Source organism: Psychrobacillus sp. NPDC096623 (genome assembly GCF_044762655.1).
Lineage (GTDB): Bacteria > Bacillota > Bacilli > Bacillales_A > Planococcaceae > Psychrobacillus.
Genome location: NZ_JBIWER010000004.1, coordinates 230,687 through 288,357 on the forward strand (window position 1 = coordinate 230,687; position 57,671 = coordinate 288,357).

The following is a 57,671-nucleotide window of genomic DNA, read 5'->3' on the forward strand; positions in this document are numbered from 1 at the left end:
ACTGTTACTGCATCTCCATCATTTAAGACATTCCCATTCGAGTCTTTAACAACTTGTTGCTCTACATTACTATCACTTTCTGCCTGCTGTGACCATTCATGTGCACACTCTGGACAAACAAACATACTACCATCTTCATATGTATATTCTGAATTGCATTTCGGACAACTTGGTAAAGCCATATATTATTCCTCCATTCACTCTGTTAGTCCCATTCTAATGTATTGCTAGCCTCCCTTCAACACGGACTTACCATTTATGGATCCAGATGTTTACCATATTCTTCCCATGGGTATCCAATAAATAAGACTATAACGGTAGGAGTGAACTAAAATGGAGGAAGAAAAACGCGTAGAAGTGCACCGTGAAGAAAAAACAGATTCTGGAATGGTTGGTGCCACGTTCATCAAATATGCCGCCTATTTAATCATTTTCTTCGGAGTTCTTTGGTTTCTAATCTCATATGTGTTCCCCATGTTTTAACAAGAAAACCAGAGGCGCCTATGTCAGCCCCGATATGCATTGGAGGAATGCCAGATAAAGGTGTTCTGAAACGACTCGAGTGGGCAAGGCGCTGGAGCTAGACAAATAGAAAAGCGATGTTTCCATTGAACGGTGAATGGAAACATCGCTTTTTATTATTCTGTTTCTGGAAAGAAGGCTTGAGCAGTTGGTATGTTTACCAAACTCGGTCCCGCTGTCGCAATAGCTTTCTGAATGACAGATTCTAGCTCACCCTCATTATCAGCTCGGAAGGCTGTCCACCCACATGCCTCAGCAACCTTCACAAAGTCTGGATTCGTTAATTTCGTTCCTATTTCCTGTAAACCTGCTGCTTGAATTTTATCGCTTTCCATCTGCAAAGAGCCATTATTAAATACTATAACTGTAATATCTACATTGTAACGAGTAGCAGTCAATAGATCTGCAAGTACCATCTCGAGACCACCATCTCCTACAATACTAACTACTTGTCTCTCTGGTTTCTCCATTTTTGCTGCGATTGCTGCAGGTAGCCCAAAGCCCATTGAACGCCAATAACCAGAGAACAGTATGGTCTGCTTACTTTGGCGGAAATTACGATTCATCCAAACGGTTACATCTCCAGTGTCGATCGTTAGGATAGCGTCTTCTGCAACTGACTTCTCTATTCCCCGTACAATACGTGAAGGATGTAACGGGTAATCGGTTATTTCTCCTTCTTGTTCATTCTCATTCGCCCATTTAGTTTTAGTTTGTTCAATACGATTTAGCCAGTCGGTATTCGGCTCATATCCAGTAAAGAAATCTTGAAGAAGTGGAACAACTTGCTCTGTCTTTCCTTTTATAGCCAGTTCTACAGGAATACCGCTTGTAGAACTTTCAATATGTGTATCAATCTGAATGATTCTCGCTTTCTTTGGGACATAGCCTTCTGGCCACCACGAAACACCGGCAAGAAGTACAACATCAGCCTCTTTAAAAACTTCTGAAGCATGAGGATTTCCTCCTTCCCCAATTCCTTGTAGAAGATATGGAGTTGCCTCCTCAAAAAGCCCTTTACCACCGAAGCTCGTAATAATACCTGCTCCCCATGTTTTAGATAAGCTTTCGATTGCCTCAGTGGCTTTCTGAGCTCCTGCACCAGCTAGAATCATTGGGAGCTTTGCTGTTTTCATCAGTTCTGCTACTTCTGTTAAATCATCACTTTGGAACGTCTCTGCTCCCTCGATTACTTTCGGAAGTGGTCGAGCCACTGCTTGCGTTTCTTTTTCAAATAAATCCTTCGGAATAGATAAATGCGTTACCGCTCGTTGTTGCAATGAAATTTGAGTAGCTTTTTGTAGTAACTCTACAATTGCATCTTCACTTGCTAAATTTGCCGAGTAAGTAGCAAATGGTTTGAAAAGCTCTTGCTGGTCAACAAATTGCTGGAAGTCGGTTCCAATTTTATTCAATGGAGCTTGACCTGTGATCGCTAATACTGGTGCCTTGTCTGCATAGGCATCACCTAATCCGTTGAGAAGATTGGTTGCTCCAGGTCCCATCGTAGACGTACAAACGGCAAGCTTTCCCGTCAACTTTGCCTCTGCAGAAGCCATAAATGCTGCAACTGATTCATGTTTCACTGCAATAAATTCAATCTTATCCTGTTTAGCTAATGCATCCAACAACCCAATGATTGTATCTCCGGTTACGCCATAAATACGCTTCACTCCATAGTAAGACAGCTGATCCAACAACACTTCTGCCACTGTTTGTTTCATATACTAACCACTCCTTTATATTCTCATATACTTAAAAGATGCCCTTAATCCTTATGAAATAAACTTTTATAAATAGGCACTGTTATAAGACATGGTTGAAGTAAATCATTAACGAATGTAGAGGAATGGGTTTCCCTATATAATTTCCCACTGGATATTTATGTGGAAATAAATATGTTTATGAAAGCGTTCATTTAAACTAAAGTAGCAAGATAGTTAAAGAACATTTAGGGTACGTTACTTTTAAAAAGGAGGTAACCTAAATGAAAAATCCTTTCTTAATTAGTTTGTATACGTTTTTATTTTCGTTCAGTCTTTCCATGTTATTGGGAAATCCTGTTTATTCACAAACTACACCTTCAGATAAAATTGAATATTTATATCCTGCAAATAAGGAAAAAGTTTTTGATGAAACTGTAGATGAATTTTACCAGGCATTAAGAGACTTAAAGTATCCTGTACATCAGGAGCTATATCAAAGATATAAGAAGAAGCCAAAGCAACAGCAAAAACATTTGGATACTGCTCTTTTTAAAGAAATGCCTGATGCATCTATAAATATTAGGGAAAAGTTATTGATTAATGAGGTAGAGGGATTAAATTATATAACTTCAGATGAAAATATTCTTCGTCCCTACCCTGATATAGATATTAATTACCATCAGACTGTTAGCCCTGATAGGCAAGTTTATTTCTTTTATTCCTTTAAAGACACAGAAAAAGAATTTAGAGGCAGATATGCAGTATATGATGTTGAAACAAAAGAAATGGTAGCAGGTGGAGGTACTTATATGCCAAAGTCTCCAACTTACTAGGAATACTTACTATAAAGAAGGATAAATTTAGGGGGAATAGTAAAAAGCTTGTGAACTTCCGGGTGTATTAGTAAAAAATCATGGGGTTGCCATAGGTAACTCTTCTCCATATTGAACCAACGCAGCAGGTTAGAGGAATAATCAATGGAAATAGTGTCTTTATCACAATGAATTACTGCACCATCCCCGCTAGCACGCCTTAGTTATATTAGTTATTTCATTTGGTTTTAACGTTCTGCTTTTTATATCAATAGTCCGCCATTCAATACTATTTTTATTACTAAAAGTGAGAGTAACTAAATCAAATGGAAAATCGTGAGCACCTTCAAATGTTATTAGCTGCACGGTGACAATAAAGTGAGAGGGTTCTATCTTCTTTTCGATTTTGAGAATCTGTTCGCAATAATACTGCTTCGGTTTGCCGAAATGTTCTTCGAGTGCTTTGTAGGTAGATAGAAAAAGCAAATCGAGAATCACATCATCACGTAGCTGAATTTCATCTTCAGTTACGGTTTTAGCCTGAACGTGAGAATAAGAAAAAAGAGGCAAAAAGGCAATTGAAACAGCAAGTGTGACTAAAGGCAATATTTTTTTCATTTATTATCTCTCCTTTACGGCTAGTTTGTGCAGTATAAACCATTTAATGTGGTTTCATCGTAAAGTCAGTTATCAGCTTGTGAATAAATGTACTTAAACTAACGGCTGCTTTAGTAAAGTGACTGCCTGTAAGGGAAGCTTTTTCTTATTGAACTAACGGGGCAGTTTAGTTGAATAAGAAGACAATTAAATTTCTTTTAGCAGTATAATTAAATTATATTTATACACTTAATATGAAAGTGAGTGAGACTTTTGAGATTTGTTTTTGATTTAGATGGAACAGTTTGTTTTAAAGGGCAACCAATATCCAACAGGATACTTCATTCGTTGTCAGAGTTAACGAAAGCGGATATTGAAGTCATTTTTGCATCTGCCAGACCTATTCGAGATATGCTACCTGTCATAAACGAAGCATTTCATCATTACACAATGATTGGGGGAAATGGCTCTTTAATATCAATAAAAGGAAAAGTAATCAAATCCAATACGTTTTCAACAAATGAAATTAATGAAATAAAGTATCTTATTAATCAATATAATGCTACTTATCTAATAGATAGTGATTGGGATTATGCTTATACAGGCTCAGATACACACCCTATACTTCAAAATTTAGACCCCGCAAAATTAGCGAAAATGGTTAGCTTAGAGTCTCTTGATTCAGTAGTTAAAGTTCTGTTTTTAACCTCAAATAGTATGGATGAATTAGCAGAAAAACTTTCAAAACTTAATGTATATGTAAATAAACATAGTAACGAGAATGTACTTGATATCAGCCCAAGTGGGATAAATAAATGGAGTGCATTAGAGACACTTGGGATAAAAGAAAATACATATATTGCTTTCGGGAATGATGCCAATGATATATCAATGTTTGAAAACGCATTGCATACAGTTATGATTGGCTATCACGAAAAGTTAGCTCCTTTTGCAAAAGAGACTATTTCATTGAGCGGGGATTACGAACAGGAAATCATAGAAAAAATACTTACTCTTTCAAAGGAATATAGACCAATCCAAGTATAGTTCTTATTCAACTAACGGGTGCTTTAGTAAAAAAACGGGCATCAAAATATTATGGGCTAGGAGGCTCATTTTTAAGTTCATTTCAAATACCTTTACCTTTAACATAGATTATAAATATATGGATGGAATCGGTTAGTAACTAAAAAAAACGTTCATAAGGTCTCGTAAAAGACTCCATGAACGCTTACTTTATAATTTTTATACTAATTGTTTAGAAAGTTTTGCAGCAGCTGCTTTTACTTTTTCTAAGCCTTCTGCAACGATTGCTTCTGCTTGAGCTGGCGCTGCAGCATGTCCTTCGATTACTACTTCATCCACGATTTGCATACCGAAAACGCCACCTAATACATTTTTCATGTAGCTAACTGCCATTTCCATTGGTGCTGCTTCTGGTGAAGAATAGATACCACCACGAGCATTTAAGATGACTGCTTTTTTGTCAGTCAATAATTGTACTGCTTGACCATTTTCGTCGTATTTGAACGAGAAGCCAGCTTGGTAAATATAATCGATAAACACTTGTAATGGAGCTGGAATTGTTAAGTTCCATAATGGGAATGCAAATACTACTACATCAGCAGCAGTGATTGCGTCCATCGCTTTTTGTTTAGCTGCGATTAAACGAGCTTCTAATTCTGTTAACTCTACTCCATCTGATAATTTACCGAAAGCATTAAAAAGGTCTTGTCCGATAAAAGGCATATCTTCTGCAAACACATCATAAGTGGTTACGTTTGCTCCTTCTAAGTTTTCCATAAATGTATCGTACATTCTGCTAGAAATACCTTCTGCAGAAGGGCGGTTGTTTGCTTTAACTACTAAAATATTCATTTTATTATTCCTCCAATGTTTTGTTTACATTGGTTATATTAACAGATATATTAAACTACATTCAATTATTTCGAATTCGAAATGAATGGTTTTTAACTTCATGTCACAAACTTTTCACAAATTAGTATTTCAGGCTCTTCCGTGTCATGATTATTAGAATAATCGCTGGAATCGTACAAACAATCATTCCGAGAAAGGCTAACCCTGGCTGAATTTCGTATAGATAGCCTCCACCAAAAGTTAAAATGGCAGTGCTTAAGCTTAAAGCCAATCCTGAATACAGACCCTGTGCATTAGCAATTTGTTCTTGTGGTAAAGACCTTGTTAAATATCGGATAAAAGCAATATGAGCTACTCCAAACGATAGCGCATGCAGTGCTTGAGAAATGATGAACATCGCCACATTAGGGAAGATAAAAATCATCACCCACCGAAGTGTAGATCCAACCCCTGCCAATAAAAATAAGGAAGATGGACGCCATTTAGATAAAAAGGTATCTGCCTTCATAAAGTACAAAATTTCAAAAATAACTGCTATATTAATAATCATCCCGATATAGAAAGGATTAACACCTAACTCCTGTAAATAGATATATCCATAATTATAGTAAGCTGCATGAGCTCCTTGTAGTAAAAAAACAATCATTAATACTACAGGAAATGTCTTTACCTGCCATAAACCCTTCATCGAAAGTTTTTGCTTTCTGTCTTCTTTAGAGGGTTTCGTCAGCAAAATTACTGGGGTAGGCATGAACTGCTTGATCAATAAGAATAGCAATCCTACAATCATACTCCACAGAATCGCTTGCTCTCCCCAAACTCCCGTTAACATACTAATAATAAGAACGGCAATGACAAATCCACCTGATCCATAGGAACGACTTCTACCATAATGCACCCTTCCTTGTTGGACAAGTGAAGACGCCCCACTTTCAATGGCTGGCATCAAAGTCGGATACACTAAACTAAATAGTAGAGTGATCAGGAGCAGTGACATATTAGAAGTTGCCGGTATATAAATTACAGCTGCAACTAAGGACAATATAGTAAAGGTAATAATTATTTTTTTGTTACTCATAAATTTAGACATAAAAGGAAATACGAACATTGTTGCCACAGCTCGCGCAACTAGGCCAAATGCCATAATCATACTCGCATCAGCTACAGTTAAATTCTTCGCTTGCACTAACCAGCCAGTCCAGTATGGTAAAAAGATCCCCCATGTAAAAAAGAAGACGAAAAAGCTCTGTGAAAGCCAGCGTTGATTGTTCACCATTTTTTAATACCTCCATTCACTAGGTTGAATGATAGCATGGGTAAAATTATAATAATAGGAGATATCTCATATATTTTAAGGAGGATTGTAAAAATTGAACAGGATAGAAGGATCACGACAAGCATATTACATTGATAACTACACCATTCAATCTTTTTTTTCCTTTAATATTTCTCCCTATGTAGAGGTTTTTGAATTTGACAAAGGAGATTTTATTATTCAAGAGGGTGCAGAACCAGAATATCTCTTTTATATGGTAGAAGGGAAGGCAAAACTATATGTCACCCATAAAAATGGTAAGGTTTCGTTGATAAATTTTTTAACCCCTCCAATATTTATGGGTGAAATCGAGTTGTTAAATGATGAAAAATACTCGAAAAGCATTCAAACTAGCTCTAAATCTATTTGCATTGGAATCACAATAGAAAAATGCAAAGAAAAGTTATTAGCAGACGCTCACTTCCTTAGATATTTATGTATATTTTTGAGTAATAAATCAACAGCTCATTCTACCAAATATACAAAGCATCAAGCGTATCCATTAGAAAACAAACTGGCAGATTTTATACTTTTGTCCTCGCACGATAACATATATAAGGAAAAGCATACGGAAATTAGCGAGTACTTTGGTGTTTCCTATCGCCATTTACTACATACATTCGCCCAATTATCTGAAGCAGGTATTATTGAAAAAACGAAAATGGGGTACAAAATAGTTGATGAAGAAAAGCTTCAGGCATTAGCAGACGAGATCAAATAATCTACGTCCATTAAAAACACCTTGAACCGATTTCAAATCTTATCAAGGTGTTAATATTTTTATGAAGTTACTTCTGTTGTTTCTTGTACAATAACAGGCTCTCCCGCTTTTAATAATACTTTATTTTTCCCTAATAACAGTCCTAATATTAACATCAGTATTCCTGTACCTAGTAATATCCATTCTACGCTCAAGAAATCGGCCATGGGTCCAAAGATAAGCATCCCTATTGGCATCATGGATGTAGCAATCATCCCAAACACACCAAATATTCTACCAAGATAATCACCCTCAACTCGTTCTTGGATTAAAACCGTGGTCGGTGTATTAAAAATTGGCATGGATATTCCGAATAGCCCCATGAAAAGTAAGTAAGCCCAAAAGATCGGCATAACACCTAGGGCAATTGTACAGATTCCCATAACGATACTAGCAAGTGTCATCGTATGCACCTTGTTGGCAAAACCACCCTATGAAGCAATGATTGCTCCACCTACCATCATCCCAATAGAGAAAGCAATTTCTATGGCAGTTAGTCGCCAGACATCAACCCCAAAACTACGTGTCACCTGTAATGGAGTTAAAAAAGCTGCTGGTGCCATTAAGATGAAAAATAACGCAAAAAACAAAAAGAATTTTTTTAGAAACGCATGGTTATTAATATGTATTAACCCTTCTTTAAAATCGTCTAGATAGCTTGTCGTTTGTTGCATTGATGCTTTTGCATGTGCTGGAATTTTCAAAAACACGAGCAAAGTCACGATTGCTAATGCCGCAGTGATAACGTCGATAAAGAAAATTATTTCTAGTGTAGCCATCGTCAGCAATGCCGCACTCACCATTGGAGAAACGAACATAATAATTGCCTGTATACTTCCATTAATTCCGTTTACTTTCGTAAGATTAGTCTCGGGAACAATTTGTGGAAGAATAGCTCCCACTGCCGGGCCTTGAATACCTGTTCCTATCGCTCGAATTGCTGCCATAGCAAACAGAAGCCAAATAGCATCGTATCCCATTAAAAAGACAATTGCCATTACGAGGGTTGCCGTAGCAATCAGTCCATCCGACAAGATAATGAGTAGCTTACGATTGTAGCGATCTGCCCAAACCCCTGCAAAAGGCGATAAAATAAAGGTAGGAATGAACCCACACAGTATAAACAATGTCATCATCATACCTGATTTTGTAGTTAGTGTTATATGCCACATAATTGCATACTGGACCAATGATGAACCAAAAAGCGATAACGTTTGACTGCCTAAAAAGATAATGATATTCCTTTTCCAATTTTCAAATTCTGTAGTCATCTTCTTCACGACCTTTTCTTGTATATTTGTTGTTTGAAAAGGAAATGATAAGGTCTTTTTTGCTCGGGTCGAAAAAGATTAAATATAAAACTATTTTTAGACATCAAAAAAGAGGGCAGATTCTCCCTCTTTTTTGATAAACGTAAAATAAAGTTTTCCTAAGAAGACAGACTAATCCCATTTACTCTACACGGAGACAGAGCCCTTGATCCTATTCAATTAACGGTTCAAAGTTTGGACTCTAAGTCTCATAGATGCTGTCAAAAGGAAAACCTCCATTTCATTTAATTGGATTTCATTTTACCATAGGTTTTTTTACTATTCAACAAATACTATTTAGCGGTGTATTTTTTAATAGCAGGGAGAATTTCATTGCCAATAAGTTCAATATTCTTCATTAATTTTTCAAATGGAACACCACCGAAATCCATTTGTCCAATATATCTTTGATGACCAAATACTTCCTGCTGATAAAGAATTTTTTCGATAATCTGCTGCGGACTTCCGATATTCATAACATGGTGCGGATCAGCTCCTAAAGCAAATGCGTCTCTAGGATAACCCCTACCATTCGATAATTTCATTCCTTCATTGATATAAGGATAGTATTCGTTTTGTGCCTGTTGTGTTGTTTCTGCTGCATAGAAGAAACCAGCAGTGGCAACTGGAAGTTCGGCAGGATTATAGCCGCTGCTTTTAGCAGCATCTCGATAGGCATCAATGGAGATCTTGAAAGATGATGCAGGTCCTCCCAAAGTAGCCAAAAACATTGGCACACCAGCATTTCCTGCCTTAATCGCACTTGCAGGATGTCCACCGACTGCACGCCAAATAGGTAGCGAGCCTTCTTGTGGGCGTGGTATGACGTTTGCATCTTTTAATGGTGCTCGGAATTGCCCACTCCAATTGACGACATTTTCTTTATTAATCTTCAATAATAGCTCGAACTTTTCTTCGAATAACTCCTCGTAATATCGAACATCGTAGCCTAATAATTCAAATAACCCGATTCTAGAGGCACGTCCAGCCACAATTTCCGTACGACCTTTGGATAGTAAATCTATTGTGGCAAAGTCTTCATATACGCGAACTGGATCGGATGTGCTTATTATGGATGAGGAACTAGCAATTTTTATCGAACTAGTTGCTTGTGCAATTGCTGCTAGAACAACAGTGTGTGCTTGGGTTGCAAAATACTCCTGATGACTTTCTCCTACACTGAAGAAATCAATTCCGGCTTGCTCCGCTAACTTTGCTAACTCAACAATCTCTTGTATACGCTGCGCTGCGGAAATACGTTCTCCGGTATGTGGGTTTGGCATATGATCCCCTAATGTATATAACCCAAATTCCAATCCTTTGCTTTGATCGATACGATATTTTTCCATTTACCTCACCCTTCTGTTTAAAGAAATCTCCATAAAATTATTATTTCTCATATAGTAGTATAGTATTGAATTTCACTTTCAGTAAGTACGCACAATAAAGTGGTATAGTATACATAATGATACTATTGAGAGGAGGCTGCACGATGGATATGCAACCAGAGCTTTGCAAAGTGGACGACGCTTTAGGTATTCTAGTAGGAAAATGGAAACCAATTATTTTATTGATTCTTTTACAGGAAGGTACAAAAAGATTCAGTGATTTAAAACGTAGTGTACCTGGCATAACCCAAAAAATGCTAACAAAACAGCTTCGCGAGTTAGAGCAAGAGGATATTATCACACGTAATGTCTATCCTCAGGTCCCGCCGAAAGTGGAATATTCCATTAGTGAGTATGGAAAAAGCTTAGAACCCATTTTGGTAGCCATGCATGAATGGGGAACTGCACATACGCTTCATAAAACAAAAAAAGCACAGCAACAAACAAGTTGACTTGCGATTTGTGGACATGGTTTTGCGATTCTCCGTTGTGAACTTGTGATTTAATGATTTCCCCTAAAAAAACGGCCCTAATTAGAAAAAAGGAGCCGTTTTACTTATGTAGACTTCCTATCCTAATTCCTTAGCAGGCATAATCATATCAATATGCGGAATTTCGTCCTCCAAATATACTTCTGACACCGTTTCAAAACCAAAGGATCCATAAAAATCCTCTAAGTGAGCTTGAGCTTGTGCATAGATAGGCATACCTGGATAAATAGTTTCTATATATTCCAGTCCTCTCGCTACAAGCTCCCTACCTAATCCAGATTTCCGATGACTCCTAGCCACTAACACTCTTCCAATATGAATATTGTCCTCTGTTGGAATCACACGCATGTATGCACATAATTCATTATTTTCTTCTTTAAAAATATGCGTACTCTCTAAGTCAGTGTCATCTACTTCTTGATAGGGGCAATTTTGCTCCACTACAAAAACGTCTACTCTTGCTTTATAAATACGTTGTAATTCCAATGCACTTAACTCTTCAAATGCTATATAATTCCACAAACAAATCACTCCTTACATTAACTCCTATTATATACCATCAAACAGGCTACCGATAACTCTTCCTATACCTCTAACTAACCAGAAAAGCATACGGAAAGGAAGGAAAAGTATCTCGGGCACCCAAAAGAAAACTTCAAAAACAAAATCACCAAATGTGTATTGATCATTGCCTTTGCGCTTGTTCTTCCTAATTTCCTTCTTTTTTTCCCATCGCTCACTCATCTAGTATCACTTCTCTCCATAAAAAATTATTCTAATATCTATGCCCATCTTTTTTAGCCTGTATATATCCGTAGTAAGTACAGGTTCCATGTTGGAATAAATCCTTTACCTCAAAACCGCATTTCTCATAAAAACTGAAATTATTAGCTGATGTATGTGCGAACCAATCTCCGTGAGGAAGCTTTTGAACACATAATTCCACAAGCTTTTGACCAATACCTTTTCCACGATATTCCGATTGCACTACTAAGTCCATAATATTTGCTGCCATTATTTGATCAGAAATGACTCTAATCATCCCAATCATTTTTTCGTTATCCCAAACAGTATATGCCCAAGTGGAATTTTCAAATATAAGCGTGAACTTTTCTTTCTGCCAATCCGGAGTATGCTTACTCCATCCAGCATCTTTAAAGAGTTCCTCTACATATTCAGCAGGAATACCCTTTTTCCCCTCTCTAATAACAAGCCCTTCAAAATAATGATACATACGTAACTCCCCCTTTGTAGTTATAAGTATATATACTACGTCCAGGTAGATATCCCCTTTTTAAATAAAAGCAGAAAGGAAAAAAGATAAAGCCTGTAGAAGATAGTAGGAGTATAAGGATGTGACGATGTGAAGTTAAATAATAGCTTTCGATCTATCTGGTTAAGTAGTGCCACCTCTGAACTTGGTGGTGCGTTTTTTACCTTCTGCAATTCTATACTAATCTTTGAACATACTGGCTCTGCAACTGCACTCGGTTTAGTGTGGTTAATCTATTACATACCATCTTTTTTTATGCAGCTATTTATAGGACCATATATTGATCGTTGGAGTCGCAAGTATACAATGATTTGGTGCCAGTTAATACGAGCCATTCTCGCAATGCTATTAGCGATTACCCTGTTCTCTGATTGGTTCTTTGTTCCACTCATTTATATAGTTCAGGTTATTGTAGGGTTGATAATGCCTATATTCACTCCTGCAAATCAATCTATACTACCAACGATTGTCGAGAAAGAATTTCTAGGAAAAGCAAATGCATCTCTTGAAAGCGTTCGACAAGTAATGGCAGTAATGGGGCCAATCACCGCAGGAGTGTTAATAGACTATATTGAGGTGAACTGGCTATTAATCATAATTTCGATAGCATTTTTGTTAAGTACATATAATTTGGTACAAATAAACGAACGTCATCTAAAGCATGAGGTACGAAATCCTTGGATTCAGGAGTTTAAGGAAGGATTGAATTCTTATTTCAAGCATCCATTAATTGTTTGGCTTGGTGTTTTCTTCGGCTTTGTTCAATTCGGGGTTGGGGTAACAATTGTGACAACACTTCCTTATATTACAACGGTTTTAGAACAACCAACTGTATCATATGGATTTTTTATGGCAGGTTTCCCGGTTGGCTATACTATTGGGGCTTTACTTAGCTCTAAACTGAGGCAATTGAATGGGCTTGGTGTGTTGTTTAGTGCCCTCTTTATCGGTGGTTGTACTTATTTATCGTTAGCGTTTAGTCCATGGTATTCTTTAGCCTTAGTAACGGAGGCTATTGCAGGAATTGTTATTGCTGTGTTCAACATTTATAACATCACACTAATTCAACAACGAATTCCAAACCAACAGATGGGTAAAGTTACATCGGTACGTCTATTAATCATGCGACTTATGCACCCACTAGGTATTCTATTTGCCACCGTCAGTGTGCAATTTTTAGCTATTCGAACTATGTATTTAATCATTGGAGTAATAATCTGTATTACTTCTTTAAATGGTTATGCTTTCTTGAAAAATAAAGTAGAAATTAAATAATATATTAACGAAAAAGAGCCTCCTACTATTTCCAAAGTAGAAAGCTCTTAATACGTTAATTCACGACAACTCTAACTATCCTGTAAATACTTGATCATACGGGTATCGATAATGAACATTTTTGGGCTTCATAAGTATGAAAAACAAAGTTAAAGGACCAATCCTTCCGATAAACATTACTATGCATAAAAGCAATTCTCCTATATCACTAATTTGTGACGTGATTCCCATTGATAGTCCAACAGTTCCAAAAGCTGATACAACTTCGAATGCTAGAGGTAAAAAAGGTATCTTCTCCGTAATAGTTAATAGAAATACAAAGCAAAAGACGATGAATAAACCAATAGTAGATATTGCTAAAGACCGTATTACTGTCTCCATACGGATAGTTCTTCCGTATAATTCTGGTTCACTACGTCTTTGTAAAAATGAAACTGTAGCCAAAACTATTACCACAAACGTAGTTAGCTTAATCCCCGATGCCGTCGAAGCACTGCCTGCTCCTATAAACATTAAACCCATTGTGACAAGAATAGTGGGATCCTCCATATCACCATAATTTAATGTATTAAACCCTGCAGTACGAGGTGTCACGCCCTGGAAGTAGGACACCATTAATTTTTCTTGTAATGGCATAGAGCCAATTGTTGCTGGATTGTTATATTCCAGTACGAAAACGAAGACGATGGCAATAACATTAATAATTATCGTCCCGACAATCATCATTTTCGTGTGAAGCGACCATTGCTTAAATGACTTTTTCTGTTGAATATCGACTACTACAGTAAATCCGATTCCACCAATTATAAATAATAATGATAAAACGATGTTCACAATAGGATCATTTGCAAAGCCAATCAGGTTATCAGGGAACAAGGCAAACCCAGCATTATTAAATGCAGAAATGACATGAAAGACACTTAAATATAAAGCTTCCTTAAAACCAAAAGTTGGTATCCAGTGTATGGTCAAAATTACTGTTGCAAAAAGTTGTACCGATAGAACAAATGTTAAAATCAACCTCACTAGTTTTATGATGCCGCCTATCGAATTTTGATTGAATGATTCTTGTATATAAATACGATTTTGAAGACCTATTTTCTTCTTTAAGAGTATAAGTATAGCTACCGCAAATGTCATTAAACCAATACCACCACATTGAATAAGCATCATTAATACCACTTCTCCAAATACAGTTAAGGTCGTACCAGGATCAAATACACTAAGTCCTGTCACGGTTGTTGCCGATGTAACTACAAATAGCGCGTCAATCCATGATACGTGGGTTGTGGTCGAAATAGGCAATTTTATCAAAAGGGTTCCAATGAATATGAGAAACAAAAAACTCCCGGCTATTATAATAGGTGGTGAAATGCTTCTTCTTTTCTTTTTAATAGTTTGCATATGAACACTTCCTAATACCAGATTTGAAAAACCCTATTTCGTAAAAGAAGTTGAAGGTAATAATACTCCGAAGTGTTCAGCTTGTAAATATATATTTTGTAAACTCCCGACAATAATTATAGTGGTGAAATATGGCGATGCTGAAATATTGCTTTGGAATGGAGACAACAAAAAGCCCACTCTGGTCAGGTATATTACCTTAATGGGCATAAAAAACGAAAATTATTTATCTAATTCTTTTTTAAGTGTTTCTATCTCTATTATTAAAGCAGTTACTAATACGATTTGCTCAATTGGCTTGGATAGATTTAATAATTGTTTGGCTATTTCCCTTTTTTCTAGCAATTTCCCTTGTTCTAGCCTTGTCATTCATTTAACTAACTAATCCCCTCCAAAACCTACCTTTAAAATAGACCAATCAGTAGATAAATAGCTGTTCCCCAAATAAAGATTGCTGAACATTTATTAAATAAAATGAATATTTGACCTGAAATGTTTATTTTTTTCAATGTTGCACCTAAAACTGCTAAGCCGAAAAACCAAATCCAAGATATAAAGACACAAGCAATGGTAAAGAAAAGTAATTGTTGACCACTATACTTTACAGCACTTGTCCCAATTACACCGATAATATCTAATAATGCATGTGGATTAAGGAAGGACACGGAAAGTGCAAAAACAATTTGCTTCTTCAAAGGTAATGCTTCTTTTCCTGATAGGTTCATTGCTTCCGAAGACCAAATCACTTTTCCCATATATAAAAGGAATAGAATTCCTGCAACTAACAAAACAATCCTTAGCCATTCAAATTGCAAGACGATTAATGATAATCCTAAGATGGCGAGTACGATTAATACTGTGTCACAAATTGCTGCGGTTACCACAGCAGGAAGTGATTTAAGCAGGCTTGGTTGAGTAACTCCTTGCGTGAAGACAAATACATTTTGTACTCCTAACGGCAGTATAAGACCAAATGCCAAGAGGACACCATGAATAATAGGTTCCATCTTTTCAGCTCCTTTCTTCTCTATCATACCTATGATATAAATAAAGAAAAAGTCCACTTGAATAATTGAATTTCCTATTACTTCAAATAAATATTTCGTTATCTTGCTTTTACATACCAAAAACTCTTATTAACGAAGAAATCCGTGTATACTACACATATAAAAGAGGTGATTCCGATGACTTACAATCAAGAAGTCATGCGATTGACTGATGAACGTTGGCAAGCAATTACGCATAATGATCATTCGTATGATGATATTTTTATTTACGCAGTAAAATCAACGGGTATCTGCTGTCGACCGTCTTGCAAATCGAGGGACCCTAAAAAAGAGAACGTTCGCATCTTTAAGGACGTGGAAGAGGCGTTAACGGAAGGGTTTCGTCCTTGTAAACGGTGCAAGCCTGTTGGTATACGTTTGCCAGAAGAGGAATGGGTAGTCCAAATACAAGAATATATAAACTCGAATTATCATGAATCACTATCATTGGAAGTATTAGCAAATATATGTCATGGAAGTCCCTATCATTTACAGCGAACATTTAAGAGAATTATTGGGTTGACGCCTACTGAGTACATACAGCAAGTACGAATTTCAAATGCGATGAAAGAACTTACCGCACATAAGAAGTCTATTGCAGAAGTCGGTTTGGCTGTAGGGCTCCCCAATACAACCTATTTCATTACTTTTTTTAAAAATAGAATCGGCCAAACGCCTAAACAATATCAAAAAACGATGATGGAGGTCCAAAAAAGTGGAGAAAAGTAGGGAGAGTATTGTGTATTGGATGTTGTTAAATTGCGGACCATGGACAATGTACATCGCAGCAACAAAGGAAGGTCTTTGTTATGTCGGTTCACAGCTGGCACCATTTGAAGAACTTTCTAAATGGGTGAAGAAGCGACTCCCTGCCTATGTACTTTTGGAGGATAAGTATGTAATGAAACCATATGCAACAGAATTGACGGACTACTTAGAAGGACGAAGGAAAAAATTCACATTGCCCATGGACCTTCATGGTACTGCTTTTCAACAGGCTGTCTGGAAGGTGTTGCAGGAAATTCCTTTTGGTCAAACGGTTTCGTATTCGGATATTGCAGAACAGATTCAAAAACCGAGTGCAGTTCGTGCTGTTGGGACTGCAATTGGTGCTAATCCTGTATTAATCACCGTTCCTTGTCATCGTGTCATCGGCAAAAGTGGAAAATTGACTGGATACAGAGGCGGTTTAGAAATGAAAGAACTACTATTAGGGTTAGAAAAGTAGTTACTCCGAATAGGATAGTAGGAACAACTCGAAGAGGATTAGTTTACAGACGTAATATTTCGAATACTTGCTTTTTAATAAATCGGTTGACCTATAGGTGTTATCAGACTATAATTTCGTTTAATACATTTTATAGCAAATGAGCGACGAAGAGAACTTTATTAAGCCGGTCTCCCTGTTACAAGAGAATCAGTGGTTGGTGAAAACTGATACAAAGATTTGGTGAATTTCATTCTTAGAGCTTTTTTATACTACATTATGCTTAATGTAGTGTAAAACGGATTAAACCGTTATTTTACCAAGTGGGAAACATAGCTTTGTTTCCAATTAGGGTGGTACCGCGTGAAAAGCCACGTCCCTATCGTAACAGATAGAGACGTGGCTTTTTTGACTTTTATTCTATAGAAGACATAATAAAAATGGATTGGAATGGTTAGTTTGCAAAAAACAGAACAATGGTCATCAAAGGTTGGCTTTATCTTATCAGCTGCAGGATCAGCTATTGGAGTAGGTGCAATTTGGAAGCTACCTTACGTTACAGGTATAAGTGGAGGAGGGGCCTTCTTTCTTCTATTTATCTTATTTTCTTTGTTTATGGGCTTCCCTTTATTATTAGCTGAGTTTGTTATTGGAAGAAGTACGCAAAAAGAAGCAATTAGTGCGTATCGTAGTCTTGCCCCTAATACTAACTGGCATTGGATAGGAAAGTTAGGTGTCTTCACTAGTTTTCTTCTGTTGTCTTTCTATAGTGTAATTGGTGGTTGGATTTTAATATATTTTGCAAAAGGTCTTTTTGGCGGAATTATTAGCGAAGGGGCAGATTATGGGTCTGTCTTTAACATAACGATAGGAAATCCTTTCTTGGTTATTATTGCTCAATTTGTATTCTTAGCTATTACTGTTTTAGTGGTAGCAAAAGGAATTCAAAATGGAATTGAGAAAGTAAATAAAGTTTTAATGCCAGCTTTATTTGGATTATTTATCATTCTAATCATCCGCTCTCTTACATTAGATAATGCTATGGAGGGTGTTAAATTCTTTCTAGCACCTGATTTTTCGAATATCACTTCTCAAGGCATACTTTTTGCGATGGGCCAAGCCTTCTTCTCTTTAAGTGTCGGCGTATCAGTGATGGTTACTTATAGTTCGTATCTTTCTAAAAAAGAAAGCTTAGTACAACCAGCTATTTCAATTGTATCCATGAATTTATTAATTGCTTTATTGGCAGGTTTAGCGATCTTCCCAGCTGTATTCTCACTTGGACTAGAACCAGCTGAAGGACCAGGTTTGCTATTTGTCGTATTGCCAGCTGTATTTGATCAAATTGTTTTTGGAGAAGTGTTCTTAATAGGTTTTTTAGCATTATTTTTGTTTGCTACATTAACTTCTGCCTTTTCTATGTTAGAGATTATTGTGGCCTCTTTAGTTAAAGATAGACAAGAAAAGCGAACAAAATATGCTTATGTGATAGGTCTATTAATATTCTTAGTGGGAATCCCTTCCGCATTGTCCTATAGTGTTTTTGCTGATATTCTAATTTTCTCTAAAAGTCTATTTGATTCTGCCGATTATTTAGTTAGTAATATTTTAATGCCATTAGGAGTACTGTTAATCTCCATTTTTGTCTCACATAAGATAGAAAAAAGCACTTTACGAGAGGAGCTATTACAGCATTCTCGTTTAGGGGCAACTGCATTTAATGTATGGTTCTTTATAATGAAATTCATCATTCCGTTAGTAATTATCATCGTATTCCTTGACGCAACTGGCTTACTGGATAAAATAAAATAAACTAAAAGAGCTTATTCTCTAAGGGAATAAGCTCTTTTAGTTCTTAAATTATCTACATTTATTTAACTGATAGTTCACTTTCCGTTACCCATTTGTGATTTTTCACTAGTTCTCCGCCTGTAGTTGGAGTGTAATCTACCATGTATACAGTAGTTTTTTCTGCCGAATCAATTTCTGCAGTAGCACCTTCCATACCAGACATATGATCAGCTTCAATAGTAATTTCTGTTCCTGGTTCTAGCGTTTTCTCCCCAGCGTCTTTAATCTCTTCTTGAATGACCCATTTATGATTTTCCACTCTTTCTCCACCAGACGTAGGTGTATAAGAAATGACATAGGCAGTTGTATCATAGGCGCCGACAATAGTTGCCTCTGCACCCTTCATACCTTCCATATGATCTGTTTCCAGACTAGCTTTACTTCCCACCTCAAAAGTAGGATTATCCGCTACTGTCAAGCCCTCAGGAAGCTCGCCTGTACTAGAGTGGTCCATATTCGAGTGGTCCATGTTTTCATGTGTACTCGTTTCCTTGTCATCACCAGCACATGCCGACAACGTAAATGCAGCAACCAATGAAATGATTCCTATAACTACTTTTTTCATCGTTATCCTCCTCAATCGAAGCTATAATATCTCAACGTACATGCTTTTCAAGTTTTACCTTTTGTAGACGTAATGCGTTCAATACAACGGATACAGAGCTGAATGCCATTGCTGCTCCGGCTACCCAAGGTGCAAGTAAGCCTACTGCTGCAATTGGTATACCTAATGTGTTATAGCCGAACGCCCAAAATAGATTTTGTTTAATATTTCTCATTGTCTTACGGCTCATAATTATTGCATCCGCTATGCTATTTAAATCACCTCGGATCAATGTAATATCTGCAGCTTCCATCGCAACGTCAGTTCCTGTACCAATGGCCATCCCGATATCAGCAACTGCTAGAGCTGGGGCGTCATTAATACCATCTCCAACCATCGCAACCTTCTTGCCAGCTGCTTGAAGTTTTTTTACTTCTTCCGCTTTTCCTTCAGGAAGTACTTCAGCAATAACATGATCAATTCCAACCTCTTTACCGATTGCAGTTGCAGTACGTTGGTTATCACCTGTCATCATAATCACTTCAATATTCATCTCGTGTAAACGTTCAATGGCTTTTTTAGAAGTTCCTTTAATCGTATCTGCAACCGCAATTAGTCCGGCATACTGGCCGTCAATACTTGCGAGCATGGCTGTTTTCCCATTAGCCTCTAGTTCTTCCATAGTTGTTAGTATGCTAGATATTTCGACGTTATATTTATTCATTAGCTTCCGAGTGCCTACAAGAATTACTTTCTGATCAACAATTGTTCTTACTCCATAACCAGGAATTGCTTCAAACTCCTGAGCTGTCTCAAATAGAATGCCTCTATCTTGAATTCCTTTTACAATTGCTTCTGCAAGAGGATGTTCTGACTGTTTTTCAGCTGCTCCGATTAAAGATAGAAACTCCTCTTCAACTACGCCACTCGCTACAATTACATCCGTCAGTTCTGGTTTACCGTTTGTGACTGTACCTGTTTTATCAACAATAACTGTATCAATATGGTGAGTAGTTTCTAAATGCTCTCCACCTTTAAATAGGATGCCGAACTCGGCTGCACGACCTGAACCAGCCATAATAGAGGTTGGTGTTGCAAGTCCTAGTGCACATGGACAAGCAATTACAAGAACAGCAATTAGAGCTTCCAAGGCAGGAGTTATTTCACCAGGGTTCACCCATATGATCCAAACTAAAAAAGTGATAATCGCAATACCTATTACAATTGGCACGAACACACCCGAGATTTTATCTGCAAGTCTTTGAATAGGCGCCTTTGAACCTTGTGCATCCTCTACCACTTTAATAATTTGGGCAAGCGCAGTATCTCTTCCGATTTTTGTAGCTTTCATTTTAAGAAAACCATTTTTATTGATTGTTGATCCGAACAATGCATCTCCGACTGCTTTGTCTACCGGAATACTTTCGCCGGTTAGCATGGATTCATCGACAGCGGTGTTTCCTTCTAGGACTTCTCCATCGACCGGTATCTTTTCGCCTGGCTTTACTAATATTGTGTCTCCAGTTACAACTTCTTCAAGTGGTATTTCTATTTCAGTTTGATTTCTTAATACTAAGGCTGTTTTAGCTTGTAGTCCCATAAGCTTTTTAATGGCTTCAGAGGAACGCCCTTTCGCTTTTGCTTCAAACAGTTTCCCTAATATAATTAACGTGATGAGCACCGCACTCGTTTCAAAATAGAGATTTGCTGTATGATGTTCACCTGTAGTAATAATAGCTTGATAGACACTATAAAAATAGGCTGCCGATGTACCCATTACTACTAACACATCCATATTGGCACTTCCATTTCGCAAAGCTTTATATGCACTTACATAAAACTGGCCTCCTATGATAAATTGAACCGGTGTTGCTAAAGCCATCTGCACCCACGGATTCATAAGGAATTCTGGCATAAAGATAAACGACGTGAATGAAAAATGGCCGACCATTGTCCATAATAATGGCAGTGATAAAATCGCTGAGATGATAAACTTTCTTTTTTGCTTTTGAATAGCTTTCTCGCGGTAATCAACAGCTTCTTTTTCGTCTTCTTTATTGATTGCTCCATACCCTAGTTTTTCCACTCGACCTATAATATCTGAAACAGAAATCTGTGAAGGATTATATTCTATAGTTGCATTTTCCAGTGCCAAATTAACGTTTGCAAAGGACACACCCTCTAGCTTGTTAAGACCTTTTTCAATCCGTGTTGCACAGGCTGCACAAGTCATTCCAGTAATGGCAAATTCCTTATTTTCCTTGGCAACACCATAGCCCAAATCCTGAATTTTCTTTTCCAAGTCTCCATTACTCAATTTTTGAGAATCATATTTAATCAAGGACTTTTCCAGCGCCAAGTTTACATTTGCTTGTTCTACCCCGTCCATTTTATTTAGCCCTTTTTCAATTCGCGTTGCACAAGCAGCGCAGGTCATACCAGTAATTTGTAGACTAGTTTCTTTTATTTCACTACTCATCTTATTTTCACCTCTCCTTTGCATACTACCAGGGGGTATAAATTTATGAAAGAAAGAGAGTGCCTTCATAGCACTCTTTTCTGCTTAGACTACATCGTATCCTTGATCATCAATTGTTTCTTTAATCACATCTAGTGATACTTTATCTTCTTCAAATGAAACGTCCACTTTTCCTGATTCTAAATGAACTTTTACTTCATTTACTCCATCTAACTTTCCTACACTTTTCTCAACAGAGCTAACGCAGTGACCACATGACATTCCTTGTACGTTTAAGGTTACTTGATTTACCATTTAAAATTCCTCCTCTTATTTTTTCATTAATTTTTGAATTGTAACTAACAGTTCATCTAGTACTTCCTCGTCACCTTCCGCTAGCCTATCCACTACACAGCCTTTTAGATGACCTTGCAAAAGTACTTTTGCTACACTGTTTAGAGCAGATTGAGTTGCAGAAAGTTGGGTAATAATATCATCACAATAGACGTCTTTGTCTACCATTCCTTTTATTCCTCGAATCTGACCTTCAATGCGATTTAATCGATTCGTTAAATCTTTTTTTACATAGTCGGGATGATGACTTTTTCTACAAGAATGATCAGATGTGATTGTATTCTCTTCCATTACACTATCCAACTATTCAACCTCCTATTTCTTCTTACTTTTATATTACAGTACCTATAGGGGGTATGTAAAGCGTAATGCTAAGTTTAAGAAAATATAGTTTAACCCGCAGATATAAAGTTGACATAAAATATTAAAGAACATAATATGTTTATATGAATATATTGTCATATACCGTTTTAATAATTATATAATAATAGTGGAGGGATTTATATGGCGGATAATCATAACCATGCACATGGCGCAAATAAGAAAGTGTTACTGATCTCGTTTTTAGTTATTACTAGCTATATGATTGTTGAAGTAATAGGTGGATTTATGACAAACAGTCTAGCTCTTCTTTCAGATGCTGGACATATGCTAAGTGATGCAGTATCACTCGGGGTTGCCCTATTGGCATTTACGTTTAGTGAAAAAGCAGCAAATGTTAGTAATACCTACGGCTATAAACGTTTTGAAATTCTAGCAGCAGTATTCAATGGGGTAACGCTGATATTAATAGCACTCTATATTTTTTATGAGGCATTTCAACGTTTTACTAACCCATCAGCCATAGCAACTACCGGAATGCTAGTTATTAGTAGTATTGGGTTAGCTGTAAATATTCTTGTAGCTTGGATTATGATGCGTGGCAGTGATACAAAAGGCAATTTAAATATGCGTGGGGCATTTCTTCATGTGATTAGTGATATGTTAGGCTCTGTTGGCGCTATTATTGCAGCTCTTTTAATCATGTTTTTAGACTGGAATTGGGCTGATCCACTAGCAAGTGTCATTGTCGCCATCCTTGTTTTACGCAGCGGTTACTATGTGACAAAAGCTTCCTTACATGTATTGATGGAGGGCACTCCTCAAAATGTAAGTGTAAATGACATCATTAAAACAATTGAACAGACAAAGGGAATAATGGGCGTTCATGATTTACACATCTGGTCTATTACAAGCGGGTTAAATGCACTTTCTTGCCATGTGGTGGTCGAAGAACAAATGACGATTGCAGAAGGCGAAAAGATACTACGTAAAATTGAACATGATTTAGAGCATAAAAATATTCAGCATGTGACGATTCAACTAGAAACTGCTGCCCATAGACATGATAATTCCATTTTATGTACTGCAAAAGCAACTGAGGCTAATCCCCATGCACATCACCATCACTAAACTATGGAGGTTTTGAAAAGTATGCGCGAAGAAGTACAAACTAACACACATGAATTGGATGAAGAAACTCTATTTGTCGTATCTCAGACGTTTAAAGCATTAAGTGATCCAACACGTATTCGCATATTAAATTTACTTTGCTGTAACGAGCATTCTGTGAATGATATTGCAGAGGAACTAAATTTAGGTCAGTCGACAGTATCCCATCAACTTCGCTTTTTAAAAAATTTACGTTTAGTAAAGTTTCGACGTGAAGGAACTACCTTGTACTATTCAAGCGATGATGACCATATTATGAATCTATTGCATCAGGCTATTGATCATGCAAAACATTAATAATAAATGTTCTCTTCAACTAAAAACTTATGTTACTTTTTTACGTATTAATAAGGTTACAAAAGAAAAAAGTAGAATCCAATGCAACCAAAGCTGATAATAGCAATTAATAATACATGCGAAGTATCCTTTATGGCTTCTATAATTACTTCCTTCACAATGATCATATAGATTGTACCTGCAGCAAGACTAATTGCAAACGACCAAAAAAGAGGATTGCCAGTGCCTAATGTACTTCCGAAGTAAGCTCCAATCCCTACAGGAGCTGCAATAATCAGAGAGAAAAATAACCATGACCATATCCCATGACCGGCCACATACAAAAGAGTAAAGACTATTATGCCTTCTGGTACATTATGAAGAAGAATGGCTTGGAGTAACGAGTATTCTAATGATGTATCTCTTGTAGAACCCAAAACAATTCCTATCGGTAAATTGTGAAATGAAATGCTTAGTATTAATAGTATGCCTGTTTGTATAGAAAAACTCTTGTTTTGACCCGTCGTTGTTCCAAACAAGATTTTCAATGTTTTGTGGGCGGCTTCAAACAATATGATCCCTACAAAAAAGCCCAGGATGAAGGTAATCCAATTTCCTAGTTCTATTGCTTCTGGTACAATTTCAAAACTTAATACACCAAGGGTTAGCCCCACACAAACACTGTAAATGAAATCTGTTTTTTTCTGAAAACCATTAATGCTCCATGCTATAACCCCACCTATACTAAAACCAATTGCAGTACACAAATAACCAATGACCCATATGTAAGACACTAAACCATCCTTATGATTTGTTTTTATTTTATATGGGTTTTCTTAAGCATTTATGAAGAGGCCCTAAAAATAATATTTAAGTCTAAAGGAGTAATAAAAACGAACCTAAAGTTTCAAGTTCGTTTTTAATCTTCGCATTTCACCATTTAGATACTACAGTATGATTGAATAGGATTTTGTGTTTGAAGAATATGATTTTTTTCCAAACACTAAATTATCTTCCCGTCTCCGCAAAATGCTTGATTCTTTCTCCAACTTCATCACGAACTCGTTGGAAGGTAGCCCACTTCTCTTCATATGTTCCCTCAGCTTTAGCAGGATCGTCAAAGCCCCAATGATCACGTTTCACGGGTGGTGGTGCCATTGGACATTTATCTGCAGCATCCCCACAAAGCGTAACTACAAACTCTGCATTATTTAATATTTTCATATCGATGATATCTGAAGTTTGATTAGAAATATCGATTCCAATCTCATTCATCGCCTTAACAGCATTTGGGTTTAAGCCATGAGCTTCAATACCTGCACTCAAAACTTCCCACTCATCACCTAAATATTTTTTCCCCCAGCCTTCTGCCATTTGGCTTCTGCATGAATTTCCTGTACATAAAAAGTACAGTGTTTTTTTAGACATAAACAGTAATCTCCTTTGGTTAGAATAATTTTAACGAAATATATAGACCTAATAATGTAATAAATAGAATAGGGACTGTTAAAACAATACCTGTTTTAAAATAAGTTCCCCAAGATATCTTCACACCTTTTTGGGATAAAACATGAAGCCATACTAGTGTTGCAAGTGAACCTATCGGAGTGATTTTTGGTCCTAAGTCAGATCCAATGACGTTAGCATAAATAAGTGCTTCACGGATTGTACCAGAAGTATTCGTTTCTGCAATCGCTAAGGCATCGATCATCACGGTCGGCATGTTATTCATTAGGGATGAGAGGAAGGCTGCGATGAAGCCCATCGATATCGTAGCTACGAATAATCCCTGTTCTGCAGCGACTTCAATAACACCAGCAAGAACGCTCGTCAGTCCTGCATTCCCCAGTCCGTAAACAACCACGTACATACCAATGGAGAAAAACACAATATTCCATGGCGCTCCTTTAATAACTGCTCTTGTATCAACAGCACTACTTCTTCTCGCCATAGCGATGAAGAATATCGCTACAATTCCAGCTACTATGGAAACAGGTACCTGGATGAATTCACTACTAAAGTAACCGATAACTAATATAGCAAGTACATACCATGAAAGATGAAACATTTTTATATCTTTAATAGCTTCTTTTGGTTCTCTAAGTTTTGATAAATCATATGTCCTTGGAATGCTTTTTCTAAAATAAAATAATAATACGCTAATAGTTGCGATCAGGGAGAATATGTTAGGAATAACCATTCTTGAAGCATATTCAACGAAACCGATATTAAAGAAATCGGCAGAAACAATGTTAACAAGGTTACTAACAACAAACGGGAGCGAAGTTGTATCTGCTATAAACCCACTCGCCATAATAAATGGGAAAATCATTTTTTCATTGAAATTCAAGTTCCGAACCATTGCTAAAACAATTGGAGTTAATATTAACGCAGCCCCATCATTCGCAAAGAAGGCAGCCACAATAGCCCCTAACACACTCACATAGATTAACATCTTAATCCCATTACTTTTCGCAGCTCTTGCCATATGCAAGGCAGCCCATTCAAATAAACCAATCTCGTCTAAAATCAAAGAAATGAGGATAATTGCAATAAAGGATAATGTTGCATTCCAAGTAATGTCTACTACTTCCATGACATCATTAAAACCAACTACCCCTACTAATAACGCAATAATGGCTCCTCCACAGGCCGACCAACCGATATTCAGACCTCTTGGTTGCCATATAACGAAGATAAGCGTTACTAAAAAAATCATTGCTGCTAAAATAACTGGTGACAAAATACTAACCTCCATTAATTACATGAGATACGTAATCCCTGCTGTTCTAATTCCTGTAGTTTAAAATCCTGGTTCGGAAGATGATCAATCAAGCTTTGGACAAATGGAAGAATATCACTTTCCTTGTTTATTGAATAGATAATCCATTGACCTCTTCTTGTTTCACATACCAATCCAGCGTCTTTTAATTTCCTTACGTGCTGACTAATAGCAGGCTGACTTACCTTAAATATTTCAACAAATTCACAAACACAATAATCGTTTGTATCTAACATTTTGAGCATGGTTAGCCTTGTTTTGTCACCTAACAACTTCAATATTGTGGCCGCTTTTTCAATTTCTATTGTTGAAATTCCCATGAGGTACCTCCTTACACTCATAAACGATTATTATATAAGCATTTACTTATATAATAATCTGCTTATATAATGATTTCAAGTTTATTTATAAAGAGCAAAAAAGTTGAACAATCTGTCTATCCTAACATTTTAAACCTCATTTTTTTCTAAAGTAATGAATACTCGTATGGACCATTCCATGGAATTCCTTCCAACTTCTTATTATGTTTATAGCTGGCGTTCACAGTTTCTACGGAAACATATCTGAGGATGTAAAAAACGCTTAGAGAAATATTCTCTAAGCGTTTTCATGTTATTTACAATTAGAATCTAAATTCGTTGTTTTCTAATCATAGGATTTGCTGTCAAACCATTACCTCACGGACTAGAAGTCGACCTTCCGACTTACCTCAATTCCATCTTTCACCCTCAGCTCTGCTCCGTCTATGCCATCGACGATGTTTTCGATCATGCTGAGGTCCTCCCCTGCATCGATCCTGATGCCGTTGGCTGCCTGTCGAATGACGTTGCCCTCGATCTTGATGCTTGAGGGGATTCCTGTGCCCCGTCCGGCAGTACCGCTGTCCTCACTGAGACGGATTGCCCAGAATCCATCAGTTCCTCCAGTGATCCGGTTTCCGCGTAACTCTGTACCAGGTGCATTGCGGACCTCAATACCGGTCTTCGAATTCTCGTCGCCGGTAATACTGTTGTCCTCGATGATGGTGTCTGGAGTACCCAGAATGACAAGGATTCCTTGACGATTTCCTATCAGGTTATTAGAGTACACCCAGTTTCCATGTCCTGAAGCGTCGTGCTTGTTCTTCGACCCGCCTGAATTGCCCAGCGCGATACCCGCCTTCTTCCCTCCAATAATCGTGTTGTCCCTGATTTCGTTCAAGTATTCACCCTCGCCGTGCAGATCTATGGCATCGAGATGGCTACCGACGATGGTGTTCTCCGCCACGAGATTATTGTGTGTGGGAAACTGCAACAGAATAGCGTGCCGCAAATTTTTGCCATCGAAGGTATTGCCGATGACGACGTTATGCCGGGAATCGTTGGAGGCATCCGGGTTGTTCTGATCTGCTGAGCCCTCGATCGCGATGCCGTAGCCCTGTCCGCCGGGGCCGATGGCAGTTGCCTCACTAATGTGGTTTTTAGTGAGTGTAACTTCCCGACTGGCCTTGACAGAGATGCCATGGCGCTCGAACCTACGGATCCCCAGGTTCTCCACCAAAACTCGGGAGCTACTCTGCCCTTCGTGAGCTCCAAGGTAAATCCCGTACATCGGTCCGCCACCCGCGTCGCCGTTATCGGGGTCGTCACCGAGTTGACCCGCATAACGGGAGGTGACAGTGAAGTCAGAGACGATAACATCCTGAACGCCAGAGCCACGGATTACCCTGCTGTCATCCTCGCCGTCAAGGGAGGTCATCAGCACGGTACTCTCCTGGCCCTCTCCTCGCAGGTCTACGCCGCTGCGCAACACGATGTTCGCCGACCCGTCAGCTGGATCAGTGGTCCGCAGATCATACGTGCCGGCCGGCAGCAAGACCTCGTCACCCGGTGTGGCTGCGTCCAATGCCGCACGTATAGCTGCTGCATCATCTGATGAGTCTGGTTCCGGGTCTGCCCCGAAGTCTGTGACACTTAGGGTCTTGCCAGTTACCGTACCTGGCATCTGCACCTCAATCGGTGCGCCAGACCGGTCCACCAAGCCCGGGTCCTCCCAGTCTCCATGTTCGGTCGGGGCTGGTTCCACAGCTTTCTCTTTCTCGATCGGCCCATCGGATTCCTCGACAGTATCTTCGGTCTCTACCGGCTCCTTGGATTTCTCGACGGTGCTTACGATTAAGAGGATCACCAGGCCAAGTGCCACAAATCCTAAATACAATAGACCTCGCCGGCTATTTCGAACAGATTCCTTCATCAGACTTCTCACGTCCTTCCTTGTCTCTTTTCATCTCTCACGTCACCCATGGATGCGTCCAGAAAAGGAGTGAGCCCGCGAGCTCGGCAATTCATGCCGATGCCCGCGGGCTCACTATATTCGGAATGCCTGACGACCTCTACCGGATCGGGGCCATCCCTTGGCCTTAACGCTGGGAGTTGTTGTTTCCTTTGTTCCCTTTATTTCCGTTATTTCCATTATTACCTTTTGCCTTGCCCTTGTTGTTGTCCTTGCTGTCTTTGAAGTTCAACGGAACAGCCTTTTCTAAAGGAGTGTCTGCTGAAGAACCTCCAACATGCACGCCATACTTTCCATCAACAGTTGCCCACTCGCCATCTGCCCAGTTTGCAAGGTTATCCGGTTCTTCCGGAACGAAATAGGAGAACGGGTGGTTAGAGTCTGCATGGTTAATACGTACAGTCACACGCTCGCTCTCACCAGGCTCAAGGTCAACCTTCTCGAAGTTGACAAGACGTTTTGTAGGTTGTCCTGCCTCATCCGGAAGTGTTAGGTAGACCTGTGCCGCTTCTTTACCGGCAACGTCACCAGTGTTCGAAATTGTGAAGGACACGTCAATACCTTTCACCGAGCCTTTATCTTGGACCTTCTTCACTTTAAGTTTGTCATATTCGAAAGTTGTGTACGACAGACCATATCCGAATGGGAATACTGGCTTCACGTTGTTTGCTTCGTACCAGCGAAAGCCCATTTCTAGACCTTCTGTGTACTGAGCGATTAGCTGATCAGAACCATCACCATAAGGACCAGGTCCACCAACTTTACCAGTATCTTGACGAGTTCCAGGGTACTGCTCTTCAGTCGCGAAGGCAGCTTCACGTTCAGTAGCACCGAATGTCATCGGCAACTTACCGGACGGGTTAACCTTACCATAGAGAAGGTTAGCGACGGCATTGCCATCCTCCATACCTGGGTACCAAGCTTGAAGAACTGCAGGCACCTTATCCAACCACGGCATAATTGACGTACCGGAAGTTTTCAGTACCATAACAGTATTCTCTGGATTAGCTTCCATAACTGCGTCAATAACTGGCTCCTGCTCAGCCAAGCCCGATTTGAGGTTTAAGGCTGGGAATCCGAGAGTATCACGGTCCACTGTCTCATGCGGGTTGTCGCCGACCATTAGAAGCACGACATCGGACTCAGCAGCTAACTTGGCAGCAGCTTTCGGATCACTGCCATTGTTGTACGTCACTTTAGTGTTGTAACCCAACTCTTTGATAACATTCTCTAAACCTTCTTGTGGTGTGACCGTATATGGAGTCACTACATAATCATTGTCGTCACGAACAGAGCGAGGTGACATCTTTGCCGCTCCAGCGAACGTCTCAATGCCGATCAACGCGATTGACTTTGGCTCACCGTCCAGTGGCAGGAAGCCGTTGTCGTTCTTTAACAGCACGGAGCCTTCCTCGGCCATCTTCAGTGCGCTTGCGCCGTTAGCCATCGGATCGACGATTTCAGGCATAAATTTGTCGTAAGGCTCATCCATGTGGCCAAACTCGATCATCTTGATGTAACGCGGACGAAGTAGATTGTCGATGTCGTCCTCAGTTACTGCCCCTGAGTCAAGAGCTTTTTGGATCTTCTCTTGTGTGTAATACTGTGGTGTCCAGTCAAGTTCGACATTCGTACCCGCTTTGATAGCAGCCACTGTGTCGTGAATTGCACGACGGTCACTCATTACATAACCGTCAAAACCCCAGTTTTTACGTAGCGCATCTTGTAGAAGTTCAGAACTGTCACATGCATAAGTACCGTTAACATCCGGGAATGAACACATCACGGAAGCTGGGTCAGCATCTCTAACGGTCATCTCGAAAGGCAACATGTACAACTCGTTCATAGCCTTTGAAGGAACTTGGACACCCATCGTCCAACGCTCAGTTTCCTGTTCGTTTCCAGCCATGTGCTTGAGTTGTACCTGGACTCCCTGGTCCTGGATACCCTTTGTTTGCTCAATCGCAAGGATACCTGTCAAATAAGGGTCCTCACTGAAGTACTCATAGTTCCGGCCACCGTACGGGTGACGGATGAGGTTCATACCTGGTCCGAGGAACACGTGATGCGCGAAAGCTCGTGTCTCCTCACCAAGGATTCGGCCGGCCTCATAGTTTAGCTCGCGGTCGAATGTCGCAGCCAAACCTGGGGTAGACGGAAGACCTGTTGCCAATGGGTCATTGTGACACGATCCGCCCTTAACACCCGTACCACCATTAGTCATACGTACTGTAGGGATACCGAGTTCCTCGATCCCTTTGATTTGCCGGCCTGTGTCTTGAAACTCACACCCTGGAAGTGTACCTTGTGGAGCGAATTCGCCGTTCATATACTTACTAGTTCCGCCTCTTTTGATGACAACCGGCTCACCTTTGTCATTCTCATTGAAGCGCGAGATAGCAATTTGCTGCATCTTCTGGTCCATCGTCATCTCATCAAGAAGCAGCTCAGTGCGCTCCTCAGCAGACAGCTTGGTGTTCATCCAGGGATTGGTCCCTTCCGTTCCATTGTTCATTGCATTAGCAGGAACTAACGAAGAGGTAGCGATGGTTGCTGTCAAAAAAATTGCAATAATTCGTTTTATCATCTTAAATTCTCCCTTACTATCTACTTGTCGATTAGTATTTTAATATAATTTAATTTTTCCACTTGTCCTCTCTTGCTAACTAATCCGTGTATAAGTATAGAAGAAAACTATTACGCTAGTATGAACGTTAAATTACAGAACTATAACAAAAATAGCGATAATAGTAACACTCCTAAAGTCCCTAAAATGGTATTTAAACACTGTAGCAAGCAATAATTTTCGAAAAAAAGGTTAAAATAAAACTTAATGCTCATTATAATTTATTATTCTAAATATAATAAATCAGATGAAAGAACCGAGTATTTATTCTCCTGCTTGTTTGTAACGAAGTGGGATTTTTCTTCGACTAATTAAAAAATCTTAATAAATGTGGAAATAGAATGGAAAAAGCTTCGTTTGGATTGGATGTATTACATTAATTTTTACTATGTTGGTTGGCTGTTCAAGTGACTAAACAGAGAAAGATATACTAAAGTAGAAGTAAAAGAAGAAATGTTTATGGTAAACGAGGATAAAAGAAAAGAAAATATCTTTGAAATTCCTGTAAGTGCCAGTGCTCAATTTAAAATAGGACAAAAAGTTGAAGTCACCATATATTCCAATACAACCGAACCGCAGATGTCTGGGACTCCAAAAACGTGAAATTTGAAATTGACATATTAGAGGAATAAATCTTGTTTGTTTCTTGGAATTAAGATTTTATTGTTCTTCATGATACATTACCCAATACCATGTCCAATAAAGCGAAAGGATGGCTCTCTGAAAGCCTTATCCCATACGAGAAAGGAGAAGGTTTGTTTTATATTAACTCGTAATTTAGTTCATTAATAAAAATAGACTAAGAGCTTTATGCATCTTTTCTTTCCAACATTTTAAGTGATGATTAGATTGTAACTAACTTCATTACTTGAAAAAACCTCAAACTTATTTCATAAAAGAAAATAAGCTAATGTTCTAAAATTTTTTTCCTTTGTCTCCAAACCAGTAGATAGCACCTATGACAAAACAGAAAATAAAGAATATCAAGGCGAAAAACGCCATAATAACAAGACTCAAACTCATCAACTCCATTCTCAGAAACAGTTATTGTTATTAAATTTCATCTTTCAGAATCATATTTACGCTAAATATCATTAGGAGGTGGAAAAGTGAACATCTGAACAACAATAGATAATTTCTTCATTAGTTCAGTAGAAGGCACATTATATTGATAGTATTTTCTAGGGAACTTATGCAGCGAACTCACATTTATAATGGAATACGGAAAACACACAAGCGATTTTACACCCTTCGTTATCGACCAACCCGAGGATAATTTAGATAACCAATATATATATAACACTTTAGTCTCCAGTCCTAGAAAAGTTAAAAATTACAGACAAGTTATTATTGTCACTCACAACTCGACCATTGTTACTAATGCTGATGCTGAACAAGTCATAGTTTTAGAATCAGATGGTACAACAGGTTTTATAAAAAAAGCGGGTTATTTAAGTGACAGTAAAATAATGAAATTAATATTAGTCCATTTAGAAGGTGGAGAAAAAGCATTTGCTGATAAACGAGCTACTTATTCAGCTATTCTTAAATAGTTTAAAAATTAGGCTATGTTAAAGATTGGTCTGGTGCACCTACCCTATATCTAATAAGTTTGTGAAGGAATGTACTTAAACTAACGCAGCAGGTTAGTTCAATAATGATTCTTTTTGCTCGTCTAATTCGGATGCAATATAAAAATCATACCTTTTTGTATTATATAACAATTATAGAATCATAATTTCTTTTCCTACTTTATAACAACTCCAATCGATAAACTATTTATAAAATTATTCAAAGGGGTTTATGCTGATGCCGACGATACCAGAATCAATACAGCCATCAATCATTTATGTTACATTCGCTTATCAAATTTGTTTATTCCTATTTGTTTTTTTTAGAATTGTCGTTTTTAATTTCGCTCTAAAAAAGATTAAACACCCACTAAGTATCGCTTACGATATTTCTCTTTTTGTCATCACAACACTTTGGTTACTTTATCTAGAATTACAAGACTTTATTGATTTACAAGGCTTTATTAGCGACCCTTATGATTCCCCTATATTCTTATTTGCTGGTTCAGCCTATTTCGTATCAATATTCGATTTTATATACAATTATTTTTCATATAAAAAAATAAAATCCACGAATTTGTAAACTCGTGGATTTTTTTCTTATCACTTGTAAGGTACTTACCCAATAGCAGTCCACTGACAATCAGTGTAAATATTTGTACTTCAACTAACGGGTGCTTTAGTTTAACAAGACCGTCATTTAGATGGTATATTTTTATCCAAAACTTCAAGTAGATCTTAGACATCCATTGTGAAATGTTACACTTAAACTAACGCGGCAGTTTAGTTGAAGAACCATATTTGTTAAATTTAAGGAAAAGGAAGAAAAGTTGAGGCAAGAGATATGTATGAATTTAAAGATGAGTTCGAGGGAAGAGAAAAAAATTTACATTTTTTTATTTGTTATCTCTGTTTTAATAATTACATTCATTGAGATTTTTGAATTGGGAATTGAAATATATGCTTCAAGAGAGAGGTCTTCATATGAGCCAGGGATATGCTCGAAAAGCAACCAGAAACGTAATGATTGTTTATACTGCAATCATGTTATACTTCCTCTATTTCGGATTTGACCGAATAAATAACATTCAAAACGGGACAAGAGGGTATAATCTTGTACCCGATAGCATTCCGTTATCTTTGCCGTTGGGAGGGCTGACCTGGTTCTGGTTTTATAACTTTGCAAACTTTGCTGCGTTCTTACCTTATGGAATGTTCGTTCCGCTAGTCGCACGTATCCGGTTTCTCTCGTTTCTAGGATTGTTTTTCATAATAATCTCGATTCTTGAAACACTGCAGTGGGCGACCAGGCTGGGAAGTTTCGATATTAACGACATTCTCACAAATTTGCTGGGGGTTACTGTCGGGTATCTGGCTCAGCTGTGGGTGCCTCGTCGGACTGGCACCTTGAAGTTTCTAGGGAAGGTTTTTGCTGCATCGGCTCTCCTCTCATTCTCAACGATCACCGTCGTACATGGAGTGAATTATTGGGTTGAAAAGGCAACAAGCGTTGAGGCGGGCAGAGAGGTTGGGATTGACATCCTTCCGGTCAAGGATAGTCCGGCATTATGGGATTCTAGCTTCGGCGTCTTTGAAGTCGGCAATCAACCAGTGGAGCCGCAAGTAAATTTGTATAGCAGAGAAAACCCCGGATCCAGGAGCGTTACGTACGTACTGGATGGGAAGTATGTGACCTTCTCCGGTTACATGGGCGTCCCGGACGACATAAATCAGGGCAATAGTACGGTTATCATCGCCTTGGACGGTGGTGAGGGCGGCATGGATACGATCACCTTCAGCGGAACGGGAAGCAGTGACATTCGTTATTTTGAAACCGACGTACGCAAGGTGAGAGAGATTACAATAACGGTTAGGAATGAAGACGAAAAACTAAATACAAACGTCTTGCTATGGGATCTAATCCTCACAGAAATCAAGAACCGCCAATAGAATATTTCACTCTTTATCCTTATTCAACTAACGGGTGCTTTAGTAAAATATGGCCATCATTACGATGGTCTATTTTTATGTTCAATCCATTAAGTTGATCTCAGAGATGCATTGTGTAATGTTACACTTAAACTAAAACGGCAGTTTAATAAAATAAAATGGGGGTGAATTTTTGAAAAGAAACAAAGTAATTATTTTCATTATATCTGTGATTTTTTTATTGTGCTTAGCGTGGATTTTATTTCCTAATAAAAGTGCAGAAGTAAAAAGTTTCACCTATGAGATAGAGGAAAACAATGAAGAACTTATTATTGAAGTTAACTATCAATTCACTAACAATACAGGCAATTTTAGTTATGCAACTATTGTTTTAGACAGTTTTTTTTATCAACGACTTAAGAATCCAGAATCTATTGAACCCATTTTTTTAAACGGTGGAGTATCTGGTTATACAAGAATAATTATTAACAAAGAGGACTTAACTTCAGACTTTATTGAATCGTTAAAATCAAAGGAAAGAAATCCTTTTCATGCTATAAGTATAGGTGAAGAAATTAGTTTGTAATAACTTAACTAACGGGTGCTTTAGTGAAAGAACGTTGAGCTGCTAGATGGCTCTTTGTGGAATACAGGTAGGCAGATTAAGGGGGAGTTTTGTGAAGTTATTGTTATCCATCCTATTAGCTGGTCTTTTAGGTATCTTGGTTTTCCTCGGTACTATTGGAATCTATATCTTATGTGCAATTATTGTCGGAGTCATTTTTAGGTCATTTATTTTAATTAATGAGATCCATAAACAAGTAGTACCAGCCAATAGCAATGACAGGGTGAAAGAGGCGTACGAAAGATATATAAAAGACAGAGACCAAAAAGAAACAGAAAATTAATGTATGACGATTTTCAACTAACGGGTGCTTTAGTTAAAAAATGGCTGCCTGTAAAGGTAGCTTTTTCTTATTGAACTAACGGGGCAGGTTAGTTGAAGAGTGTTTTTTAACTTGTGTTAAACAATCGGGCCATATTGTTTAATAACAATTATTATGCAAAGTAGATATTGTGGAGGTTTACACTTAAACTATTTGGTAACGGTAAATGCAGATTTACAACAATATGCAATTCTGATTAGAACTGTTGTAATTACAGTTCCTTCTGAGAAATAAGGGATCATTAGTCGAATAAGTAGTCTTAAAAGCGACCTAACCTACCTACAACATTTTGGAACAATCTGATAAGAGGTTGTTCCTTTTTCCACTTATACCCTAGAATACAGACGGTCATAAAAAAATTATATTTTTTCAAACCGAATGAAGGGTAGCTTCGTCTAAGATATATGAGGGGGTGACAACTAGATGAATGAACTAAACCAATTGGCGGTGACAGATGAAATGATGCTGGATGAGCGTGAGCAGATCATTGATCAATTAATGCGTGAATACAGCGATCATATCCTGCATCTTGTATATACATATGTAAAAAACCGAACCATAGCAGAAGATTTAGCACAAGAGATATTTATAAAGTGTTATGAAAAATTAAATCAATTTAATCAGCAGTCAACAATAAAAACTTGGCTATATCGCATTGCGAGTAATCATTGCAAGGACTATTTAAGAAGCTGGCATTATCGCAAAATAACGCTTAGCAATAAAGTATTTGACCATATCCCTTCTAAGTCAAAACAGGTGGAAGAAGAGGTTATCAAGCATAGTGAAGAAAATAGCTTAACGAATGCCGTCATGAATTTGCCTCTAAAGTACAGAGAAGTCGTATTTCTACATTATTATGAAGAACTGTCTTTAAAAGAGATAAGCAAGATTACTTCAGTAAATATAAATACATTAAAAACGAGATTAAAGCGTGCGAAGGAATTATTAAAAGACAAGATGATAGAGGAGGTTTAGGAGATGAATGATCCATTTAAGAACCTGAAGAGTTCGATGGAAAAATCAATATTCAAGGATTTTTCTTTTTCTAATGAAAGAAAAAATGCCGTGCGTGAAGCCATTCGTACGAATCAGCAATCACAATTTTATACAGAAACCATTATAGCTATATTAGAATCTGTGCAGCATGAATCAAAGGATGGCTACAATATTTCCGTCCAACTTTTTCAAAAAAATGAACGTGCTTTCCAAAAAAATGAAGGGCAGCTTTATACACTGCTACATCTATTAGAAAATAAAGAAATGCTTACTTCAAATTGGATAAATAACAAGAAATATTATTCTTTAAACTCCAAAGGTAAAAAATACTTAGCTACTTATAAACAAGATACCACTAAACAAGGATTATCCCTTAATCCCTTCATAACGGAGGCGTCTTTATGAGTTCTCCCAAATTTGAAGAATTTTTAAGCAAAGTCACTTCCAAAGTCAAATCTACGGAGGCCCACAACAGGATAAAAAAAGAGCTTACTCATCATCTGCAAGAGTTAAGTCAATCTTACAAAAAAAGAGGATTTTCTGAAGAAGATTCAGATGAAAAGGCCATTCAAGAAATGGGAAACCCATTTATTATTGGAGAGAAATTAAATCACCTTCATAAGCCAAAAATGGATTGGATTCTAATTGTTTTATTTGTTATTTTTGCTAGTATCAGTTTTCTCCCGTTAGTTGGTGGAATTCCTGGGATTTCATCATCAATCACCCATATTATGGGGAGACAAGCTATCTGGTACTCCTTAGCTGCTCTTGTGATTATTGGGTTTCTTTTCTTTAATTATCAAAAATCAAAGAATTGGTGGATGCACTTTTATGCTATCGGCTTGTTCATTCACGTATATCTCTATTTATTTGGATATACGGTCAACGGAGCAAAAAGATGGATTTCACTTCCAGGTCTAACGGTCGATGGCACTATATTGAGTTTATTTTTCTTTTTCCTGGCTTGGGCCGGTATTTTTAACAAAATAAATGAGTTTCGCAGTTGGAAAAAACAAGGATTTCTTCTTGTTTTATTTTGGATTCCCATATTGCTCTACATGATAGTGCCAAACTTTATGGTTGGGGTCATTTACTTTTTCTGTTTACTAGGAATGTTTACATTTGCACGTGTTCATAAGAAATTAGCTATCAACCTAGTCGTATCAAATCTCGTGGCTGGTATCATCTTCATCATTATGATTATTACTACGACCTCACACCAAAGTTATTTTCTTACTAGATTATCTACTTTTATAAACCCAAATGCCGATCCAAATGGAGCCGGATATATGTATATGGTCGTTAGGAATGTCCTTGCAGAAGCGGGATGGTTCGGTAACGGACTTAATAATCATTTGAAATTTCAATTGTTGCCAGAATCACATACAGATTTTGCTTTCCCCTTCCTCGTCTATTCTCTTGGTTGGACATTCGGAATCGGTATTTGTTTGGTTCTGCTGATTTTTATTTTAAGAATCTCAAAAAATGCATTTAAAACAAAAGATCTTTATGGGAGATTAATCGTAATCGGTGGTGCTGTATTATTTGCCGTTCCTACTACTTGGAATATATTGATGGCCTTTGGAATCGTGCCCATCATGGAAGTTTCCCTGCCGTTTATTAGTTATGGTGGAAGTGCAATCCTCTTTTACGCTGCTGTTTTAGGGTTCATTTTAAATGTTTATCGAAGAAAGGATATTGTAGAACCCACGATAGCAGATGATATAAACATTTAAAGTAAAAAATCTGAATGATGATAAAAAGGGCGACAGCTAAATAATAGTTGTCGCCTTTTTCTTAATCTCGAAATACCGGTAATTTGATGAAATAATTGGTTTTATTAATGAGAACAAATTTAGTTATTCCATAAAAGGGCGCAATTGTTGAATAAGCTTACTTTTCTTCTTCAACTAACGGGTGCTTTACTTCAAGAAGGAGTAAAGCTTTTTTTCTTATTGAACTAAAGAGGCAGTTTAGTTGAAGAAGAAAATTAGTGGGGTTAGATAATACTTTAATTTACCGGAGTAATGTTCAGGTTAAGAGTTGTAAATCTTTTTTCAACTCTTTTTTCTTTTATAAAAATAAACCATAAGAAACATAATCATTCATCACGTTTCCAATTGAACAAGCTGACTTCATATCTAAAGCAGCTCGTTCTATCATATATCTTATTTCACTGTAAAGACTACGGATAATTTTTGCTCGTCTATTTGTTTAATCACACGGTACGTTCCTTTTTCTAAATCTCTCAAGAGAATATGTTCAGAAAAAGAATCGTTCGGTTCTACGTGGATTTCTATTGTAGGTACTGCTTGTTCATAATAAAGTGTTTTCCAGTTTTCTCCATCCATTTTTTCGAAATAAGCACCATAACCGGTTCTTAATTCTGCAGCGCCCAAGTTTTTCAATGTAAGCTTCATCTTATCCCCGGAAGAATAAGAGTTTGTATCTATATCAAGTCTGGCATTTATCTCAGTGGATGGCATTTCCCCTTGGTGTGTTTCCTTTAACTGCTGCGGGATATCGTTAGGAATCTCCACCGGTTTTGCAGAACTTCCATTTCCGGTATCTACCGTATTACATCCAACTAATGCTAATGTTAATAAACTAATACACATAATGATTATTTTTTTCATTTTATCACTCCTCACTTAGTTGTCGAGACAAAAATAAAAAGGTTACAGTTTTTTCAAAAAAATACTTTGTGATAAGATACACTTAAACTAACGGGTGCTTTAGTTAAACAAGAGGTTGCCTGTAAGGGTAGCTTTTCTTATTGAACTAACGCGGCAGGTTAGTTGAAGAAATGTTCCTAGTTTAAATGGAGGAAGGTTCCATCTCTCTGGTAAAGGCTAGGCTTATAAATGAACTTGTTGAAAATTGTTAAGTATTTTTTATGGAGCTCCCTTTTGCGCCTGACGGATTGCTTTGGCATCGGTGAAGAAGAAGTAAAACTTTGTTAACTATCCATGAGCATAATTATTGTTTACTTCTTTATAATATGGGTACAATACGTGAGTAAATTCTATAAAGAGGTGACAACATGACGCATAAATCAACTACAGAACAAACAATTTCAGTTCAACAAGCAATTGAATCAAGGCACAGTATTCGCCAATTCATTCAGCAACCGATTCACCAACAAGATATTGAAAACATTTTTAAGCTTGTGCGACTATCCCCAAGCGCATGGAATCTACAGCCATGGCGATTTCATGTGGTAACTGATGTTGATCTTAAGAAAAAGCTTGAAGAAGCTGCTTATGGTCAAAAACAAGTTACATCTGCTCCAGCAGTAATTGTCGTAACTAGTGATATGGAAGATGTGCTTGCCAATATAGCTGACACTGTCCATCCAGGACTTTCTGGTGAGCGAAAAGAAGAAGAAGTAGCGAATTTGTCAGCTTTCTTTAACGGAATGAGTGTTGAAGAACGTGGCCAATGGGGGTTAACTCAAACCAACATTGCATTCGGTATCCTGATGACAGCTGTGCAAGGTTATGGGTATGCAAGCAATCCCATGCTAGGCTTCGACCAGGAAAAAGTAAGGGAATTATTAAATCTTCCCAAGCATGTTCTATTCGCAGGGATTCTTCCAATCGGAAAACCTAACGGTGAGGGATACCCTCATCACCGTTTTGATATAGAAAAGATTGTTAAATTCCATTAGAGAAATATCTCTGATTATTATTATTTTTTCACTTAGTACAAAAAGCCGGCTACTTGGTTTGCCGTCAACATTGGCACAGCTGTTGCAATAGGTTTTTTCGGAAAATCGAAAAGGAAAAAATAAAAACGTTTCTTCATATTGAAGAAACGTTCTTTTTTTACTAATTTTACCAACGGGTGCTTTAGGGAATTTCGTTGAGCTGTTCAAACAGCTCTTTTTCTTATTAAACTAACGAAGCAGTTTAGTCGAATAAATAAAATTAGAAAAAAGCGGAACTTTAGTTTGTTTATATCCGTATAATTATTATGAGTTGATTATTATGACACTTGAAAGGAGGATTTTTTATGTACAAAGTGAATGGTATAGAAGCTTATGAAGCACATAATCGAACTGAGTTATTAGCAGGTTTAGAGGCAAAATCTGAATATATCCTTATTAAAGGAGACTATTATAAAGAAGTAAGAAAGATTATGGATACTCATCTTCCAGAGAACGAAAGTATAGGAGTGGCATTAGGAAGTGCAGGTGTGTTATCAATTCTTAATTATGCAATAGATGCAGTAAGAAATTCATTCAGTAATGCAGATAAAATGGATAAAAAAATTGACAGAAAGTTAAATTCATTCAAGGTTAAAAAGATTACAGATGATGGTTTATTATTGAGCTTAAAGCAGTTAGATTATTAGAACTTGCATACATAGAACTATTTTGGATAGTTCTATGTGAATAAATACACTTAAACAAACGGGTGCTTTACTTAAAGATTCGATTTCCGAAATAATCAATCTTTATTATAATAACCAAACTGAAATTAATAAAAAACCAACTACTTTGAACAATTTTAGTTTCAAAACAGTTGGTTTTTTTCTGTGTATATTCAGTGTTTGTAACTTACTTTTATCAAACTTTATTCTAAAGTTACACTTAAATTTTACTTTTTTAAATATCCTAAATTTATATAAAGGCAAAATAAAAGAACTGGTTAGTATATCTAACCAGTTCTTACATCACGACTGAGTTATTCGAGAACAGTTACTGTAACGAGAAAATAAAGTTGTACAATTTTCGGTTTAAAAACCTTGATTTTACAATAACAAAAATTATTAAATGGAAAATAAAGTTGTACAAAAAACAATGAAAATTATTAGAAGCTCATCATTCAAAAAATAAAGTTTTACAAAAATTTAATAACAGATCTATATTTCCTCTAAAAATAAAGTTGTACAAAAAATGTAGAAGGAAAATTTTCAATTATAACTAAGTCCTCAATTAGATAACTCCTCTAGGTAAATATATAATTAGAATGATGAATTAGCCTATCATTAATTTATATCACGTCCTTATCCATGTAAACATAAAGACAGATATCACAGAGCAGAGAGAAAAAAACTCCCCTAATTCGCCATATTTAAACAGAAAAAAAGGCCTTTATATACCAGTTGATCCCTTGAATAAAAGGTATTATAGGCTCCTTTATTTCATTCTATCTGATTCAAAAACTTACATTCATGACTTAATACTTTGTTCGCATCAATTAACAGCACTTGCTAGAGACCACAATTTATCAAAAATGTAGTATCGTAATAGTTAAGTTTCATTCACTATTGAGAAAAATGCACTAATTTCACTACTTGTATATTGAATGTTTGCCAGCTTTGCATCTATTTCTTCTGGATTTGTAATTAATAATTCTAGCTTATTATCTTGAATTATTTTAAAGACTTCTGTTTCGTTACTCTCAGGTGCGATATTTGTTTCGATGATTGAGCCTAAAGCTTGTGCTGCAAATCTACTGCGATATCCGAATCTATACCACGCTACTGAATTTACATCGTTTAATCCACTTTTAATAGCAATTGGTACCATTGATAGTTGAAATGGAACTATTACAACTTCATCTTGTTCTTCTTCCTTCCACATCTCTTCAAGAATACTAATTAATACACTTGCAAAGCGTGATAATTTTTCAAAAGGACCTTTATATTCAAATAATTTTAATACTGTTGGAATGAAAGAGCCCTGGGTTCTTTCATTATTAATTTTTATCGATGGAAAAGTGTTAACGCCTATTTCCTTTATATTTTTACTACCATAATAGAAGTTTAAATATTCTCTTACCTTTTCCCAACTTTGTATCCATTCCATCGTAGGATTCCAATCTGTATAATCAACATTTTCGTTAAAAAGAGGAACTGTTTCATTTTTAAAAGCGATAAAAGAGAATAGTAAGGATTTGATTAAATTTGGGTTCATTCTTGCTAGAATATCAATTAAATAATTACTCCAAGAATTAATATCCCATGACTTGCAATCGTTATACCGAGGTATACCAACATCTTTCAAGGTCTTCAACATATCTTGTACAACGAACACTGTTACTCCTGATTTTCTAGCAGAAGAAAATACCCATTCTGGTGATCCGGTTTCTTTCGTAAAGTTTTCATGAATTTTATTTATTATGGGACCTGTTATTTCAGAAACAGAATTTGGTCCTTCTTTTTGAATTTTGTATGCACCTAAAGTTTTATTTAAAACGGTAATTGGGATAGGAGAGTTTTCGGTAAAAAAGGGTAGCAGTGCTAATTCTTCCTCACTAATAAGTCCAGTATCAATACTCTCATGAATTAAACGATCTAAGAATGATGTAAGAGGGCTCTCAATCTCTTGGGATGCATCTTGATATTCTAAGAACCACGCTTCTTTTTTAGCAACACGTATATTATAATCTTCATCTTTAAAAATTATTGGATTTGACGGAATGACTAATGCTAAACCTTGACTAGAATATTCTGCTCTTCCCGCTCTACCGATACTGTTTAGGAATTGTGAGTTTTTACGAGATAATAATGATTCTGAGTCTGAATTATTATACTCATTCCCTAATTCTGTACCTCCCAGTAAAACTACTTCAGCGGGTAAATTCAAGCCTTGAGATAAAGTGCTTGTTGCAAGCATAACTTTAGATAATCCCAATTTAAAAGCTAGTTCTGCTAAGTTTTTTTCAGTTTGAGTCATTAAACTGGTATGAACTGATATTCCTTTATCTATAAGTTCTGCAAGCATAGTTGGAATCCCTATTTCAGCATTCGCAATGTTCACTAACCGGCTTATTTCATCACTCCAAAGTTCTCTATTTGTTTGTAGAGGTTGCATGTTGCGAGCAACTGTAAAAGGATAATTTTTATTTTTGGGGAAAAAGCCAATTGTCTTCATATTATTAGATCCAAAATGGAATGCTAATAATCCCATCGTTTTATTAACCCATGACTCAAGGGGTGATACACTTTCTGTGAATTCGAATTCAAAGGTAGCTCCAAGATAACCAAATCTATACTCTTTTTTATCATTACTTTGCCAAGCTCCTTGCAATCCAAAGAGTCCAAAATAAGGAGTATGTGATGCCTTTCTTTTCCTTGCTTTTGGTTTTAAGGGTGCATTTTTTATGGCTTCTCTGAATTCATTAAGTTCAAGACCTACTACCCCCTTCATTGTTCTTGTAGGCCGCCACTTCAAGTCTATAATATTAACCTCAAAATTTGAGGCTTCCTCAAGCCATGCTTTTATATCCTTACTATTTTCAATCATAGCAGAAATTAATTGTAATCTAACAAAGGGAGAAAGAGTGAGTAAAGTCCCGAAAATAACATCAATTGTAACCCCTCTGGAATTACTCCCTATTTCATGGAATTCATCAAAGATGCACAATCTACATGTTTTAAAAAATTCAGGTGACAGTCTCATTGCAAGCGCACATTTTTCAGGTGTCATAACATATATATGATTTTCAGTATCACTTGGTAACAATTGATCTTCTGTAAGTGCGGTATATTCATCATAACCAATGAAACTTTTTACTTTTACTGTATCCCATGGCCATTTCACTTTTTTTAGATCTCTTTGTATCTGATGAACAAGTGCATTGGTTGGTGCCAAATACAAAACCCAACCTTCAGCTAGTGCCTGAGAAGCAGCTATTTTTGCGATTGTACTTTTCCCACTGCCTGTAGGAGTAGCAATTATACTATGTGTTTCTGGTCCTGGTAAGCATTTTTCCACAAATCCAATTGCTGAAGGCCATAAAAAGAGTTGGCCTTGCATGGAGTTAGCACCTAAAGTAATGTTCTTTAAAAAATTTTCATAATTATTTTGATTAGCCTGAGGCTTTGGTACACTATGAAATATAGATCTGACATATGAGTTCTTAATAAACTCTTTAAGAAGTCTTCCAATATGTATTGGGATAGAATAAAAGGAGCTATAGTTATAAGTAAGAATGTTGATAAGTTCTTCTAATTTTGCTATTAAATTAGTTGGTAATTCTTCACCATCTCCCGTTAACCACGCATGATACTTGTTGGCAACAATTCCTATTTCAACATAAATCCTATTATAATTTTTATTTGCTATACTAGCATCGTTAGACGGTTCTATAGTTTCAATAGATCTATTTGAGCCCTCAATAATAGAAATTACTTGATTAACAGCCCATTTAATTTCGATTCTCAACTCTCTTGAGTTAATACTATTTTTTAAGGTCTGCATAATTTTCATTGAATTTGCATCATAACCTGCGATAAGATATAACATTCCTGACTCAAGCAAAGTTACCTCGTAATTAGTAAGTGCATCACCCATCTGTTCAGTCATAGTTGGCTTTAAGATATTAGTGAGAAGGTCTAAAGCTTCAGCTGAAACATAGCATGAAGCTGTTTTCACATCTGTTGTTATATCTTCTTTGAGAATACCAAAGTATTCAAAGGTATCTGCTAGTTTTCTCAAAGATATAATTATATTATCAGTATCTTTGTTTGCCTCATAATTATAATGTGTTCTATACTTTACCAATTCTAAGTAAGCATCCGACAGTATAGAACGGAAATCATCAGAATTATAATTTTCAATTACCGGAACTTTGTCTATTATACCCTTTAAGTATGAATCAAACATTGCTCGCCCATTCCTTCATTTGTTTTTTCATTTCCAACTTTATCTCTTTATAAAAAGTATCCCTATCGTTAAATTCGTTCAATACTAACAGTTTATGCGTATTAGGGATTGAATATTTCAAAAAAGCTTTGCGCTCTATAAGCTTTTGATAACTTGGATCACTTCCGAAAAAGACAACCGGTATATAAGTACGGGCTTGTTTCCATATTTCAGAAACAAGCTTTTCTTGGTGTTCGGCAGAAAGAAAGCGGGTTAAAGGATATAAAACAGTACGCAACTCTGCTCCAAGTTGGTCTTTTTCTATTTTATCAAATGAACTTATCGAGACGGAAATACCATTATTTAAATCATCGTAATTTTTCGCTTCAGTTATTGCAGTTCCAAGGCAATTGTGGTGGATATCATAGTAAATCCCAGTACCATCCAATCCTTGTCTAGTAGCACTAGTATGTGGAAGGGTGTGAACTAACATTCGTCCAGGCGGGTGCATATCCTCTGCAACTACTACTAAGATAAAAAATATAGCTTCTGCTATCCATGCATTTGCATGAGTACCTTCAATCAACCCAGTTGTTTCACTAATTAGATTTTTTAATGAGTCTTCGGAGTTACCCAATAACAATACCGAAAGTTCAAAGTCATGCTGAATTACTTGAGAAGCTACAGACAATAAGCAATTTGCTAACGTTTCTCTTGTAGTAGGATCTTCAATATTGTTAATTGTAATTATTTCATGACCATTCGTTGAATCTATAGTAATGCTCACTTGATCTTTAAGCGATTCTAATGCATGCCTTGTGTTATCTTTTAACCAATCCACCAAATCTCCTCCAGTAATTACAACAATTAGATATATGCACTTAGTGTTGATTATACTAAAGATAAAATGAATTTTGGAATAATTATCTAAAATTTCAATATTTCCCGAAATTATCAATATGGCAAATTCTCAGTATCCATTTAGTATTGGTGAAGAGTCTGGACAGATAATAAATACACAGATACGCACACTATTTACAGACTATCATTTAGTTTACATAAGCCCCTGTTCGCTTAGTAATTAATCATTTTAAGAAACTCATAAACTCCGATGGCAGGATTATTGTCATTAGAGCTTTAAGCATTTAAGCCAGATGTCGCAACGTGTATTAAAATAAAATTCTCGTTCCTTATCGCCTTTTCCTTAACAATCGCGGATTGATTGGACCAATTCACATAATTTATTATTATAGGAGGGGTAATAACAAAAGTGAAATTAAACACTGATAAATCGTGATTTGTTCTGAAATATTTAATTGAAAGGCATTAATTACTGTATTTGAAGCATGTATTTTTTCAAAGATTGTTACATACAATAGATAATGATCGCGCTCTGGATACCTTCGGGTCCAGAGCCTTAAAGTATTGACATTACCAGTTATAATTGATAAGATAATAATTATATAAATCGCGCTTTGGATACCTTCGGGTCCAGAGCCTGCTGTTTTAAATTATTAGATCGCGCTCTGGATACCTTCGGGTCCAGAGCCTTTATTTTTTTATAGGCTATTAATATCTTCCTATTAAAGTGGTATAATTTAAGTAAATTATACCAATTTGTTAGGAGGATATTTTTTGTCGAAAATTTTTAAAACTCATAATCAACAATTAACAATATTAAGAAAGAGGAATCTTGATGTCCCTAAAACAGGTACTCCAAAAAGAATTCTTGAAAAGGAGAATTATTACAATCTAATAAATGGTTATAAGGAATTATTTATTGACATTCCTTCTACAAGCACAACACCAGAAAAATATAAAACAGACACTCATATTTCTGAGTTAAAAGCTCTGTATGATTTTGATTTCGAGCTAAGAATGATCCTACTTAAGAGGATATTCAGAGTTGAAAACAATATTAAAAGTGCCATTGCGTATTTCTTTTCACAGAAGTATGGACATGATAACTATTTAAAATTAGAGAATTTTGATTTGCTTATATCAGGAACGGCAAGTGAAAAGAATAAGGTGTTTAGGATAAAAGAAATAATCGATTTAATTAAAGGAGTTCAAGGAGAAATTGCCAAAAATGTTACGAAGCATGAAGCAATAAAACACTATATGAGTCAACATGGATATGTTCCTCTTTGGGTTTTAGTGAATGTCCTTACTTTTGGAACCACAGGTAAGTTTTTTAAATTAATGAAACAAACCGATAGACAAAATGTAGGACGAAGTTTTCAAATTAATGAAGCTGATCTCAATAATATAATAGGACTTCTAACACTAGTAAGAAATAAATGCGCACACGATGAGAGACTCTTTGATATTATTACCAAGACTCAAATAGCTACAAACCATATACATAGGTCTTTACATATACCCTTAAACAGTGGAGGACAACCTATTAACGGAACTCACGATTTATTTGCAGCAATCATTTCTTTAAAATTATTATCAACAAAACTCGAATTTAAAAAAATGATAACAGAAATTAAAGATGCCATTGAAGTATTAGAAAATCAGTTGAATGTGATTTCTATTGACGTTGTCTTAGATAAGATGGGTTTTCCAAGTAATTGGTTAGATATAAGATCAATTTAAAGTACTTGAATAAACCATTAACGAACTTTTTTGTTATGATACACAATTAGTGTATCAAAAAAAAGCCCATTAATTGTTAAGTTGCTTATATAATAGGCGTTAGCCTGGTTCTAAATTAGGGAGGGTGTTTTATGAAGATCGATGAGGCTATAGTTTTACGGGATAGTCTAGATAATTATATTAAGATTTATGAAGAATTTAAGCCTGTTAATTATGAAGATCACGTTATACATGCTTATGCGAGATTAGGGAATGTTGCTAAGACTGCGGCTTATTTAAATGAGATGGGTTATAGATTTGAGAATGGGCGTAAGTTAATTGCTAATGATATTTCTACTGTGATACGTAAGGTACCTACGAATGAATTACATGCGCTTGTGGCTAAAAATTTAGCTAGGAATGTAAAAAAGAATCCTTATTTATAGTTCTTAGTTTTTAAAGGGGAGTGTTGTCATTGTCTAATGATTTATGTTTTGTTATGCAGCCGTTTGATAGAGCTAGATTTGATAATCGCTACAAGGATATTTTTGAGCCTGCTTTAATAGCGGCTGGATTGAATCCTTATAGGGTTGATAATGATCCAAGTGCTGTTATTCCGATCGATACTATTGAAAATCAAATACGTAATGCAAGAATATGTTTTGCTGAAATAACAACGAATAATCCAAATGTGTGGTTTGAGTTGGGTTATGCTATAGCTTGTAAGAAAGATATAATTTTAGTGAGTTGTAAAAACGAACGTGAGGGTGATTTTCCTTTCGACGTAAAACATAGATCTGTTATTATGTATGATACAGATTCACCGCGTTCTTATAATTTGTTGCAACAGCAAATTACTGAAAAAGCGAAGGCATTATTAGCTATACAAAGACCTATAATTTCTATTGATCAAGAATTCGTTGAGACAAAGGATCTTTCTGTTCAAGAAATTATTATATTGTCCAGAGCTCTTGTAAATAGCTTAGATTATGAAAGTGGTTTGAAAGTGTCAGAGATTCACGAAGAAATGGCTAATCATAGTTATGATGGAGTTGCTGGAGCATTAGCGATAAAGAAATTGTTACTTAAAGAAATGATTGAGGAATTTACACTTACAGAGAATAACGGTTTTCAAGAGTATACGTATAAAGAGTATGAAATAACAGCTCTTGGAGAGGAATGGTTATTACATAATGAGGATAAAATAGTTAAAAAAAATTCTTCAAATACCGAAGTAAATAAGCTTGTGTTGCGTGTGCCATATGATGATGGTTTACCTTTTTGATATCATATGATCATGAAAAACCATTGGGAAGCCTATTTTCAATTAAATCCTACCATTTAAGCATGATAGTAAACGTAATGAACCTAACAGAGATCGGCAACAATTGAACAATAAACAAAAAACGAGATTGATACAAAACAATACACGCGCCTTTTGGCAAAATGCATTTGTCCTTATGAGGGTAGGGGTTCGACCAGTGAAACCTCTGTAATCGAAGTAGAGGAACAGCCCCAAGTCTAGCGATAGATAATAATTATTTTTCAGCCGTGCATTGCACCGGTCGGGTAAGAACGTGGGAACATCATTTCATAGTAGAATGATGCCACAGTGCAAGCTCTTCGATGAAGAGTAACTTGAAACTTTTAATGACTAAAACCAGAGCTAGATGGAACGCGGAATGATGGGAAATTATCACGTTCCGTACGGAGTAGGGGAAAAGCTGGAGATAACTTCAAACGCTTACCTATTACTAACTATAGTTGAAGATACGTTTTCCGAAATAATAAATGTGGAGTATTAGACATTGAGCAAGAGAAAAATCAATGGGGAAAAAACGAACCGGTTGTATAACAGTTTGGACACGAAAAAGAACAGGTTTAGTCCTGTTCTTTTTATGTATTTAACTCTATGTATCGGTGTCTGAATAAATGTGCCGACCGCACCAATAACTGTGCTCGTACATGTAAGTAATTTCCTTATGACCTATAGATGTAGCCAATAAAATAGTCTAATGGAATTTCTTAACCTAACTCCTTACTTTCTGAAAACGTAGAGCACTATAGCTAATACTATTTCACTTGAAAATTAAATGATTTTTCAGTTCTGTTACATTAATATTTAATTTATAACAAATATCTGAAATAGATAAATCCTCAATAAACAGCAATTCTAATACCTGCTCAGAAAAAGAACTACCATAGCTTACTGATATTTTTTTATCCCAAGAATTAATATTATAGGCATTTCCACAAGAAGAACACTGGTATGAGCCAACAAGACCTTTATTCCTAAATCTTAAACTAGAATTATGTATGTATATTCCGTCAAAACATCTACATGTTTTATGTAATAGTTCAGAATTAAACGGAGTTAATATAAGATTACTTTTGTCTAGATCTTCTATTTTCCTACCACAAAAAATAATAAAAAGAATATGAAATAAGGGATGTAATTCCTTTATTGAGCTACTAATTGTTTCTATAATTTTTGAAATAACAAATTCCTTTTCAATATTTAATACTTCACAAATGTTATTACTAAAAAAGTTATTAAAATGCTTTTTTAGTTTTTTTTCATTAATTTTAAATCCGTTTAAATATCCCATATCATAAAGATACGAAATGTATAGGGGGATATATTTACTGATGTCTTCTTTAGTATGAAATAGATAATCTGTTTGTTCCGCTATTAATTTTAGTATCTTTTCTTCTTTATCACTCAATAATGGAGGTACACTTTTTTTCACCTGACTTGATAAGGCTACAAGTTCCTTTCCATTAAACAACACATTACTTACAACAAGTTTACATTTATGTCGTTCGCAATATGTTACACCAGGCAAATTATGAGTAATATGCCAATACGGTACGCCACTTACCGAATCTTCTTCGAAACATTTTAAGCAAAATTTATAATAATCATTGTTATATGTTTCAATTTCATGACAGTAAATTTCCTTTCTTATCCAACCAGATCGTTCATCTAGCATAAGATTCCGAAGTTTATTTTTATTATCATAACTTAAAAATTTATTGTAGTAATTCAAAAAACTAAAACTCTCTAATATTTCGGAGGCTTTATAAAAATTAAAGTGTTCTAACTTCGTTTCTAACTTTTTAGCATATGGAAATAAGTCCATTTTTATTTCCCACATGCGGATAGAGAACAGTTCATTAGAGGTAAAATGTTCGGATTCATTTGATGATATAATATGATATAATATGATATCTAGAGAGTACGCTATATATTAATTCATCATTATATGGAGTAGGGAAGCACCCAATCACAAGTGCTCACCCCATATTTCAACAGTTTCTAACATCAATTCTATTTTCTTGTCCATTGTTTTTTTAAACCCAGCCATTCTCCTTACTTTCCATTTCCTTATCACTTCTCCATTTTCTCTAATTTTATTACAACTCCAAAATAACCTTCTAACTTGGAAATCAATTCTGGACTCTATATTATCTATCAAGTACTCTCGTGTTTTAGGTAACTTTTCTAAATGTTTCTCTATAAAAGAAGGATTACTTATATGCTTACCGACATTAGTTTTGTTAACAAAAATGGGCTTTTCCAACCTATAAAGAGTTTCAACTACTTTAATAACTTGATTTAATGTCGCTAAATCCCTAGACTCCCAATCAATTCTACTACTTGGATTTATTTCGACTTTATTTTTCGGTTTATTCATTTTAAGAAACTCTATATTATTTCTATAATGCCATGTATAGAGTGCTGGATTTAATCTTCTAATCGAGGTAATCGTTAACAACGGATTCTCACAAATCAGTTCTATCCATTCTTTTTCTTTTAATGCCTTTATACAAGCAGGCTCCTTAATACTAACGTTATTATCTTTATCATTGGGCTTTAGTTTTACGTATTTTTTTACAGTTGCAATATCACATTTCAAATGCTTAGCAACTTCCTTATAACTTAGTCCTTCTATATTAATTAATCTATTTAATTCTTGAATCCAAACTACCCCAAAATCCTTTATTCTCCCAACCTTAAAATCATCATTTTTATTTATATCTGGGCCTCTCCTTGAGTAAGTAAATCCACACTCACATTTAAACGTACCAACAGGTTTTCCGGTATCTGTACAACTTGTTATTATTACTCCTTTAACAACCTTTTCTTCATAGTGATTTGCTGCTGGATTTAGACAATAATAAGGTGCTTCTCCAAATGGGTAATATTTTTTTCCGACTAAGTCTTTTAATTCTTCTACCGCCACTCCGAAAAAATTTAATAGTAGTATGTGCCGAATAGGGTGGAAAGCCTTTCTATGCTTCCTTGTAATTGCTTTTAACCAACAAGAAGGGTTATTTAGGTCAACGGTGGAATCAAGAAGTTCCAATAACTCTACTCCATAAAACTTTATTAACTGTTCTGCAAGTTTCTGCTGATCAATTTTCCCGAAATAAGTTGCATAACCATTAATCTGCAGTAAGTATTTATAAATACCTTCAATATCTAAAGAAAGATTTAAAAAAGTAAGTTCAAGTAATTTATTATTTTCTCTTGTAATCATCTTTAAATGTTGCTCAGTTTTCGAATTAAATGACGGTTTTAACTTTTGCGTTATTTCAATATTTGAGTTGGCCGATACATACTGATGCTTATGTTTATTTCGTGCCTTGATTAGAGAATCAACTAATAACTCATCATGTTTAATACAATAAAAAGATTTAGGTAATTGATGAGATACATGCCAATATGATTCCCCATAATTATTAATATTTTCCTGACTACAAGTATGACAGAAGCGAATATGTTTCCATTCATTTATAGTTGATGCGTTAATCCCCAATAAAAGATGACTTGAACCAGGCTTTCCACCAAATTTCATATTATTAAATATTTTTTCTCGCAGCGTCTCTGATTGAAAAAAAGTGTAGTATTTAAAAAGAGTATGGTTTTGTATTAATGATTCAACTTCTGGTATATTAAAATGCATTAATGCTTCAGACAATTTATTTATATTTGATGGTATGTCTAAAACAGCTACGATGTTAGTTGAGTTAAAAATTTCATTTAAAGTTCGTTTTGGACTAATATTTCCTGTGTGCTCATGATATCGTGCGAGCCAGCTATATAAAAGTTCATCTTCATAAAGAGAAGGGAAATAACCAATCAATCAAAAATACCCCCTAGATTACAAATTCATCTATCGGCGATTTAATATAACCTGCTTCTTTTAAAACATCATAATTTGATACCTTATTTTTTTTTGCTTTTTCAAATAACTTTAATAAAACAAAATCTGTATTCGTTTTATTATTTTGTTTTGGTTCCTTTTTCTTTTGGATTTCATCTGAATATTTAAGAGCAAGTACCATTAATTCCGTCATAGAATCAGTTGGGCTATTTTTAACAGCTCTAATAGAAGATTTTTCTGCTATTTCGACATTTATCCCAAGTGCAATTAGACCTGTAATTAATTTTTCCAAATTGTTATTAACTTTTTCATTTCTCTTCTGTGATTGAAGTTCCTTTTTCTTTTGAATAGTTGCTCTTAAATTCACTTTTGGCTCATGTAATACTAAGTATTCTTTAATGTCCAACGGCATAATATCAGCATACTTTTCTAATTCAGATAAGTGTCCATTTTTTAATGCTTTTAGCATTGGCTGGACAAGCTTTAAATCATCTTTTGCTACTTGCCTGATAGTATTTGTTGTTATTGTTTCTTTTCCAGTCTCAATCGCACGTCCTTGAGCTAATGCAAATAGCTTAATTGCTATATCCACGATACCTTGACTTTCGTCATATAGCGTCTGATTCAGCTCTTCCGTTAACTCAACCTTATTTCTTAACCATTGATATCCCCACAAACTTTCGATCAATAAATCCCAATCACCATCTTTTTTCATCTGCTGCCAAACCATATCCCCTTGACCACTACCGCGACGTGCTTGCCTAAAATCTTGCTGTAATATAACTTTTGCACGCATAGTACCGATCATCACTACTGAGACTCCTAATTCATTTACTACTGTCACAAAGTAATTCATCATCTTTTCCGAATCATTGTTTTTAGTAGCTAAGAGATGTTGAATTTCATCAATAACTATTACTCCAATACAATGTAACTTTGCAACTTGTCCCATCCTAGTTACCATCGAGCTAATTGAATTACGAGAATTACCGAATTTATCAAAATAATTTGTTCCTAATAGTTGGTCCATTTTTAAGAAGAAGTCCATACACAATGATTTTAATGAACCATCATGCGGACAATTCAATTTTAACCATACAACTTGCATTAAATTTAATGGATGCTTATGCAATATAACTTGAGGATAAAGGGATAGTATTCTTTCAATTGCTGTTGTTTTCCCTATTCCAGAAAAGCCCATAAGAGTCATACTTGAAGCTGTTGATCGGATATCACTTAGCCCATGTAACGCTTTAGTATATTCAGGAGTAAGTGGATTTCTACTAACATAGCCCATTCTTAATAATCTAGAAAATCGTTGTTCTAAATCTAAATGTTGCATAACTGGTTGAAAGAATTTATTTATCCTGGGTATAGCATGATAGCGTACATGAGTAGGTAAGTAAATTTCACTTTCATCAAAGGGAGGTAAATAACTGAGCGCTTCATAAGCTTCTTCTGGTGAGAGAATTGGGGGAAGGGCTTCGATCAAAGGATTACCTTGAAAATCAATAACTTCTTGTTCTTTATAATCTGCTTCCAAAATATTATCAGAAAATAAATTATTCATTATGTTCCTCCATTCTACGTTTCAGAAAGTCCCGTACGCTGGTCCTTTTAAAATCATCTTTTTCATTTCTACCTTTAAATGGAACGATTTTATCATCTATTGAATCATTATCTAATAGTGGGAGAGACTCATTTTCATATTGATATCTCTTTTCTAATTGACGGTTTTCTGTTATAGATCCCACTCTTTCCATTTTGCTTAATGTTGTATCTTTTTCTTGTTTATACTCTTTTGAAGCAGTATTAATTATTTCTTGAGCCTCTGATAAATAATCAATGTCTTTTTGAATCTGCGAATGATTATGCTTCTTTGCAGTCCTTCTTTCTTCTTCTCTCAAATAATTGATATCATCTAAACTTAATCCAGAAAACCGTGTAGAATTGCCTATCATATAGCATATCTCTTTCTGGTTCTTATCCTCATCTATAAAATATACGTGATCCATGTTTCTTCTATCATAGGCTAAATAGATTTTCCATGAACCATTCATTCTTGCGTTTTCAAACCATGACTCTTCTATTGCCTTTTTACATTTATAAGTAATTCCTTTAAAATGGATTCCTGTATAATTAACAGTTGCTGTGTCTCTAGGTAGTAACTGAAGCATTACATCTTCTTCTGAATGATATTTTAATTTACCAGTACGATTTTGAATTCCCCAATTCCATAATTCTGAAGGTATAGGCAGTACATTATCTTTTACTAAATCACGGTCTCTCACATATGAACTCATATAGTGTTTTGTATTATAATTTAAGATTTGTTTAATCATTAATTGGTTAAACTCTCTCAATGTTAAAGTTGCATCTAAGCGATAATCCCTAGTACCACGTTCTTGAAAATCAATATCTATATATCCCGGTAAGAGGGGTTTTACTTTTGTTTGAATGGTTCTAAACTTTCTTTCTACTATCCCTTTCCAATCGGCTCTGTAAGAAGCTGTATTTTCTACATGTAAATTAAATGCATTTACTAGTCTATCTACGTTATAACCTTCAAATTCTCCCTTATCTGCTAATAATATTTCAGGCAAATGGTTACAGGGCCACTTCTCTTCCTTGATTTCTATACCATACTCAGCACAATATTCTTTCTTGTTAGAAACAACATTTTTTATAGCCATTGATGCGCCAACCCAGGAGGGGCCTTCTAAACCGATATACATTCCCACGACCATTCTGCTAAAAACGTCGATAACAACGTAAATAACCGGTCGGCCTATTATCCAATTCCTATTTATTTCAGAAACTAAATATACGTCACCAACAGTTGCGTCAATCTGATATCGCGATCCCGGTCCAAACACTTCCGATAGAGATGTACCCAGTACAGCACGATGATCTTTATTAAATCTTTTTTCCCCATTTCTTGCTTTCAAAATTTCAGGTGCATCATATTCTTTATGAAACCAATATTTAAATTGATCAATTGTCGGAATTTTGTTCTCATCTTTTAAAATCATCTTTTCTATTCCGTCTTCATAATATATATTCTCAACATAAAAATCTCTTAACATAAATTTATATGCAATGGTTAAACTATTTTGTTTAGAATTTAAATAGTATTTTTCTATTGCTTTTCTAAATATTTTTTTTGTTGTTTCATCAACATTAATACCAATTGTCCCGTATTTCCTTGGCCGACCACGCTTTTTTTCTCCAGCATTTCGCTCTTTACCTCTAGCACCTGAATTAATATAGTTCGGAAGCAACGCATCTATTTTCTTTCCTTTTGACCAATACTTATATAAATACTTTCTTACTGTTTTATAGTTAACTGAATGTTGTTCGCAAACACTTTTTATTAATCCACTCCTATACTTTTTATCAAATACTTGCGGTTCTTGGTTAACTATATCTTTAATAATTAACCAAGCATTATCCCTAATTTCAATATGTTTTTGCTCATAGTCACTTGAAATAAAAGAAGTAATATTTACTTCTTTTTCTTTAAACCATTCATTTACAATAATAGCTTCTCGAAGTTCTGAAATACTTTTTTTAATTGGAACCGCATTTTCTTTATCTAGTTGAATCATGTATAGTATCATTTGGTGAGGATCGATCCATAATATCCTATATCTTTCCTCTGTAATTCTTTCTTTAAGAATCTCATTTAAATAAAAGTTCACTAAGCTAACCTAACCTCTCTTTTGAGTTAATATATTTTCTATTTATTTGAATGTTATTAACGTCTTCACTTAAAACAATGTCTTTGTTCATGTCTACAAGTAACGTTTTACGAGCTAATAAATGTCTATAGATTGAAATTCCAGTTCCATGCTCATAATTATATTTTTTCTCAAAGTCTTTTAGATTTTTAAGTAATTCACCACTAAAATAATTCCATTCACCCAAAAAAGTATCGATGTTAAGTTCATCATCTAATAAATAGGAATTTCTAAGATATTTTAAATTTTTAACTATAGCGGTAGGCATTTCTTCCTCCGTAACGATGCCCCAGCTAACTCCTTGATTCTCCCAATAAATTCTTTCAATTTCAAACTTCTTTATTATATTTTCTTCATTTAATTTAGTTGAAGGTTTTATTGTTCTAGCCTTATAGACTAAATGATTGTCTTCTCTAAAAGTAAGTAAAAAATCAGTTGTCATAACGATAGGAGTACCTGTTTTAGGATCTGTGGGATGTTTAATTCCTAATTCCTCTGAAA

General features: G+C 35.9%; 54 protein-coding genes, 2 pseudogenes and 1 other annotated feature (2 of these 57 running past the window's edge). Of the genes and pseudogenes, 25 read left to right on the top strand and 31 right to left on the bottom strand.

The features are described 5' to 3' along the window. On the bottom strand, positions 1-182 hold the 5' portion of the coding sequence (locus tag ACIQX2_RS13270) for a zinc ribbon domain-containing protein YjdM (RefSeq protein ID WP_402851145.1). The gene continues 157 nt to the left of window position 1, outside the view; 182 of the gene's 339 nt are visible here — the first part of the coding sequence; the start codon lies at positions 180-182; its stop codon lies off the left edge, out of view. 151 nt (positions 183-333) lie between these two features. Here ACIQX2_RS13270 and ACIQX2_RS13275 point away from each other — a divergent pair, with 151 nt between their 5' ends. Then, positions 334-483, top strand: a complete 150-nt coding sequence (locus tag ACIQX2_RS13275; protein WP_402851148.1) for a hypothetical protein — start codon at positions 334-336, stop codon at positions 481-483. Positions 484-638: 155 nt separating this feature from the next. Here ACIQX2_RS13275 and ACIQX2_RS13280 read toward each other — a convergent pair whose 3' ends face one another. Beyond that, entirely contained in the window at positions 639-2,246 is a 1,608-nt protein-coding gene (locus tag ACIQX2_RS13280; RefSeq protein ID WP_402851151.1) for a thiamine pyrophosphate-binding protein, read from the bottom strand. A 263-nt stretch (positions 2,247-2,509) separates the two neighbouring features. Here ACIQX2_RS13280 and ACIQX2_RS13285 point away from each other — a divergent pair, with 263 nt between their 5' ends. Continuing rightward, the gene (locus ACIQX2_RS13285; RefSeq protein WP_402851154.1) at positions 2,510-3,061 is read left to right on the top strand and encodes a hypothetical protein; all 552 of its coding nucleotides are present in this window, start codon (positions 2,510-2,512) and stop codon (positions 3,059-3,061) included. Between the two features lie 189 nt (positions 3,062-3,250). Here the strand turns inward: ACIQX2_RS13285 and ACIQX2_RS13290 are convergent, their stop codons facing one another. Beyond that, positions 3,251-3,658, bottom strand: coding sequence for a DUF3888 domain-containing protein (locus ACIQX2_RS13290; RefSeq protein ID WP_402851156.1), 408 nt, complete (start codon positions 3,656-3,658; stop codon positions 3,251-3,253). 252 nt (positions 3,659-3,910) lie between these two features. Between ACIQX2_RS13290 and ACIQX2_RS13295 the strand changes: the two genes are divergently transcribed. Beyond that, a complete protein-coding gene (locus tag ACIQX2_RS13295; protein WP_402851159.1) occupies positions 3,911-4,684 on the top strand; it encodes an HAD-IIB family hydrolase in 774 nt (257 codons plus the stop codon). 198 nt (positions 4,685-4,882) lie between these two features. On the opposite strand, the gene ACIQX2_RS13300 is transcribed toward ACIQX2_RS13295, so the two are convergent. Beyond that, the gene (locus ACIQX2_RS13300; RefSeq protein WP_402851161.1) at positions 4,883-5,515 is read right to left on the bottom strand and encodes an FMN-dependent NADH-azoreductase; all 633 of its coding nucleotides are present in this window, start codon (positions 5,513-5,515) and stop codon (positions 4,883-4,885) included. A gap of 121 nt (positions 5,516-5,636) precedes the next feature. After that, a complete protein-coding gene (locus tag ACIQX2_RS13305) occupies positions 5,637-6,788 on the bottom strand; it encodes an MFS transporter (protein ID WP_402851351.1) in 1,152 nt (383 codons plus the stop codon). Between the two features lie 97 nt (positions 6,789-6,885). Here ACIQX2_RS13305 and yeiL point away from each other — a divergent pair, with 97 nt between their 5' ends. Then, a complete protein-coding gene (gene yeiL, locus ACIQX2_RS13310; RefSeq protein ID WP_402851164.1) occupies positions 6,886-7,551 on the top strand; it encodes a transcriptional regulator YeiL in 666 nt (221 codons plus the stop codon). A 59-nt stretch (positions 7,552-7,610) separates the two neighbouring features. Here yeiL and ACIQX2_RS13315 read toward each other — a convergent pair. Next, a pseudogene (locus ACIQX2_RS13315) lies at positions 7,611-8,861 on the bottom strand (MFS transporter). A gap of 332 nt (positions 8,862-9,193) precedes the next feature. Then, positions 9,194-10,249, bottom strand: a complete 1,056-nt coding sequence (locus ACIQX2_RS13320) for an LLM class flavin-dependent oxidoreductase (RefSeq protein WP_402851167.1) — start codon at positions 10,247-10,249, stop codon at positions 9,194-9,196. A gap of 143 nt (positions 10,250-10,392) precedes the next feature. Between ACIQX2_RS13320 and ACIQX2_RS13325 the strand changes: the two genes are divergently transcribed. Beyond that, positions 10,393-10,740 carry a winged helix-turn-helix transcriptional regulator gene (locus tag ACIQX2_RS13325; protein ID WP_402851169.1) on the top strand — a complete coding sequence of 116 codons (348 nt, stop codon included), beginning with the start codon at positions 10,393-10,395 and terminating at the stop codon, positions 10,738-10,740. 117 nt (positions 10,741-10,857) lie between these two features. Here the strand turns inward: ACIQX2_RS13325 and ACIQX2_RS13330 are convergent, their stop codons facing one another. The 3 genes from ACIQX2_RS13330 to ACIQX2_RS13340 are packed head-to-tail and all read right to left on the bottom strand — an operon-like array spanning position 10,858 to position 12,013. Further along, entirely contained in the window at positions 10,858-11,301 is a 444-nt protein-coding gene (locus ACIQX2_RS13330) for a GNAT family N-acetyltransferase (RefSeq protein WP_402851172.1), read from the bottom strand. A 27-nt stretch (positions 11,302-11,328) separates the two neighbouring features. Next, positions 11,329-11,523: a hypothetical protein gene (locus ACIQX2_RS13335; RefSeq protein WP_402851175.1), complete on the bottom strand. Its 195-nt coding sequence runs from the start codon at positions 11,521-11,523 to the stop codon at positions 11,329-11,331. Between the two features lie 31 nt (positions 11,524-11,554). Next, positions 11,555-12,013, bottom strand: a complete 459-nt coding sequence (locus ACIQX2_RS13340) for a GNAT family N-acetyltransferase (RefSeq protein WP_402851178.1) — start codon at positions 12,011-12,013, stop codon at positions 11,555-11,557. Positions 12,014-12,142: 129 nt separating this feature from the next. Between ACIQX2_RS13340 and ACIQX2_RS13345 the strand changes: the two genes are divergently transcribed. Then, positions 12,143-13,327 (top strand): MFS transporter, encoded by a 1,185-nt coding sequence (locus tag ACIQX2_RS13345; RefSeq protein ID WP_402851181.1) that lies wholly within the window; start codon positions 12,143-12,145, stop codon positions 13,325-13,327. A 75-nt stretch (positions 13,328-13,402) separates the two neighbouring features. On the opposite strand, the gene ACIQX2_RS13350 is transcribed toward ACIQX2_RS13345, so the two are convergent. From ACIQX2_RS13350 to ACIQX2_RS13360, 3 genes are all read right to left on the bottom strand, one after another. Continuing rightward, complete coding sequence (locus tag ACIQX2_RS13350; RefSeq protein WP_402851183.1) at positions 13,403-14,731, bottom strand: TrkH family potassium uptake protein; 1,329 nt, start codon at positions 14,729-14,731, stop codon at positions 13,403-13,405. A gap of 222 nt (positions 14,732-14,953) precedes the next feature. Next, positions 14,954-15,100 (bottom strand): hypothetical protein, encoded by a 147-nt coding sequence (locus ACIQX2_RS13355; protein ID WP_402851185.1) that lies wholly within the window; start codon positions 15,098-15,100, stop codon positions 14,954-14,956. Between the two features lie 35 nt (positions 15,101-15,135). Next, positions 15,136-15,738: a LysE/ArgO family amino acid transporter gene (locus tag ACIQX2_RS13360; protein WP_402851187.1), complete on the bottom strand. Its 603-nt coding sequence runs from the start codon at positions 15,736-15,738 to the stop codon at positions 15,136-15,138. Between the two features lie 177 nt (positions 15,739-15,915). Between ACIQX2_RS13360 and ACIQX2_RS13365 the strand changes: the two genes are divergently transcribed. The 3 genes from ACIQX2_RS13365 (at position 15,916) to ACIQX2_RS13375 (ending at position 18,796) form a co-directional block, all read left to right on the top strand. Beyond that, a complete protein-coding gene (locus ACIQX2_RS13365) occupies positions 15,916-16,506 on the top strand; it encodes a bifunctional transcriptional activator/DNA repair enzyme AdaA (RefSeq protein WP_402851190.1) in 591 nt (196 codons plus the stop codon). Beyond that, positions 16,493-17,005: a methylated-DNA--[protein]-cysteine S-methyltransferase gene (locus ACIQX2_RS13370; protein WP_402851193.1), complete on the top strand. Its 513-nt coding sequence runs from the start codon at positions 16,493-16,495 to the stop codon at positions 17,003-17,005. The genes ACIQX2_RS13365 and ACIQX2_RS13370 overlap by 14 nt, the downstream gene beginning before the upstream one ends. Before the next feature lie 137 nt (positions 17,006-17,142). Continuing rightward, positions 17,143-17,368: a binding site (T-box leader), on the top strand. 75 nt (positions 17,369-17,443) lie between these two features. After that, on the top strand, positions 17,444-18,796 hold the full coding sequence (locus ACIQX2_RS13375) for a sodium-dependent transporter (protein WP_402851195.1): 1,353 nt from the start codon (positions 17,444-17,446) through the stop codon (positions 18,794-18,796). A 58-nt stretch (positions 18,797-18,854) separates the two neighbouring features. Here the strand turns inward: ACIQX2_RS13375 and ACIQX2_RS13380 are convergent, their stop codons facing one another. The 4 genes from ACIQX2_RS13380 to ACIQX2_RS13395 all read right to left on the bottom strand — a co-directional run bounded on the left by ACIQX2_RS13380 (position 18,855) and on the right by ACIQX2_RS13395 (position 22,482). Next, entirely contained in the window at positions 18,855-19,400 is a 546-nt protein-coding gene (locus ACIQX2_RS13380) for a DUF1541 domain-containing protein (RefSeq protein ID WP_402851198.1), read from the bottom strand. 31 nt (positions 19,401-19,431) lie between these two features. Then, a complete protein-coding gene (locus ACIQX2_RS13385) occupies positions 19,432-21,858 on the bottom strand; it encodes a heavy metal translocating P-type ATPase (RefSeq protein ID WP_402851201.1) in 2,427 nt (808 codons plus the stop codon). Between the two features lie 84 nt (positions 21,859-21,942). Continuing rightward, entirely contained in the window at positions 21,943-22,152 is a 210-nt protein-coding gene (copZ, locus tag ACIQX2_RS13390; RefSeq protein WP_402851203.1) for a copper chaperone CopZ, read from the bottom strand. A 15-nt stretch (positions 22,153-22,167) separates the two neighbouring features. After that, entirely contained in the window at positions 22,168-22,482 is a 315-nt protein-coding gene (locus ACIQX2_RS13395; protein ID WP_402851353.1) for a metal-sensing transcriptional repressor, read from the bottom strand. A 213-nt stretch (positions 22,483-22,695) separates the two neighbouring features. On the opposite strand from ACIQX2_RS13395, the gene ACIQX2_RS13400 reads away from it, so the two are divergent. Next, on the top strand, positions 22,696-23,643 hold the full coding sequence (locus ACIQX2_RS13400; protein ID WP_402851206.1) for a cation diffusion facilitator family transporter: 948 nt from the start codon (positions 22,696-22,698) through the stop codon (positions 23,641-23,643). Between the two features lie 21 nt (positions 23,644-23,664). Next, positions 23,665-23,979: an ArsR/SmtB family transcription factor gene (locus ACIQX2_RS13405; protein ID WP_093061765.1), complete on the top strand. Its 315-nt coding sequence runs from the start codon at positions 23,665-23,667 to the stop codon at positions 23,977-23,979. A gap of 56 nt (positions 23,980-24,035) precedes the next feature. Here ACIQX2_RS13405 and ACIQX2_RS13410 read toward each other — a convergent pair whose 3' ends face one another. The 6 genes from ACIQX2_RS13410 to ACIQX2_RS13435 all read right to left on the bottom strand — a co-directional run bounded on the left by ACIQX2_RS13410 (position 24,036) and on the right by ACIQX2_RS13435 (position 31,598). After that, positions 24,036-24,752, bottom strand: a complete 717-nt coding sequence (locus tag ACIQX2_RS13410; RefSeq protein ID WP_402851210.1) for a ZIP family metal transporter — start codon at positions 24,750-24,752, stop codon at positions 24,036-24,038. Positions 24,753-24,966: 214 nt separating this feature from the next. Beyond that, positions 24,967-25,386 carry an arsenate reductase (thioredoxin) gene (gene arsC, locus ACIQX2_RS13415; protein WP_402851212.1) on the bottom strand — a complete coding sequence of 140 codons (420 nt, stop codon included), beginning with the start codon at positions 25,384-25,386 and terminating at the stop codon, positions 24,967-24,969. 19 nt (positions 25,387-25,405) lie between these two features. Beyond that, positions 25,406-26,716 (bottom strand): arsenic transporter, encoded by a 1,311-nt coding sequence (locus ACIQX2_RS13420; protein ID WP_402851215.1) that lies wholly within the window; start codon positions 26,714-26,716, stop codon positions 25,406-25,408. Next, entirely contained in the window at positions 26,716-27,060 is a 345-nt protein-coding gene (locus ACIQX2_RS13425) for an ArsR/SmtB family transcription factor (RefSeq protein WP_402851218.1), read from the bottom strand. The genes ACIQX2_RS13420 and ACIQX2_RS13425 overlap by 1 nt, the downstream gene beginning before the upstream one ends. A gap of 364 nt (positions 27,061-27,424) precedes the next feature. Further along, positions 27,425-28,972, bottom strand: coding sequence for a right-handed parallel beta-helix repeat-containing protein (locus ACIQX2_RS13430; protein WP_402851221.1), 1,548 nt, complete (start codon positions 28,970-28,972; stop codon positions 27,425-27,427). A 166-nt stretch (positions 28,973-29,138) separates the two neighbouring features. Continuing rightward, positions 29,139-31,598 (bottom strand): beta-glucosidase, encoded by a 2,460-nt coding sequence (locus ACIQX2_RS13435; RefSeq protein WP_402851224.1) that lies wholly within the window; start codon positions 31,596-31,598, stop codon positions 29,139-29,141. A 498-nt stretch (positions 31,599-32,096) separates the two neighbouring features. On the opposite strand from ACIQX2_RS13435, the gene ACIQX2_RS13440 reads away from it, so the two are divergent. From ACIQX2_RS13440 to ACIQX2_RS13480, 9 genes and pseudogenes are all read left to right on the top strand, one after another. Beyond that, positions 32,097-32,240, top strand: coding sequence for a hypothetical protein (locus tag ACIQX2_RS13440; RefSeq protein ID WP_402851227.1), 144 nt, complete (start codon positions 32,097-32,099; stop codon positions 32,238-32,240). A 599-nt stretch (positions 32,241-32,839) separates the two neighbouring features. After that, positions 32,840-33,190, top strand: a pseudogene (locus ACIQX2_RS13445) (hypothetical protein); the annotation flags it as partial. A 256-nt stretch (positions 33,191-33,446) separates the two neighbouring features. Continuing rightward, positions 33,447-33,791, top strand: coding sequence for a hypothetical protein (locus tag ACIQX2_RS13450; RefSeq protein WP_402851230.1), 345 nt, complete (start codon positions 33,447-33,449; stop codon positions 33,789-33,791). Between the two features lie 401 nt (positions 33,792-34,192). Beyond that, entirely contained in the window at positions 34,193-35,158 is a 966-nt protein-coding gene (locus ACIQX2_RS13455) for a VanZ family protein (protein WP_402851233.1), read from the top strand. 172 nt (positions 35,159-35,330) lie between these two features. Next, positions 35,331-35,723, top strand: coding sequence for a hypothetical protein (locus ACIQX2_RS13460; RefSeq protein WP_402851235.1), 393 nt, complete (start codon positions 35,331-35,333; stop codon positions 35,721-35,723). A gap of 91 nt (positions 35,724-35,814) precedes the next feature. Continuing rightward, positions 35,815-36,045: an ATP-dependent Lon protease gene (locus tag ACIQX2_RS13465; protein WP_402851237.1), complete on the top strand. Its 231-nt coding sequence runs from the start codon at positions 35,815-35,817 to the stop codon at positions 36,043-36,045. Positions 36,046-36,507: 462 nt separating this feature from the next. Further along, on the top strand, positions 36,508-37,059 hold the full coding sequence (locus ACIQX2_RS13470) for a sigma-70 family RNA polymerase sigma factor (RefSeq protein ID WP_402851239.1): 552 nt from the start codon (positions 36,508-36,510) through the stop codon (positions 37,057-37,059). Positions 37,060-37,062: 3 nt separating this feature from the next. Then, a complete protein-coding gene (locus ACIQX2_RS13475) occupies positions 37,063-37,485 on the top strand; it encodes a PadR family transcriptional regulator (RefSeq protein WP_402851241.1) in 423 nt (140 codons plus the stop codon). Continuing rightward, complete coding sequence (locus ACIQX2_RS13480) at positions 37,482-38,816, top strand: FtsW/RodA/SpoVE family cell cycle protein (RefSeq protein ID WP_402851244.1); 1,335 nt, start codon at positions 37,482-37,484, stop codon at positions 38,814-38,816. Before ACIQX2_RS13475 ends, ACIQX2_RS13480 begins: the two co-directional genes overlap by 4 nt. Before the next feature lie 432 nt (positions 38,817-39,248). Here the strand turns inward: ACIQX2_RS13480 and ACIQX2_RS13485 are convergent, their stop codons facing one another. Next, entirely contained in the window at positions 39,249-39,716 is a 468-nt protein-coding gene (locus tag ACIQX2_RS13485) for an immunoglobulin-like domain-containing protein (RefSeq protein ID WP_402851247.1), read from the bottom strand. A gap of 407 nt (positions 39,717-40,123) precedes the next feature. Between ACIQX2_RS13485 and ACIQX2_RS13490 the strand changes: the two genes are divergently transcribed. Beyond that, positions 40,124-40,750 (top strand): nitroreductase family protein, encoded by a 627-nt coding sequence (locus ACIQX2_RS13490; RefSeq protein ID WP_336499480.1) that lies wholly within the window; start codon positions 40,124-40,126, stop codon positions 40,748-40,750. 344 nt (positions 40,751-41,094) lie between these two features. After that, positions 41,095-41,436 (top strand): hypothetical protein, encoded by a 342-nt coding sequence (locus ACIQX2_RS13495; protein WP_211895495.1) that lies wholly within the window; start codon positions 41,095-41,097, stop codon positions 41,434-41,436. Positions 41,437-42,337: 901 nt separating this feature from the next. On the opposite strand, the gene ACIQX2_RS13500 is transcribed toward ACIQX2_RS13495, so the two are convergent. Beyond that, on the bottom strand, positions 42,338-45,697 hold the full coding sequence (locus tag ACIQX2_RS13500; protein ID WP_402851253.1) for a DEAD/DEAH box helicase: 3,360 nt from the start codon (positions 45,695-45,697) through the stop codon (positions 42,338-42,340). Further along, positions 45,690-46,517 carry a hypothetical protein gene (locus ACIQX2_RS13505; protein WP_402851256.1) on the bottom strand — a complete coding sequence of 276 codons (828 nt, stop codon included), beginning with the start codon at positions 46,515-46,517 and terminating at the stop codon, positions 45,690-45,692. Before ACIQX2_RS13505 ends, ACIQX2_RS13500 begins: the two co-directional genes overlap by 8 nt. A gap of 794 nt (positions 46,518-47,311) precedes the next feature. On the opposite strand from ACIQX2_RS13505, the gene ACIQX2_RS13510 reads away from it, so the two are divergent. The 3 genes from ACIQX2_RS13510 (at position 47,312) to ACIQX2_RS13520 (ending at position 49,544) form a co-directional block, all read left to right on the top strand. After that, positions 47,312-48,280 carry an Abi family protein gene (locus ACIQX2_RS13510; RefSeq protein WP_402851259.1) on the top strand — a complete coding sequence of 323 codons (969 nt, stop codon included), beginning with the start codon at positions 47,312-47,314 and terminating at the stop codon, positions 48,278-48,280. A 131-nt stretch (positions 48,281-48,411) separates the two neighbouring features. Beyond that, entirely contained in the window at positions 48,412-48,705 is a 294-nt protein-coding gene (locus ACIQX2_RS13515) for a hypothetical protein (RefSeq protein WP_402851262.1), read from the top strand. Between the two features lie 29 nt (positions 48,706-48,734). After that, positions 48,735-49,544, top strand: coding sequence for a hypothetical protein (locus ACIQX2_RS13520; protein WP_402851265.1), 810 nt, complete (start codon positions 48,735-48,737; stop codon positions 49,542-49,544). A gap of 793 nt (positions 49,545-50,337) precedes the next feature. On the opposite strand, the gene ACIQX2_RS13525 is transcribed toward ACIQX2_RS13520, so the two are convergent. From ACIQX2_RS13525 to ACIQX2_RS13545, 5 genes are all read right to left on the bottom strand, one after another. Beyond that, positions 50,338-51,402, bottom strand: a complete 1,065-nt coding sequence (locus tag ACIQX2_RS13525) for a TnsD family Tn7-like transposition protein (protein WP_483880200.1) — start codon at positions 51,400-51,402, stop codon at positions 50,338-50,340. A 144-nt stretch (positions 51,403-51,546) separates the two neighbouring features. Continuing rightward, complete coding sequence (locus ACIQX2_RS13530) at positions 51,547-53,409, bottom strand: TnsD family Tn7-like transposition protein (RefSeq protein WP_402851270.1); 1,863 nt, start codon at positions 53,407-53,409, stop codon at positions 51,547-51,549. A 13-nt stretch (positions 53,410-53,422) separates the two neighbouring features. Next, positions 53,423-55,000 (bottom strand): ATP-binding protein, encoded by a 1,578-nt coding sequence (locus ACIQX2_RS13535; protein WP_402851273.1) that lies wholly within the window; start codon positions 54,998-55,000, stop codon positions 53,423-53,425. Then, positions 54,993-57,038 carry a Mu transposase C-terminal domain-containing protein gene (locus ACIQX2_RS13540; RefSeq protein WP_402851275.1) on the bottom strand — a complete coding sequence of 682 codons (2,046 nt, stop codon included), beginning with the start codon at positions 57,036-57,038 and terminating at the stop codon, positions 54,993-54,995. The genes ACIQX2_RS13535 and ACIQX2_RS13540 overlap by 8 nt, the downstream gene beginning before the upstream one ends. A gap of 97 nt (positions 57,039-57,135) precedes the next feature. Further along, positions 57,136-57,671 carry the 3' portion of a TnsA endonuclease N-terminal domain-containing protein gene (locus ACIQX2_RS13545; protein ID WP_402851278.1) on the bottom strand. Its footprint extends 277 nt past the window's final position, so only the last 536 of its 813 coding nucleotides appear in the window; its start codon lies off the right edge, out of view; the stop codon is at positions 57,136-57,138.

What these genes read in the sequence shown, in the direction of transcription:
- ACIQX2_RS13535 (WP_402851273.1), bottom strand. Translation starts at nt 55,000, where the DNA reads ATGAATAATTTATTTTCTGATAATATTTTGGAAGCAGATTATAAAGAA.
- ACIQX2_RS13355 (WP_402851185.1), bottom strand. Translation starts at nt 15,100, where the DNA reads ATGACAAGGCTAGAACAAGGGAAATTGCTAGAAAAAAGGGAAATAGCC.
- ACIQX2_RS13350 (WP_402851183.1), bottom strand. Translation starts at nt 14,731, where the DNA reads ATGCAAACTATTAAAAAGAAAAGAAGAAGCATTTCACCACCTATTATA.
- ACIQX2_RS13405 (WP_093061765.1), top strand. Translation starts at nt 23,665, where the DNA reads ATGCGCGAAGAAGTACAAACTAACACACATGAATTGGATGAAGAAACT.
- ACIQX2_RS13420 (WP_402851215.1), bottom strand. Translation starts at nt 26,716, where the DNA reads ATGGAGGTTAGTATTTTGTCACCAGTTATTTTAGCAGCAATGATTTTT.
- ACIQX2_RS13425 (WP_402851218.1), bottom strand. Translation starts at nt 27,060, where the DNA reads ATGGGAATTTCAACAATAGAAATTGAAAAAGCGGCCACAATATTGAAG.
- ACIQX2_RS13380 (WP_402851198.1), bottom strand. Translation starts at nt 19,400, where the DNA reads ATGAAAAAAGTAGTTATAGGAATCATTTCATTGGTTGCTGCATTTACG.
- copZ (WP_402851203.1), bottom strand. Translation starts at nt 22,152, where the DNA reads ATGGTAAATCAAGTAACCTTAAACGTACAAGGAATGTCATGTGGTCAC.
- ACIQX2_RS13440 (WP_402851227.1), top strand. Translation starts at nt 32,097, where the DNA reads ATGGTAAACGAGGATAAAAGAAAAGAAAATATCTTTGAAATTCCTGTA.
- ACIQX2_RS13485 (WP_402851247.1), bottom strand. Translation starts at nt 39,716, where the DNA reads ATGAAAAAAATAATCATTATGTGTATTAGTTTATTAACATTAGCATTA.
- ACIQX2_RS13335 (WP_402851175.1), bottom strand. Translation starts at nt 11,523, where the DNA reads ATGAGTGAGCGATGGGAAAAAAAGAAGGAAATTAGGAAGAACAAGCGC.
- ACIQX2_RS13490 (WP_336499480.1), top strand. Translation starts at nt 40,124, where the DNA reads ATGACGCATAAATCAACTACAGAACAAACAATTTCAGTTCAACAAGCA.
- ACIQX2_RS13500 (WP_402851253.1), bottom strand. Translation starts at nt 45,697, where the DNA reads ATGTTTGATTCATACTTAAAGGGTATAATAGACAAAGTTCCGGTAATT.
- ACIQX2_RS13495 (WP_211895495.1), top strand. Translation starts at nt 41,095, where the DNA reads ATGTACAAAGTGAATGGTATAGAAGCTTATGAAGCACATAATCGAACT.
- ACIQX2_RS13470 (WP_402851239.1), top strand. Translation starts at nt 36,508, where the DNA reads ATGAATGAACTAAACCAATTGGCGGTGACAGATGAAATGATGCTGGAT.
- ACIQX2_RS13395 (WP_402851353.1), bottom strand. Translation starts at nt 22,482, where the DNA reads ATGGAAGAGAATACAATCACATCTGATCATTCTTGTAGAAAAAGTCAT.
- ACIQX2_RS13540 (WP_402851275.1), bottom strand. Translation starts at nt 57,038, where the DNA reads ATGATTCAACTAGATAAAGAAAATGCGGTTCCAATTAAAAAAAGTATT.
- ACIQX2_RS13435 (WP_402851224.1), bottom strand. Translation starts at nt 31,598, where the DNA reads ATGATAAAACGAATTATTGCAATTTTTTTGACAGCAACCATCGCTACC.
- arsC (WP_402851212.1), bottom strand. Translation starts at nt 25,386, where the DNA reads ATGTCTAAAAAAACACTGTACTTTTTATGTACAGGAAATTCATGCAGA.
- ACIQX2_RS13285 (WP_402851154.1), top strand. Translation starts at nt 2,510, where the DNA reads ATGAAAAATCCTTTCTTAATTAGTTTGTATACGTTTTTATTTTCGTTC.
- ACIQX2_RS13475 (WP_402851241.1), top strand. Translation starts at nt 37,063, where the DNA reads ATGAATGATCCATTTAAGAACCTGAAGAGTTCGATGGAAAAATCAATA.
- ACIQX2_RS13480 (WP_402851244.1), top strand. Translation starts at nt 37,482, where the DNA reads ATGAGTTCTCCCAAATTTGAAGAATTTTTAAGCAAAGTCACTTCCAAA.
- ACIQX2_RS13450 (WP_402851230.1), top strand. Translation starts at nt 33,447, where the DNA reads ATGCCGACGATACCAGAATCAATACAGCCATCAATCATTTATGTTACA.
- ACIQX2_RS13400 (WP_402851206.1), top strand. Translation starts at nt 22,696, where the DNA reads ATGGCGGATAATCATAACCATGCACATGGCGCAAATAAGAAAGTGTTA.
- ACIQX2_RS13340 (WP_402851178.1), bottom strand. Translation starts at nt 12,013, where the DNA reads ATGTATCATTATTTTGAAGGGCTTGTTATTAGAGAGGGGAAAAAGGGT.
- ACIQX2_RS13430 (WP_402851221.1), bottom strand. Translation starts at nt 28,972, where the DNA reads ATGAAGGAATCTGTTCGAAATAGCCGGCGAGGTCTATTGTATTTAGGA.
- ACIQX2_RS13385 (WP_402851201.1), bottom strand. Translation starts at nt 21,858, where the DNA reads ATGAGTAGTGAAATAAAAGAAACTAGTCTACAAATTACTGGTATGACC.
- ACIQX2_RS13320 (WP_402851167.1), bottom strand. Translation starts at nt 10,249, where the DNA reads ATGGAAAAATATCGTATCGATCAAAGCAAAGGATTGGAATTTGGGTTA.
- ACIQX2_RS13360 (WP_402851187.1), bottom strand. Translation starts at nt 15,738, where the DNA reads ATGGAACCTATTATTCATGGTGTCCTCTTGGCATTTGGTCTTATACTG.
- ACIQX2_RS13515 (WP_402851262.1), top strand. Translation starts at nt 48,412, where the DNA reads ATGAAGATCGATGAGGCTATAGTTTTACGGGATAGTCTAGATAATTAT.
- ACIQX2_RS13300 (WP_402851161.1), bottom strand. Translation starts at nt 5,515, where the DNA reads ATGAATATTTTAGTAGTTAAAGCAAACAACCGCCCTTCTGCAGAAGGT.
- ACIQX2_RS13325 (WP_402851169.1), top strand. Translation starts at nt 10,393, where the DNA reads ATGGATATGCAACCAGAGCTTTGCAAAGTGGACGACGCTTTAGGTATT.
- ACIQX2_RS13525 (WP_483880200.1), bottom strand. Translation starts at nt 51,402, where the DNA reads ATGGACTTATTTCCATATGCTAAAAAGTTAGAAACGAAGTTAGAACAC.
- ACIQX2_RS13290 (WP_402851156.1), bottom strand. Translation starts at nt 3,658, where the DNA reads ATGAAAAAAATATTGCCTTTAGTCACACTTGCTGTTTCAATTGCCTTT.
- ACIQX2_RS13365 (WP_402851190.1), top strand. Translation starts at nt 15,916, where the DNA reads ATGACTTACAATCAAGAAGTCATGCGATTGACTGATGAACGTTGGCAA.
- ACIQX2_RS13280 (WP_402851151.1), bottom strand. Translation starts at nt 2,246, where the DNA reads ATGAAACAAACAGTGGCAGAAGTGTTGTTGGATCAGCTGTCTTACTAT.
- ACIQX2_RS13455 (WP_402851233.1), top strand. Translation starts at nt 34,193, where the DNA reads ATGAGCCAGGGATATGCTCGAAAAGCAACCAGAAACGTAATGATTGTT.
- ACIQX2_RS13275 (WP_402851148.1), top strand. Translation starts at nt 334, where the DNA reads ATGGAGGAAGAAAAACGCGTAGAAGTGCACCGTGAAGAAAAAACAGAT.